The sequence below is a fragment of the Variovorax defluvii genome, assembly GCF_039541515.1.
GTDB classification, from domain to species: domain Bacteria; phylum Pseudomonadota; class Gammaproteobacteria; order Burkholderiales; family Burkholderiaceae_C; genus Variovorax; species Variovorax defluvii.
Window position 1 is genome coordinate 112767 of the sequence record NZ_BAABGJ010000015.1, and the last position, 57671, is coordinate 170437.

The window sequence follows — 57671 nt, forward strand, 5'->3', positions numbered from 1 at the left end:
ACACCTTCGCTAGTTAGAATTATTCCTCAGTCTCCTCCCCGAAATTCTGCTCGGATTGGAAAAAGCCAGCTGGGAGCTCAACACCGACGAGCGAAGCCTGCCTCTACTCGTTCCACAGCGGTCGGCCATAAAGTTGGCGGCGATTCAGATTCGTCTGACCCAATCCGCGGTGAATCAGTTTTTAAACATGAGGCAGGGACGACTGACATCGATCTAATTTCAGCTCCCGGCCGTGAATACTGGGAAAAAACTGACACGCGCACTGATCACGCCGATTCAGACTCTCCGAAAGAAATCACCCATGAATCAGTCGCCAATCTAAACCTGCCACGCACGGACATAACCATAGAACCCGTCCATGGGGATGATTCCGACACTGACAAATCCACCCATTTCGTCAAACCTCGCACGCTTGAGAAAAGCGGCAATCTTAAAGACGCCACCGTTGAATCAAATTCAAACTCCGATTCACATCCTGGTAATTACACCAATAATGAATACCTTGAAGGTAAGAAATCCTCGCCTGCGACGCAATCGTCTTCTGGCTCCGCTGCCGACAGCGGCGAAGCGATAGACAACTTAGCTACTCGGTCGAGCGCGTTGGAAAATAAAAGGAAAATTTACCAGAGCGCCGGTCGCACGGCAAGAAGGCCACAGCTCCTAAAGAAGAGCAACAATGCTTTGCCCTCGTCTGAATCTTCTTCGAGTGCAGAAGCTGACAAATCGACGCCCGCCAATACAAGAAGATTGGCAAAAGTAGTGCTACCTAAACGGGAGAAGACAGCGTCGACTAAATCGCGTCCAAAGGTGCGTTCGCCCAGAGAGGTGATCAGAGATCTTCGATTTGGCAAGCAAGCAAAGGCAGCCGGGGCGATCGAAAAGATCGAGCCTCAGACTTTCATTGAGATCAAAAAGAGCAATCTACAAGTCATTCGCGAGAACTTGCCAAAAGGCGCTGTTTTGGATGAGGAGACCGGCTATCTGAGTGGGGGAAGCCGTACCGAATCGGAATCTACAGAGTTCACCGGGCTTTTTGGTTCAAAAGTGAAGAACGTTGGGGAGTTTGCACTTAACAGCCTCGCTTATCAACTGTTGAAATCAGTTCGACCCAAGATTGCAGGCACGGACAGTGCCCCCGCCAATTGTGATATCACATCATCGGCGGCTGGGGATTTTGCGCGGCATGTCATTAAGTTTTACGATGATCAAGGAGAAATATTCAGCGCCAGAGAGTCAGGCGAAACTGAGAAGGAACGTGTGTTTCACACTACCAACGCCTTGCTTGACTTCACAGGATCAGAAAAATCAGCCTTCGTACTTTCTGCAGTCTTGACGCAGAATACGCCTACGGTTTTTCACAGATCCCTCGTCAACTCTACAGACATTGAAGTAGAAGGCTTTCGCATGGTAAGCGCCATGAATTCGAAGAGCGTTACAAAGTCTTTTACCAAGAACGACGGCACCATCGAGAAATTCAATGTCATAAAAGAAAATGATGATGGGACTTTCGAAGAGCTTAATAAAATTAGAGGCTTGGGCGCGGCAGAATTTCGTGTGTCGAAAGTGGGGCGCGATTTCGAAGTATCGATGCATTGGCCATGCTATTACGAGGCGCAAATCGGCAAAGAAGAGATCCTGCCCTTGGGGGAAAATGAAATTATTGCCATTTACACCAACGTGACGTTCATCATTGACGGGGAGAAGGCAGAAAAAGGGGTGCTGGCCTTCGAGATACCCAACGGGATCAACAGAACATATGAGGGTCGGCTCAGATTGAATTGAGCATCGATGAGTCTGCTGGGGTGAGCCAACCGTAGAATCCCCTGACCTTTCTGCATCACTCCAGCTCACCGAATGCCCTCCCTCAACTTCATCGGCGGGGAAAAAGGCGGCGTCGGCAAGTCCGTCACCGCCCGTCTCCTGGCGCAGTACTTCATCGACCGCAGCAAGCCCTTCGTGGGCTTCGACACCGACCGGTCGCACAGCTCCTTCACCCGCTTCTACGAAGGCTTCGCTTCGCCGGTGGTGGTCGACAGCTACGAGGGCCTGGACACGGTGGTCAACGGCTTCGAGACGCATCCGCAGCAAAGCGTGATCGTCGACCTGGCGGCGCAGACGCTGGCGCCGCTGGCGCGCTGGATCAAGGATTCGGAGCTCTTCGATGTCTTCGCCGGGCTCGGTGTCGCAGTCAACTTCTGGCATGTCCTGGATGACGGCAAGGACTCGACCGACCTGCTCGGCACGTTGGTCGACACCTTCGGCAACCGGCCCAATTACATCGTGGTGCAGAACTACGGCCGGGGTAACGACTTCGCCCTGCTGCTGGGCTCGCAGTCGCTGAGCAAGGCCACCGCACACGGTGCGCGCGTGATCGCCCTGCCCCGGCTGCACGATGCGAGCATGCGCAAGATCGATGCGCGCAACACCAGCTTCTGGAAGGCGGTCAACGACCGCGAGGGCCCGAATGCACTCGGACTCCTCGAGCGCCAGCGCGTCAAGAGCTGGCTGCAGACCTCTTACGCAGCCTTCGATACGCTGCCGCTCTGAGCGCGGCCGCCGCCGCTGCGTGAGAACAGCAGGCCCAGCAGGAGAAGGCCGAACACCACGAAGGCAATGAACGACCAGTTCGCAATCGACAGACCCAAAAAGGTCCAGTCGATCTGCGTGCAGTCCCCTCCTCCGCGGAAGATCATCGGCAGCGCCCGCTTCAGCGGAAAGGTCTCGATCATCCCGTAGAGATCCCGGCCGCAAGACACAACCTCCGGCGGATGCCACTGCAGCCAGCTCTGCCGCGCGGCGGTATACGCCCCGCCCACCGCCATCACCAACGCCAGCCCCGCGCCGGTGAGCTGCAAGCCCCGGCTCTTGCTCAGCGCCGCCAAGCCGGTGAACACCGCTACAAGGATCAGCGCATAGCGCTGCACGATGCACATCGGGCAAGGCTCCAGGCCCACCACGTGCTGCAGATAAAGCCCGAAGGCCAGCATGGCCACGCAAGCAGCGCAGATCAGTGCGAGCGCGCGGCGCGGCGCTCCGAAATACCAGTCGAACAAATCAATGCCCCTCTACAAAGACGCGGGCCCGGCGCGGGGTAGCAACCACTGTCTCGCCCTCGCGCAGGCCCAAGTCCCGGAACTGTTGCGCAGGAAGTTGCGCCTCGATGATGGCGCCGGAACCCGGGTTGTCTGGATTCGATTCCACCGGTTCGAGTTCCAGCCGCGCGATCGGGCCGACCACGATGGCCCGGGCCAGGGTGGCGACGATGCCGCTGGCGCCCTGCTGGTAGCGGGCCACGTCCAGGTCGTGCGGACGCACATAGGCCAGGGCCTTGCCGTCGCGCAGATCGCGGTGTTCGGGCGAATCGATGCGAAAGCCCTCCACGTGCACCTCGCCCTCGTGCGCGCGGCCATGGAACAGGTTCACGTCGCCGAGGAAGCCGTAGACGAAGGGACTGGCAGGATGGTCCCACACGTCCTGCGGCGAGCCGACCTGCTCGATGCGCCCGCCGTTCATCAGCACCACGCGGTCGGCGACTTCGAGCGCTTCCTCCTGGTCGTGCGTGACGAAGATGCTGGTGACGTGCAATTCGTCATGCAGCCGGCGCAACCAGCGCCGCAGTTCCTTGCGGACCTTGGCGTCGAGCGCGCCGAACGGTTCGTCGAGCAGCAACACCTTGGGCTCCACCGCCAACGCGCGGGCCAGCGCGATGCGCTGACGCTGTCCGCCGGAGAGCTGGGCCGGGTAACGGTCGGCCAGCCAGTCCAGCTGCACCAGCTTGAGCAGGTCGTGCACCTTGGACTTGATCTGGGCCTCGCCCGGGCGCACGCCGCGCGGCTTGACGCGCAGGCCGAAGGCGACGTTTTCGAACACCGTCATGTGGCGGAACAGTGCGTAGTGCTGAAAGACGAAGCCGACCTGGCGCTCGCGCACGTGCACGTCGGTGGTGTCCTCGCCGGCGAAAAGAATGCTGCCCGCATCGGCCGTTTCCAGGCCGGCGATGATGCGCAGCAAGGTGGTCTTGCCGCAGCCCGAGGGCCCCAGCAGCGCGACCAGTTCACCGGAATCGACGTCGAGGCTGACGTCCCGCAGCGCGTGGAAGTCGCCGAACTGCTTGCTGACGTTGCGGATTTCAATGCTCATGTCTCGTGTTCCTCAGGCCTGCGCGGCCGACAGGGGCCGCTCCGGCGGCAGTTCGGCCAGCGCCTTCATCTCACGTTCGTGACGCCATTCGATGACGGACTTGATCACCAGCGTGACCAGCGCCAGGATGGCCAGCAGCGAGGCCACCGCGAAGGCGGCCACGGACTGGTATTCGTTGTAGAGCACTTCGACGTGCAGCGGCATGGTGTTGGTCTGGCCGCGGATGTGGCCCGAGACCACCGACACGGCGCCGAACTCGCCCATGGCGCGCGCATTGCACAGGATCACGCCGTAGAGCAGGCCCCACTTGATGTTGGGCAGGGTCACGCGCCAGAAGGTTTGCCAGCCGGTCGCGCCGAGCACGATGGCAGCCTGCTCCTCCTCGGTGCCCTGGGCCTGCATCAGCGGGATGAGTTCGCGCGCGATGAAGGGGAAGGTCACGAAGATGGTGGCCAGCACGATGCCCGGCACGGCGAAGATGATCTTGATGTCGTGCGCCTGGAGCCAGGGCCCCAGCCAGCCTTGTGCGCCGAAGATCAGCACGTAGATCAGGCCTGCCACGACCGGCGAGACGGCAAATGGCAGATCGACCAAGGTGGTCAGCAACGCCTTGCCGCGGAACTCGAACTTGGCGATGGCCCAGGCGGCCGCGATACCGAAGACCAGGTTCAACGGAACCGCGATGGCGGCAGTGATCAGCGTCAGGCGGATCGCGCTCCAGGCATCGGGCTCTTTCAGCGCATCGAGGTAGGCAGTGAATCCCTTGCGCAAAGCCTCGGTCGCCACCGCGGCCAGCGGCAGCACCAGGAAGAGGAACATGAAGGCCAACGCCAGCCCGATCAGGGTAAAGCGCACCCAGGCCGATTCGGTGGTGCCGGCCTTGGCGCGGCGGATGGTGCGGGCGCTCATCAGGCGCCTCCCGCCTGGCGCCGCTGCCAGGCCTGCAGTGCATTGATGACCAGCAGCAGCGCGAAGGAGATCACCAGCATGACCAGCGCGACCGCCGTGGCACCGGCAAAGTCGTACTGCTCCAGCTTGCCGATGATGATCAGCGGCGTGATCTCCGAGATCATGGGCATGTTGCCGGCGATGAAGATCACCGAGCCGTACTCGCCGATCGCCCGCGCGAAGGCCATGGCGAAGCCGGTCAGCAAAGCCGGCGTGATGGAAGGCAGGATGACCTTGGTGAAGGTCTGCAGGCGCGTGGCACCGAGGCTGGTGGCAGCTTCCTCCAGTTCTTTCTCGGTGTCCTCGAGCACCGGCTGCACCGTGCGCACCACGAACGGCAGCCCGATGAAGATCAGCGCGATCACCACCCCGGCCGGCGTGAAGGCCAGCTTGATGCCCATGGGCTCCAGGTACTGCCCGATCCAGCCGTTGCCCGCGAGCAGCGCGGTGAGCGAGATGCCGGCGACGGCGGTGGGCAGCGCGAAGGGCAGATCGACCAGCGCATCGACGATGCGCTTGCCCGGGAACTTGTAGCGCACCAGCACCCAGGCCACCAGCAAACCGGCGAACAGGTTGACGATGGCCGCGACCAGCGAGGCGCCGAAGGTCAGGCGGTAGGAGGCCATCACGCGCGGCGCCGTCACCGCATTCCAGAACTGCTCCCAGCTCAGCGCCGATGTCTTGAAGACCAGCGCCGACAGCGGGATCAGCACGATGAGGCACAGGTAGAAAAGCGAAAAGCCGAGCGTCAGGTGGAAGCCCGGCAGCACTCGGCGCGAGACGCCCGCGCGCCCCGCATGCGAAGACGGCGCTGCCGCTGGCGGCAGCGCCGAGGACACGGCACCGCTCATCGCTTACTTTGCGCCCGGTGTATAGAGCTTGTCGAACTGGCCGCCGTCGTTGAAGTGCACCTTCTGCGCATCGCCGAGGCTGCCGAAGAGTTCCTGCACCGTGAAGAGCTGCAGGGGCTTGAAGGTCGCGGCGTGCTTCTTGAGCACCGCCTCGGAGCGCGGGCGCAGCGCATGCTTGGCGGCGATCTCCTGCGCTTCTTCGGAATAGAGGTAGTCGAGGTAGGCCTTGGCAAGCTCGCCGGTGCCCTTCTTGGCCACCGTGCGCTCGACCACCGCGACCGGATTCTCGGCCAGGATGCTGATGGAGGGATAGACGGTATCCACCTTGCCGGCGCCGAAATCGCGATCGATGGAGACGACCTCCGACTCGAAGGTGATCAGCGCGTCGCCGATGTTGCGCTGGAGGAAGGCGGTGGTGGCGTCGCGGCCGCCACGGGCCAGCACGGGGACGTTCTTGAACAGCTTGCCGACGAACTCGGCGGCCTGGGCGTCGGTGCCGCCCTTCTTCTTCACGTAGCCCCAGGCGGCGAGGTAGGCGTAGCGGCCGTTGCCGCCGGTCTTGGGGTTGACGATCACCACCTGCACGCCCGGCTTGATCAGGTCGTCCCAGTCCTTGATGCCCTTCGGGTTGCCGTTGCGGGTAAGGAACAGCATGGTCGAGGTGGTGGGCGCCGCGTTCTGCGGAAAGCGCTTTTGCCAATCCTTCGCGACGACGCCGGCATTGGCCAGGAAGTCGATGTCGGTGGTGGTGTTCATGGTCACCACGTCGGCCTCCAGCCCGTCGGCCACGGCCCGCGCCTGCGCGCTGGAGCCGGCGTGGGATTGGTCGATCTTGACGTCCTTGCCCGTGGTCTTCTTGTAGTTGGCGATGAAGGCGGCGTTGTAGTCCTTGTAGAACTCGCGCGCGACGTCGTAGGAAACATTGAGCAGGGTCTGGGCCGAGGCCGCACCGGCGGCAGCCAATGCGAGCGTGCCGAGGATCGTCTTGATGGTTCTGGAGGTCATAGGGTTGCCAAAGGTTCGAAAGGGGTACGGGCGGCCATGAGGATCGTGGGCTCGTCCGTCAGCGATCGGAGCAGCGACAGGCTCAGCGGCCAGTCGCCACGCCCCGATTCGATGTGGATGTGACCGGCATTCTGCACGCGAGAAAGCGCCGATTCTCCAAAGCATCGCTTCAAAGCCATACGAATATCTACTTGTTTGAATATGGCAAATAACGAATAAGAGGTGGGACAAGAACGCTCAGAGCGTCAACCGGAAGCCACCCGTCCCGGTGTGTTCGGCCAGGAAATCGATCAGGCGGCGGATCGCCGGCACCAGCGCCCGGCGGGACGGAAAGACGACATGGAGAATCCCCGGCGCCGGCCCCCAGCCCGGCAGGACCTCGATCAGCCGGCCTGCCGCGAGGTCCTCCTTGCACATGTAGTCGGGCAGGATGCAGGCTCCGACGCCCTCCACGACCGCCGCCTTCAGCGTCAGCAGATCGTCGGCGAGGTAGCGAGGCCTGTGATGCAGGGTGTGGCTGGCGCCATGGGGGCCCTCCAGCCGCCAGCTGACCCGCCCGTCGGCAGCCGTCTGGGCCACGGTGTCCAGGCGTCCGAGGCCCTCCACGGCGACCACCGGCCCCTGCCGCCGCAGAAGCCCGGGGCTCGCCACCAGCACGCCGCGGGCGACGGCCAGCTTCTTGGCCACCAGCGTGGTGCTGTCTTCGATCTCCGGCCGCACGCGCAGGGCCAGATCGACGCCCTCTTCGATCGGATCCACCGCCCGGTTCAGGATGCGCATCTCGACCTGCACGTCGGGATAGCGCAGCATGAACTGCGAGACCAGCACGCCGACGCCGCTCTGGGCCAGGGTGATCGGGCAGCTGATGCGCACCAGGCCGCGCGGCTCGGTCTGCACCTGGGCGATGGCCTCGGCCGCCGCCTCGGCGGCATCCCGCATGGCCAGGCTGTGCCGCAGGTACAGCTCGCCAGCCGGCGTCAGGGACAACTGTCGGGTGCTGCGCTGCAGCAGCTGCACGCCCAGGCGTGCCTCCAGCTCGGCCACCCGGCGCGACAGCCTGGATTTGGGGATGCCCAGCGCCCGCCCCGCGGCGGCAAAGCCGCCACGCTCGGCCACCTCGGCGAAAAAAACCATGTCGTTGAGGTCCTGCATGGCGTGGATTGTCCCATCAACAGGACGATCTGTCTGAGATTTGCAGACTTATCAATCATTCGCACCAAAAATAGAATTACCCCCATGCCGACCGATCCCCGCGCCGGCGCCACCATCGAAAGAGAGCGATCGATCATGAAACTGCTGCACGTCGATTCCAGTGTTCTGGGCACCCAATCCGTTTCCCGCCAACTCACGGCCGAAGTGGTGGCGGAATGGGCCCGCAGCCGCCCGGACACCAAGGTCGAGTACCTCGATCTCGCCGTGGACGCCCCGAACCACTTCAGCGCCGACGCGCTGGCCATCAAGGGCGTCGCGCAAACCCAGCCCACCGAAGCGCAGGTGCGCGAGAACGCCGTCTCGGAGCGGCTGGTGAGCCAGTTCCTGGCCGCGGACGTGATCGTCATCGGCGCCCCGCTGTACAACTTCAGCGTGCCCTCGCAGTTGAAGGCCTGGATCGACCGCCTCGCGCAGGCGGGCCGCACCTTCAAGTACACCGAGAAGGGGCCGGTCGGCCTGGCCGGCGGCAAGACGGTGATCGTGGTGTCCACGCGCGGCGGCGTCTACTCGACCACCGAAGGCGGCCAGGCTCTGGAACACCAGGAAAGCTACCTCAAGGCGGTGCTGGGCTTCTTCGGCATCAGCGATGTGCGCATCGTCCGCGCCGAGGGCGTGGCGATGGGCGAGGAGCCCCGGGCCGCTGCGCTGAGCGCCGCTCGGGCCGACATCGTGGCAAGCGTCGGCGTCACCGGCGTGGCCGCGAACCAGGAGCGGGCGGCGCTGGCCGCCTGAGGGTCGGAAGGCCGGCAGGCCAGGAAGGGGGCCAGTGCCCCTGCCCTGGCGTCAGGCGCTGTGGCGCTTGACCCAGGCGACGTAGCTGTCCACCCAGTTTTGCAGGAACTGCCTGCTGCCCTCGGCGATGTGACCTTTGTCGTCGAACAGCCCTTCCTTGTTCTGGATGAAGGCTTCGGGCTGGCCCATGGTGGGCACGTCCAGGTAGGCCAGCACGTTGCGCAGGTGCTGCTGCGCCAGCGCCGTGCCGATGGCGCCGACCGACACACCGATCACGCCCGCCGGCTTGCCGGCCCACGCGCTCTGGCCGTAGGGCCGCGAGGCGTTGTCGATCGCGTTCTTGAGCACGCCGGGCATCGAACGGTTGTATTCCGGCGTGACGAACAGCAGGCCCTGCGCCGCTGCGATCTCGGACTTCAGCCGCTTGACCGCGGGCGCCTGGTTGCCGTCCTCGTCCTGGTTGTAGAGCGGCAGGTCGTCGATGCGCAGATGCTCGAAGCTGAAATCGGAAGGCGCGAGGTGCGCGATCGCGAGCGCGAGCTTGCGGTTGAACGAGTCCTTGCGCAGGCTGCCGACGATGACGGCAATGCGGGTCTGGGCCATGCAAATCTCCTTGGATGAGGGATGGATGAAAAGGCCCGGCCGATTATGCGAAGCGGCATTGACCTTTTCCGGAAAAGTTCAATCGCTCGGTCGCCGGCGAACTCGGTCGATCAATCGCACCCGGCCTTTTGCAGCATCGCCTGGGTGATGTTGGCGCCAGCGGGCACGTCGTCGGTGATCCAGGTGTTTCCGCCGATCACCGCCCCTTTGCCTAGCGTCACGCGCCCGAGGATGGTGGCGCCGGCGTAGATCACCACGTCGTCCTCCACGACCGGATGCCGCGGCAGCCCCTTCTGAAGATTGCCCTGCGCATCGGTCGGAAAGCGCTTGGCGCCGAGCGTGACGGCCTGGTAGAGCCGCACGCGCTTGCCGATCACGGTGGTCTCGCCGATCACGACGCCGGTGCCGTGGTCGATGAAGAAGCCGGCGTCGATCCTGGCGCCCGGATGAATGTCGATGCCGGTCTGCGCATGCGCCAGTTCGGCCACGATGCGCGCCAGCAGCGGCAGGCCGTGGCCATAGAGCTGGTGCGCCAAGCGGTGATGGATCATCGCCAGGATGCCGGGGTAGCACAGCAGCACCTCGTCCACACTCCGCGCAGCCGGGTCGCCCTGGTAGGCGGCCAGCACGTCGCCATCGAGCAGTCGGCGGATGGTCGGCAGCGCCGCGGCGAAGGCACGGATGGCCTCGGCGGCTTCGGCGTCGATCTCGGCCGGGTCGCGCGGCTGGTGGCGCGCGTTGTAGCGCAGCTCCAGCCGGGCCTGCGTCAGCAGCGACTGCAGCGCCGAATCCAGCGTGTGGCCGACGTAGAAATCCTCGCTCTCCTGCCGCAGCTCCGGCGGCCCCAGGCGCATCGGGAACAAGGCACCCTTGAGCGACTCCACGATCGCGGCCAAGGCCTCGCGCGAGGGGAACTCGCGGCTGCCCGGTTCGCGCGACCGCCGCTGGGCGTCACGCCATTCCTCGCGCGCCCCCCGCAGCGCCGCGACGATCTCGCCAACTTCGAATCCGGCCATGGTTCTCTCCTTCTGGGGGCCATTGTCAGGTCAACAAGCGCCCGGCGCGGTCGGAGGGAAAAGGCCGTTCCTCAGGGTTCGGCGATCGATACCTCAGGGGGACTCGACCCATGCCGCCACGCGGAGCCGACGCAGCGCGGCTCGTATCGCGCGGACAGCGGGGGTCATGCGATTCACTTCGGCGAATAGATCTGGTCGAAGGTGCCGCCGTCCGCGAAGTGCGCCTTGTCCGCCTTCGCCCAGCCGCCGAAGGCCTGGTCGATGGTGAACAGGGTGAGCTTGGGAAACTGCTTCTCGTACTTTGCCTTGGCCTTGTCGGAGGTCGGGCGGTAGTAGTTGCGGCCGGCGATGTCCTGGCCCTCGTCGGAGTACAGGTACTTCAGGTACTCCTCGGCCACGGCGCGGGTGCCCTTCTTGTCCACCACCTTGTCGACCACGGCCACGGTCGGCTCGGCCAGGATGCTGATGGAGGGCACCACGATCTCGAACTTGTCGGGACCGAATTCCTTCAGCGCGAGGAAGGCCTCGTTCTCCCAGGCCAGCAGCACGTCGCCCACGCCGCGCTGCACGAAGGTGATGGTGGAGCCGCGCGCGCCCGTGTCGAGCACCGGAACGTTCTTGAAGACCTTGCTCACGAATTCCTTGGCCAGGGCCTCGCTGCCGTACGTGCGCTTGCCGAACTCCCAGGCCGCCAGGTAATTCCAGCGGGCGCCGCCGGAGGTCTTGGGGTTGGGGGTGATCACCTGCACGCCGGGCCTGGCCAAGTCATCCCAGTCCTTGAGATGCTTGGGATTGCCCTTCTTCACCAGGAACACGATGGTCGAGGTGTAGGGAGCCGAATTGTGTGCCAGGCGCTTCTGCCAGTCGGGCTTGACAAGGTTGCCGTGAGTGACCAGCGCATCGGTGTCGCCGGCCAGGGCCAGCGTGGCCACGTCGGCCTCGATGCCGTCGATGATCGAGCGGGCCTGCTTGCCGGAGCCGCCGTGCGATTGCTTGACGGTCACAATCTGCCCCGTCTTGCCCTTCCAGTATGCGGAGAAGGCCTTGTTGTAATCGACGTAGAGTTCGCGCGTCGGGTCATAGGACACGTTGAGCAAGGTCACGCTCTGGGCGAACGACGGCAGGGCCGTCATGGCGATACCGGCCGTAGCGGCGGCGGCCAGGGAAAGCTTGATAAAGTCGCGGCGGTAGCTCATGGTCTTGTGCGTCAATGAGGCATAACAGTGAAGCTTCGAATTCTGAATAGCGCATAAGGAAACGGGAACGACCGAGTTCTCAGTTCTAAATAGCTAAATCAACTAAGCACCCCCCCACCCTATTTCCCGCAGAGGCAAATCCAAATGGCACGCATGGTCCAGTGCATCAAGCTCGGCAAAGAGGCCGAGGGGCTCGACTTCCCTCCCTACCCTGGCGAACTCGGTAAACGCATCTGGGAAAACGTCAGCAAGGAGGCCTGGGCGGCCTGGCTCAAGCAGCAGACCATGCTGGTCAACGAGAACCGGCTGAACCTCGCCGATGCCCGCGCCCGCCAGTACCTGGCGCGCCAGATGGAAAAGCATTTTTTCGGCGAAGGCGCCGACGTCGCGCAGGGCTACGTTCCTCCGACGAACTGAGCTCCGCCCGCTCGACCCATGGCCGAGCCGGTCGACTGGCGTGCCGGCGGCGTGCCGCGCAGCGCACGCTTCGACGACATCTATCACTCCGAGAGCGGAGCCGTGGCCCAGGCCCGGCACGTCTTCCTGGCGGGTTGCGGCCTGCCCGAGGCCTGGGCCGGCCAGCCGCAATGGCGCATTCTCGAAACCGGCTTCGGGCTGGGCCTTTCCTTTCTGACAAGCTGGCAGGCCTGGCGGGCCGATCCGCAACGTCCACGGCTGCTGCACTTCGTCTCGATCGAGGCGTATCCGGTGTCGCGCGAGGACCTGCTGCGCGCCGCATCCGCAGATCCTGAACTGGCGCCCCTGGCCGCGGCGCTCGGTGCGCAGTGGTCGGGCCTGCTCCCCGGCATCCACCGCCTGGTCTTCGACGGCGGCCGGGTGCTGCTGACCCTGTGCATCGGCGACGTGCAGGCCATGCTGCGTGCCCTGCACCGCTTCGACGCGGACAGCCTGTACCTGGACGGCTTCAGTCCCGCGCGCAATCCGCAGATGTGGTCGGCCGAGACGCTCAAGTCGGTCGCGCGCTTCGCCCGGCGCGGCACGCGGCTGTCGACCTGGAGCGTGGCCCGCCCGGTGCGCGATGCACTCGCCGCCTGCGGCTTCCAGCTGCGCAAGGCGCCCGGCCTGCCGCCCAAGCGTGATTGCCTCCAGGGCCTGTTCGATCCGCCGTGGGCGCTGCGCCAGGCCCCGGCCGAGCCGGGCATGGCGTCAGGCGTCGGCCGTTGCGCCATCGTCGGCGCGGGCCTGGCCGGTGCCGCCGTCGCGGCCAGCCTGGCGCGACGCGGCTGGGACGTGTGCGTGCTGGAGGCCGGACCGCACGCCGCCGCCGGCGCCTCGGGCCTGCCGGTGGGCGTGCTCGCGCCGCACGTGTCGCCCGACGACGCCCTGCTCTCCCGCCTGACCCGTGCCTGCGGGCGGGCCACCTGGGAGCAGGCACGCGCCCTGCTCGAGGAAGGAAGCGACTGGCGTGCCTGCGGCGTGCTCGAGCGCCGCAGCGCCGGCCGCCTCCGTCTGCCGGGAGGATGGGGGCCGGAGGGGCCGAACGAATCCTGGCTTGCCTCGCCCGCCCGGTTGCGCGAGGCCGGCCTGCCGCCGGAGACCCATGCCTTCTGGCACGCGCGCGCCGGCTGGGTGCGGCCCGCGCGCCTGGTCGAGGCCTGGCTGGCGCAGCCCGGCATCCGGGTCCGCACGAACGCCCCCGTGGCGCACATCGAGGCCGCCGGCGCCGCCTGGGTGCTGCGCGATCCGGACGGCGCGGTGCTGGCCGAGGCCGACCGGGTCGTGATCGCAGCCGGCCACCGGAGCCACACGCTCGCCCCCACGGCCGCGCTGCAAGGCGTGCGTGGCCAGGTCGCCTGGGGCCGCATGGACCCGAAGATGGCGCTGCCCCGCGTTCCCCTCAACGGCGACGGCCACCTGATCGCGCATGTGCCGGATGCGGGCGGCCTGCTGTGGCTCACCGGCGCCACCTTCGATCGCGAGCGCGACGAGCCGGTCTTCCTGCCGGAGGACATCACGGCGAACCGCGAGCGGCTCGCGCGCCTGCACCCCGCAGCGGCCAAGGCACTGGACGCCCTGTTCGCCCGCGGCGAGGCGCAGGCCTGGGCCGGCGTGCGCTGCGCCTCCATCGACCGCCGCCCGCTCGTCGGACCGCGCGACCCGGAGGCACCGCTCGGCCCCTGGCTTTGCACGGCGATGGGCTCGCGCGGCCTCAGCTTCGCCGCGATGTGCGCCGAGCTGCTGGCCGCGCGCTGGCATGGCGAGCCCTGGCCCCTGTCGGGCGCGCTGGGGCGGGCGCTCGACGCGCAGCGCGTCCATCCCGCACGCACATCCCCCCTGCCCGCCGGTGCCTGAGAGGGACAATGCGCCCATCATGCCAATCCGCTACGACATCACCCACACGACGGTCTACCGCTACAAGGTGCCGGTGCGCTTCGGCCTGCACCGCGTGATGTTCAGGCCGCGCGACAGCCACGACCTGCGCGTGCTCGCGACCGACCTGCAGGTCAGCCCCGAGGCCCACGTGCGGATGATCCAGGACCCCAACTCCAATTCGATTGCGCTGGTGCAGCCGAACGGCGAAGCCACCGAGCTGCGCATCGTCTGCTCCTTCTCCATCGAGCACGTGGCCGCACCGCACGACCTGCCCACTCTCGAGCCGGCGGCCGAGTTCCTGCCTTTCGCGTACTCGGTGCAGGACCGGCTGGACCTGGAGCACTACCTTCGCCCCCACTACGACGATCCGGAAGGCACGCTGATCCGCTGGGCCCACCAGTTTCTCTACACCGACCAGCCCAACAGCACGCTGGACGTGCTCAGGCGCATGAACGCGCACATCGCCCAGAGCCTGCGCTATGTCGCCCGCCACGAGGAAGGCACACAGACCCCGCTGGAGACGCTGACGCTGGGCAGCGGGAGCTGCCGCGACTACGCGCTGCTCATGATGGAGGCGTTGCGCCGGCTCGGCGTGGCGACGCGCTTCGTCTCCGGCTACCTGTACGACGCGGCACTGGACAGGGGCGAAGCCGCGCCCGGCGAGTGCGTGGTCGGGGCCGGCAGCACGCATGCCTGGCTGCATGCCTACCTGCCCGGCGCCGGCTGGGTCGCCTTCGATCCGACCAACAACCTGGCCCTGGGCAACGGCGGGCTGATCCGCGTCGGCGTGGCGCGCGACCCGGCGCTGGCCGCGCCGATCAGCGGAAGCTGGTTCGGCGAGCGAAAAGCCTACGAAGGGCTGGAAGCGACGGTGACGGTGCGCCGCATCGCGTCCTGAACGCTCAATTCGAGGCGAGCCTAGGCAAAGAAGCGCAACAGCAGCGCATTCACTTCCACCGGGCGCTCGTACTGCACCCAATGGCCGGCGCCGTCGATCACGACGCCCTCGCGCTGCGTGCGGCCAGCGGTCAACTGGGCCACCAGCGGCCGTGCATCGGCCGTCACATCATGCTCGCCCCATAGCAGCAGCACCGGCCCGGCGTAGCTGTCGAGCGCGGCCTGCAGCCCGCCGGTCATCGAGATCTCCTTGCTGCGAAAGCGCGTGCCGTGGCAGGACAGGTCATGGATCGCAAAGGCCGGCGCATCGATGGCGGCCGGGTCGTGCAGCATCAGCGCGCGCAGGTTGTGCAGCAGCGCGCTGCGCTCTTCCAGCCGGTCTCGCGCTTCGCGCCAGTTGATCATCTGCACCGCCATGCGGCGCTTGGTGCCGTGGCCGGCGCTGCCCAGCAGTGCCAGCCGCCGTACCTGGCCGCGCCGCTGCGCGAGCTTCGAGGCGACCAGCCCGCCGAAGGAAAAGCCGGCCAGGTCGATCGGTGACTGCGCACCGACCAGACCGTCCAGCGATCCGGCGAGGGCATCGAGGGCCGGCTCCAGCGGCGACTGGCCGGCGGCGGGAGGCATCGGCTCGTCGGAATCGTGAAAACCTGGCATGTCGGGCAGCCACAGTGTGCGCGCGGCACTCAGCGCTTCGATGTTGCACAGCCAGTGCATCCAACTGCCGTGGCCGCCGTGCAGCAGCACCAACGGCGGTCGCTGCGCGCTGGCCTGGCCGAAGCGCCGCCAGCGCACGCGCCGGCCGTCGTGCACCACGTCGTGATGGGTGGAGAGCCCGTCCAGGCGCGCGATCAGCCGTTGCGCGTTCGCATCGGCCGTGGGATCGAAGAGGGAGGAAGTGTCGGGCACCGGTAAATTGTGCAGTCCATCAGGCCGCCGCATCGCCGGCGGCCGCGCCGAAGCGGTAGCTGGACACCGAGATGCCGCCCATGAAGGCGTCCTCGTGGTAGACGCGTACGCCCTGCTCCTCGTCGGCGGCGCCGACGGCGACCATGAGCGGGATCAAATGTTCCTCGCGCGGATGCGCGATGCGCGCGGCCGGTGCCTGCGACCAGGCCAGCAGGCGCTGGACACGCTGCGCCGGCGGCGCATCCACCGCGTCGCTGAGCCAGTCGTCGAAGGCCTTGGAGACCTCGCGTGCCTGCGGCCCGAACTGGCGCAGGTTGTGGTAGCTCAGGCCGCTGCCGACGATCAGCACGTTCTCCTCGCGCAGCGGCGCCAGTGCGCGGCCGAGTGCGATGTGCTCGGCCGGGTCCAGGCCCCGGCGCAGCGACAGTTGGACCGTCGGCACCTCGGCCTTCGGATACATCACGGCCATCGGCGAGAACATGCCGTGGTCGAAGCCGCGTTCGGCATCGAAGGCCGCGGGCAGGCCCGCCGCCTCGATCAGCCCTTGCACGCGTCGCGCGAGTGCAGGCGAGCCGGGTGCTTCGTAGTGGACGTGGTAGGTGTGCTCGGGAAAGCCGCCGTAGTCGTAGACCATGGGCGGCATGGGATTGCCCATCACGGTAAAGACCGGCTCTTCCCAATGTGCCGAGACCATGAGGATGGCGTCCGGCGTGCGGCCGATCTGACGCGGCATGTCGGCCAGCGCGGCGGCGAGGCCGGCGTAGGCTCCGCGCGCCTCCGTCATCCATGGCCACGGGCCGCCGCCGTGGGAGATGAAGTACGTGGGCAACGAGGATGATTTGTTCGGCGAGTTCATGAGGCGGCAGTCTAGGCACATTCGAGCGCGCCCGCCCAGACGCGTCGAGCACGCCCAAACCCTTGGCGGACATGAATCTCTGCAGCACGGCTACAGTGACGCCCTTGCCCGGAGACCTCCTCCTTGTTCAGCTTCTTCGAAAAACGACTCCACCCTTACCCCTGCGCCGAACCGACCTTGCCCCCGCAAGGCTTCTTCGCCTTTCTCTGGGCCTGTACCGACGGTCTGCGCGGCAAGATCCTCGCGATGGCGCTGCTCACCGCCGTCATGGCGGCCTTCGAGGCGCTGTTGTTCGCGATGCTCGGGCGCGTGGTCGACTGGCTCGGCCACCAGGCGCCCCAGCGGCTGTGGGAGGAGCGCGGCACCACGCTGACCTGGCTCGGCATCGCCCTGGCGGCCAGCATCGCCGTGGTCGCGCTGCAGACCATCGTCAAGCATCAGACGCTGGCGGTGAACCTGCCCATGCGCCTGCGCTGGAACTTCCACCGCCTGATGCTGGGCCAGAGCATGGCCTTTTACCAGGACGAGTTTGCCGGCCGCATCACGGCCAAGGTCATGCAGACCGCGCTGGCCGTGCGCGAAACCATCTTCGTGCTGGCCGACGTGCTGGTGGCCATGGGCGTCTACGTCGCCACCATGATCGTGCTGGCCGCGGTGCTCGACCGGCAGCTCATGCTGCCCTTCGTGGTCTGGCTGCTGCTCTACATCGGCACCCTGTTCTTCTTCGTGCCGCGGCTGGGCAAGATCGGCAAGGCGCAGGCCGATGCGCGCGCGATGATGACCGGCCGCGTCACCGACGCCTACACCAACATCGCCACTGTCAAGCTGTTCTCCCACACCCACCGCGAGGCCGGCTTCGCCCGCGCGGCCATGGAGGACTTCATGGTCACCGGCTACGGCCAGATGCGCCTGGTGAGCGCCTTCGAAATCACCAACCACACGCTGAGCATGGGCCTGACCGCCGGGATGGCGGGCATGGGACTGTGGCTCTGGTCACAGGGCGCGGTGGGCGTGGGCGCGGTTGCGGCGGCGACGGCGATGGCGCTGCGGCTGCAGGGCATGTCGCACTGGATCATGTGGGAGATGACCAGCCTGTTCGAAAACATCGGCACCGTGCAGGACGGCATGAAGACGTTGTCCCGCCCGCGCACCGTGCTCGATGCGCCCGACGCCCGCGCGCTGCAGGTGACGCGCGGCGAGGTGCGCTTCGAGCATGCGAGCTTCCGTTATGCCGACGGCGGCCGGCGCGTGATCGACGACCTCACGCTCACCGTCGCCCCCGGCGAGAAGATCGGCCTTGTGGGCCGCTCCGGTGCGGGCAAGTCCACGCTCGTCAACCTGCTGCTGCGATTTCATGACCTGGAGAGCGGCCGCATCCTGATCGACGGGCAGGACATCGCGAGGGTCACGCAGGATTCGCTGCGCGCCCACATCGGCATGGTCACGCAGGACACCTCGCTGCTGCACCGCTCGGTCGCCGACAACATCGCCTACGGCAAGCCCGATGCCGACGCGGCGCAGATCCGCGCGGCCGCCGAGCGCGCCGAGGCGCATGACTTTATCGAGTCACTCGGTGACCCGAACGGCCGCCGTGGCTACGAGGCCCACGTGGGCGAGCGCGGGGTCAAGCTCTCGGGCGGCCAGCGCCAGCGCATCGCGATCGCGCGCGTGATGCTGAAGGACGCGCCCATCCTGCTGCTGGACGAGGCGACCAGCGCGCTGGACTCCGAGGTCGAGGCGGCGATCCAGGCCAGCCTCTACCGGCTGATGGAAGGCAAGACCGTGATCGCGATCGCGCACCGGCTGTCCACCATCGCGGCAATGGACCGGCTGGTGGTGATGGACGAGGGGCGCGTGGTCGAGCAGGGGGACCACCAGACGCTGCTGGCGCGCGGGGGGCTCTATGCGCGGTTGTGGGCGCATCAGAGTGGCGGGTTTCTGGGGGAGGACGATGTCGAGGGCGACTCGCTCGCCGCGGGCACTGAGCAGCCCGTGCCCGCCATGGCGGGCACGGGAACGCTGCCGTCATAGCTCCGCGAAGCTACGCAGTCTGCACTGGCTGGGGCTTCATGGATTCGGTCAATTGCAGCATGACTTCTTCGGGATACACCTGTGCAGCTTGGCTCAGGCGATATGCGGCCATGAAGGGGCTTTCGGGGTCGAGCAGATCAAGCGACAAATCCTGCAGCAATTCACCAAACTCTCGAACCGAGGGTCGGATCTCATCTGGAAACAGCTGAACATACTGCACATCAGTGAGCAATCGGGTCACAAAAAGCAGAATATTCAGCCCGACCTCCATTTTGTCCTGCATCTCCTTGGCCGCTTTATCAAAATTTTTTCCGCTCTCCAATTGGTCAAAAAATGCATCCATGACCAAACAAACCTTTGAGACAAATCTGGACATCAGCATGGAAAAAATTTCCTGCGGCGCAATATTCTGCGGCCTGATCTTTTCCACGCCGGTCCTGCTGAAAAAATCCAACGTCACGTTGAAATAGTCAGGAAAAACCCTTGGTAGCAACGCTTGAATTTCCCCGGACAATTTCAGGGATTCGTTAATTTTATTGATTAATTCATTGCTGCGTTGAGTTTCTGGCAATTTTTCTTGAAGGCCCGACCCCATGCGCGCTTGCGCTGCATCATTAAGCCTTCGAAAAAAATGAATTTTTCTGGTCTTTTCTTTTCGTTCATCACCATCGCCCAGTTTTATGTATTTTTCGCTCTGCTTTAGATCACCTCCATCAGCAGCAATAAAATCGCGAATGGCTTTTTCCGGGGCAGGCGTAGCGGCCTCCATGGCCTGAACGTAGAGGTCCACAATGCGATCTTGGCGAATCATCAGGCGATTCACGTTTTCTGGCTTGCTTGCTGCGATGTCGGACGCCACAAGAGCAATGTTTTCGTTCATTTTTGCATTCGTTATCAGACGCTGATCAAATTTATTCACGCGATCCCTCTCGCCGCTCCTGAAATTATTCATCCGTTCCTTCAATGTGTCCGCCGCGGTGGCCACTTTCGCAGCCATCCGGTTCTTCAATGCTTTGGCCTTGTTGATGGCATTTGGACCAGCAGCTGATGGCTTCTTAGAAGCATAGAGCACACCACCAGTCCGGTTCATTTCGGCGATGCTCTGCATAATATCCAGCTCGGTCATCTGCTGCATTTGTTGCCTCGCAAGTGACGGCGCCCCCGGCAATGCATCGGTCGGCAACGGTGGCATGTCGGTCGGCGGCGGCGGGTTCTGATTTTCTGCCCCGCTCGCCGGCGCAGGATTGATGGGGAGCACCGGCGGCATATTGGCCAACGGCACGCCGCCATTGGCAGCAGCGCCAGGCACAAGTGTTGGCTGGGGCGGCGGCGGCTCGTCATCCGGTGCCGGCGGGTTCTGTTCTCCCAGCGCGGTTGCCGATACCGGATTGATGGGCAGCACTGGCGGTGGGGAGCCGGGAAGCGGCGGTAGATTGGCCAACGGCACGCCGCCATTGGCAGCAGCGCCAGGCACAAGTGTTGGCTGGGGCGGCGGCGGGTCGTCATCCGGTGCCGGCGGGTTCTGTTCTCCCAGCGCGGTCGCCGATACCGGATTGATGGGCAGCACTGGCGGTGGGGAGCCGGGAAGCGGCGGTAGATTGGCCAACGGCACGCCGCCATTAGCAGCAGCGCCAGGCACAAGTGTTGGCTGGGGCGGCGGCGGGTCGTCATTGGCCGGTGGCATTGCATCGCCTGGCGACGCCACGGTGGGGATCGACGGCTGCGCTACATAGGTGGAAGTGGCCGACGAGCCAGCCGTTTTCGCAAGCCGTCTCTCCATCTCGATCACACGTTTCGCCACGAGGTTGCCCGGCGACTTGTCGCCCATTGACATCGGTTCGGCAGGCGGGATTGGGAGGGGTCGAGGAGATTTGGCGGCTGCGCCCTTCTGAGGAACAGTGTTCGACGCCACTCCGCCACCCGCGTCCGCGCCGGTCCCCTGCGTTGCCACGCCATCCCCCGGCATGTTGATCGGCTCTGCGCCGAGAACCAATGGAACGGGCGGAGCGACAACCTTCTGCGCAGGGTTGTACGGCATCTGTCCGCCATTCGGTCCCGGAACCATCATCACCTCCGGCATCAACTCAACTGGAGGCAGCGGGATGCCGTCAGCGGCCGGGTCGATGTCCAAGCCCGGCAGGCCATCGACAAGAGGAAGCGGAATAGGAGGCGCCGGTGTCGTGGGGATCGGAGAAAGCAAAGATTTGCGCCGCTCGTCAGCAATCGCCCTGCACGTCTCCTCCGGCGACTTATGGGCAACCACGGCAAGATTCTTCAGTCTGGCAAAAGCCGAATCCGGATCGCCGATATTCGCGAGAAGCCTGATGGCCGTGCCGCACAGCAAATTCAGCTTTGCCCGATCTTCCGGATTTTCGATGGAATTGATGAATGCTTCGCTGTTCAGGACGTCCCGTGTCAATTCGAGGACAGATTCTGCCTCGGCGATTTTCTTCCGCAGTTCGTCGCTCGCCTCATTGAACGCATCGAGATTCTGCCCGTCCGCAGCCTTGAAAAATTCTTCCAGCGCGAGGCTGAAATATTGACCTGGCCAGTCGCTGATCTTGTACAAGAGATTGACGGATTGACCTGAAGAAGCTTTTTCTGATTTTGAAAAAGACCTGGCTCTCGTTCTGAATCTGCTGACCGTTGAGGGATCTTTGATCTGTTTCGCCTGCGAATTCATCGAGATGATGCGATTCCATACCTCCTTGTTGCCGGTTATCTTGAATTTTTCGTTATCGTCAAATCGATGCGGAACATGAACCGGCGACGTTTGCCGCTCACGAAGTTCCTCAAAGAAATGAGCAACTTTGCCGTCGGCCACATGGCAGTCTTTTTTCACGACCTCTCTTGCAGCCTGCCTGTCGGCTGTTTCGACGGCATCGAGCACCGTGGCCAGGTCATTTTGAATATCATCGATCTTGATGCGGCCCGTCGACTTGCTTGTCGCAAGCACCTGCATGAGGTTAGTGATGGCACTGGCCTGCTTCTCGTTTTTGATCACGCCCGCGTGCAGGGCCCCCGAAACCAACTGCTTCAGGGCGCGTCTCGCCGCCGCGTAGTGCTCATGCCTATCTCCGGCGACGGATGCCAGCGCATCCCGCATCCCATAGTTCTTACCGCTGACAAAAAGACGCAGCGGCGCCTTGTGACCCGCGATCCCATCGATTTCCGCGTCAGGATCTCCTTTCCCGGCCACAAGGTATTTCCCCTTGTTCATATCGGCCGGATCGATGGCGCACCTCAAGGCTTCTGCCAGGCTGCCGAGGCTTTGTCTGCTTTGGATCGCACCCATTTTTTTCTCCTTCAGATCCGGGTGGCCATGTGCGCCATGGTCGGCGCGGAAGCCTGAATATCGATTTCCTCGCTGGTGACAAACCCCTCCCACCACTGCGCGACATCGGCAAACTGCTGGAGGATGAGGGGAAACTCGTCGCTTTGCACGCTGTGCGGGTCCAATTCGCGCAAGAGCAGCAGATCGCCTTCATCCCCTGCCATGCCGATCCGCGCGCCACCGGTATCTCGCCAGAGCGTCGTGTAGGACAGCACAGCCTGGTACACCTCGGTGGCCCGGCGAGCCGGCGGCTTGCCGATATCGGTGCTCAGCACCAGACGGGCGGGCGCTTCCGCCCATTCGGCGAGCACGAGCACGGTAGCGCCCTGCTCGAAGGCGAGCGTCCAGGTGGAGTCATCGTCCTGGATGATGACCGTGAGGTTCTCGGTATCGGGACCGACGGCGCCTAAGCGCTGGCCGATGTACTCGGGATCGAAGTGGAAATTCAATTGCATTGACTCCGGCAGGGAGGGACATCGCATATTCCCTTGCGGGCAAATACGCGTGTCCTGAGTAACGCGCGGTCAGTCCAAGGTTCCGGGCATCCCCTGAAGGAAGGCCGGGGAGTGGACCCTTGCCCCGGGTCGCCGGGGCGTCCTACATTCCGCGGCGCCGGGCGACTACAGCCCGCCGATGCGAGACCGGCACACTGGAGGCCTGGTTACCGCAGAGGAGCTTTCACCGTGAATTCCATCATCTACATCGTCGGTCTGGTCGTGGTCGTCGTGGCCGTACTCTCGTTCTTCGGCCTGCGCTGATTCCCCACCACCCCGTCAGGATCGCGGGGCCCTCACGGGCCCCGCTTTTTCATGGAACGGCGCCGTGGAGCTGCCGGGCATAATTTCGCGCTCCCGCTGAAGGAAGCCGTTGAATCCCGGAGCGCTCCATTTGTCCATCCAAGATGCGGTGATCGCCGAGGCGATACGGCAAGTCGAGGACGCCGGCCCGCTCGAAGACGCCCAGGCGATGCGCGAAGCCATGGCGTTGCGCAACGACGGCGCCGGGCGCGTTGTGGAACGTGCCCGCGGTCTCGGGGAGCGCATCGGTTTGCAGGCGGCGTGGTGCCGCGCCCGCGCAGTTTCTCCCTGGATCCTGCTGGCCCTTGTGGCGCTTATCGTGCTGTCCGGTCTTGGCTTCGCCGGGAACGTGGCAGGCGAGCACCGCAGCATCAACGTGGTCGTCGCGCTCACGGCCCTGCTGGGGCTGCATCTGCTGACCTTGCTGCTGTGGCTGATCGGCTTGTTGCTTCCGATGCGTTCGCTGAACCTTTCACTCGGCGGGGTCTGGTTCGCCTTGACGGCGCGCGTTGCCGGCGGGCGACATGGACAGGCGGCGGTGCTGATCGACGCGGCCACCCGTCTGCTGGCGCGCGCCCGGCTGCTGCCCTGGGTGTTGGGTTTCGCCAGCCACGCGATCTGGTCGCTGTCTTTCGCGGTCGTGCTGGGGGCCCTTCTCTTCGCTCTCGCCTTCCGCAGCTACACCCTGAACTGGGAGACCACCATCCTCGACCCGGCCTTTTTCGTGCGGCTCGTCGATCTGCTCGGACGCATACCGGCCTGGCTGGGCTTTCCCGTGCCGGATGCGCAGACCGTGCTGGCGCCGGGCAACGCCGCCCCGTCCGGCCAGCGCGACTGGGCGCTGTGGCTCACCGGTTGCATCGTGGCGTATGGCTTGCTGCCCCGGCTGTTCTTCGCGCTGCTCTGCGCGCTGGTCTGGAGGTTTCGCCGCCGGGCGCTCGGCCCCGATCTTTCACAGCCCTACTACCGCCGGCTGCTGGCCCGCTTCGAGGCCCTGGCCCCTCGGCAGATCGTCGATGCCGACCCGGGCAGCCTTCGGCCTGACGTCCCTGCCCGAGTGGCCGCCGGCGAGACCCGCGACGCGATGCTGGCCATCGGCTACGAGTTGCCCGACGAGATCCCGTGGCCGCCTGCAGCGGTCGACGCTGCCGGCGCCCGGTCGCTGCGCGTCGACGGGAGCGCCGGCGCGCGCCGCGATGCGCTAGATGCGCTCGCCCGCCTTCGCCCGCAACGCCTGCTGGTGGCTTGCCATGCGAGCACCAGCCCGGATCGCGGCACCGAGCGCTTCCTGCGCGAGCTGGCGTCGCTGAGCAGCGAATGCCGTCTGTGGCTGCTCGGCGACGCATCGCAGGAAGCGCGCAACCGCTGGCGCGCCTGGCTCGCCGAGACGCGCCTGAGCCGCTTTGAAGCGTGTGACGAGGCCGCGGGCGCACTGCGCGGGTGGACATGACAGCGGCCAGCCCGATCCGCATCGCCGTCGTCGGCCACACCAATGCCGGCAAGACCTCGCTGCTGCGCACGCTGACGCGCCGCGTGGATTTCGGCGAGGTGTCGCACCGGCCCGGCACCACGCGCCATGTCGAAGCCATCGAGCTGCAGGTGGACGGCCGGGCTGCCGTGCGCTTTCTGGACACGCCCGGCCTGGAAGACGCGGTGGCGCTGCGCGAGCATATCGACGCGGCGGTCGACCCGCGCTCGGAACTCACGCCCCCGGAGCGCATCCGCCGCTTCCTCGCCGGCCCCGAGGCCCACGGCGTGTTCGAACAGGAAGCCAAGGTGCTGCGCGCCCTGCTCGAAGTCGATGCCGCCTTCCTCGTCATCGACGCCCGCGAGCCGGTGCTGCCCAAGTTCCGCGCCGAGATCGAGCTGCTCGGTGCCTGCGCTCGCCCGCTGCTGCCGGTGCTGAATTTCCTTCGCGAGGCGGGCAGCCGCGAGCCCGTCTGGAAAGAACTGCTGTCCGCCTATGGCCTGCACGTGGTGGTACGTTTCGACGCCGCCGCGCCCTTCGTGGGGGCGGAGCGCGAGCTCTATCGCGATCTCTCGACGCTGCTGCGCGAACGCCGTGCGCAACTGGACCGCATCGCCGCCTACCTCGACGAGGAATCTGCGCGCCGCCGCCAGGCCGCATGCGAGCGCGTCGCCGAACTGCTGGTCGATGCAGCGGCCACGCGGCGCACCGCGTCGGCCGTGGAATTCGAGATCGAAAGCAGCCGCGCGCGCCTGGTCGCCGCCTTGCAGAAATCCGTCTTCGACAAGGCCCAGCGCTGCGCCTCCGACCTGCTGGCGCTCTACGGCTTCCGCGAGAACGATGCCGACGAGGCGCCGCTGCCCCTGGTGGAAGGCCGCTGGGCGATGGACTTCTTTCATCCCGAAGCCTTGAAGGACGCCGGCATGCTGCTGGGCAAGGGCGTGGCGGTCGGCGCCGCCGTCGGCGTAGTGGCCGATCTTGCGCTGGCCGGGCTGTCGCTGGGGGCCGGCGCGGCGTTGGGGGGCGCCATCGGAGGCGCGCTTTCCCAGGGCTTCGGCCCGCTGGGCCGCAAGCTCGCCAACCGGCTGCGCGACCTGCGCGAGCTCACGGTCGAGGACAGCGTGCTGCTCGTCATCGCCGCCTGGCAGTTGCGCTTGCTGCGCGCGCTCGAGCTGCGCGGCCACGCCGCGGTCGAGCGCATCGCCTCGAATGCCGGCGCCGCCCCGGACCTGGAAGCGGCCCGCCGCCCTCTGTCCGGACTGGTCCGCGCCGCCCAGCCGGCGCGCAGCCATCCCGACTGGGAAAGCGGGGCCCGTGCGCGCTGGCGCGACGTGCCGCAGCGCAGTGCGCTGGTGCTGCGCGTGGCGCGGCAGGTGCCGGCCGCCCTCGAGGCCCTCCCGCCTGCGGCATGATCGGCCGCATGCAAGATTCGAGACCCCGTCCGCTCGCCATCATCAAAGCCGGCGAGACCTTCAGTACGCTGCGCGAGACGCGCGGCGATTTCGAACGCTGGGTGAGCGAAGGGCTGGGCCCGATCGGCTTGCCCATCGTGGTGCTCGACCCGCGCCGCGGCGACACCCTGCCCTCGCCGCGGCAGATTTCCGGTGCCGTCGTGACCGGCTCGCATGCGATGGTCTCGCATCGGGCGGCCTGGAGCGAGGCCACCGGCGCCTGGCTTGCGCAACTCGTCGCGCAGGGCACGCCCCTGCTGGGCATCTGCTTCGGCCATCAGCTGCTCGCGCACGCGCTCGGCGGAGAGGCCGGCGACCATCCAGGCGGCCCGGAGATCGGCACCGTCGGCGTCGACTTGACGCCCCAGGCCACGGACGATCCGCTGCTCCGGGGCCTGCCCGCGCATTTCCCGGCCCAGGTGGTGCACTGGCAGAGCGCGCTGCGGCTGCCGCCCGATGCCGTGCACCTGGCGGGCAACGACTTCGAGCCGCACCAGGCCTTCCGCGTCGGGCCGCGTGCCTGGGGCCTGCAGTTCCACCCCGAATTCGACGACACGGTGATGCGCGACTACATCGAGCGCATGGCCCCCGACCTGCGGGCCCGGGGCCTCGACCCGGCCGCTCTGCGCGGCCGCGTGGCGCCCACCGTGGCATCGGCGGGCCTGCTCAGGCGCTTCGGCCAGATCGCCGAAGACCACGAGGCCGCCGCGCTGCCGGGCTGAGGCACCCGGCGGCATCGGTCTGCGACTACACGGGCGGCGCCGCGGACGCGCTAAGGTGCATCCCTGTCCCATCCACCGAAGAATGACCATGCCCAACCCTGCCCCGGTCGCAACGCCGGCCCGCAAGCATTTCTCGATGATCCGCGGCTTCCACCTGGCGGATTTCTTCACGCTCGGGAACGCGGCCTGCGGCGTCGGTGTCGTGTTCCTCGCGATGGCTTTCATCGCCAGCCAGTCGCTCGCGCATTTCCTCTGGGCTGCGGCGCTGGCGCCGGCCGCTTTCGTGTTCGACGTGTTCGACGGCCGCATCGCGCGCTGGCGGCAGACGCAGTCGGCCCTCGGGCGTGAACTCGACTCCCTGGCCGACGTCATCTCCTTCGGCATGGCGCCCGCCGCCCTCGGCTTCGCCGCCGGCCTGAACGGCGGGTGGGACTGCGCCATCCTCGTCTACTTCGTCTGCTGCGGCGTGAGCCGGCTGGCGCGCTACAACGTCACGGCCGAAACCCTTTCCGCCGGCAGCGACAAGGTCAAGTACTTCGAAGGCACGCCGATCCCCACCAGCGTCGTGCTGGTCGCCGTGCTGGCCTGGGCCGCCTGGCAGGGCCGCATCGGCAACGCCATCTGGGGCGGCGAATGGATGGTCGGGCCCTGGGTCCTGCATCCGCTGACGCTGCTGTTCGCGCTGTCCGGCACGCTGATGATCAGCAAGACCTTGCGCATCCCGAAGCTTTGAGTCGGCCGGCGCTCGGGTACGCTCCCGGGCCATGCGATCACTGCTTCGATTGCGCCTCCTTCCGGCCCTGGCGCTGAGCCTCTGGGTCTGCGGCTGCGCGGTGCTGCCCGCGGCCGTCGAACGCCCGCCCTCCCATGCCTTGACCAGCACCGACGACACGCAGCTGGGCCGCGAGCTGGCACCCGAGCTGGCGGCCCATCCCGGCCGCTCCGGCATCCTGCCGCTGGTCGAGCCCGAGGACGCCTTTGCCGCCCGGGTGGTGTTGGCGCACGCGGCCGAGCGCAGCCTCGACCTGCAGTACTACATCTGGCGCGGCGACACCACAGGCCAGCTCCTGTTCGAAGCCGCCTGGAGCGCCGCCGAGCGCGGCGTGCGCGTGCGCATCCTGGTCGACGACAACAACACGCCCGGCCTGGACCCTGCGCTGGCGGTGCTCGACGCGCACCCGCGCATCGAGGTGCGGCTGTTCAACCCCTTCGCCAACCGCGGCTTCCGCATGGGGGACTTCGTCCTGGACTTCGGGCGCGTCAACCGCCGCATGCACAACAAGTCCTTCACCGCGGACAACCAGGTCACGATCGTCGGCGGCCGCAACGTGGGTGACGAGTACTTCGGCGCGAATGCGCTGCTGGGCTTCCAGGACCTGGACGTGGCCGCGGTCGGGCCGGTGGTGCGCGAGGTGTCGCGGGAATTCGACCTCTACTGGAACAGCGAGGCGGCCTACCCCGCCGCCGCCCTTCTGCCGCGGCCCGCGCCGGGTGCCGCGGACGCACTGCGGGCGCAATGGGCGCAGCTCAGGCAGTCGCCCGAAACACAGCGCTACCTGGACGCTGTGCGCCAGGCCCCGCTGATCCGCGAGGTGAACGAACGGCGGGTGCGCTTCGAGTGGGCCGATGCCCGTATCGTCAGCGACCAGCCTTCGAAGGTGACGGCCGCTTCCGACCGCGAGACGCGGCTCATGTTCCCACTGCTGCGCGAGGCCATGGGCGACCCGCGCCGCGAACTCGATCTCGTGTCACCTTACTTCGTGCCGGGCCTGGATGGCACGCGCGACCTGGCGGCCCTGGCCCAGCGCGGCGTGAAAGTGCGGGTGCTGACCAATTCGCTCGCCGCTACCGACGTGAGCGCGGTCCACGCCGGCTACGCCCGCTACCGAAGAGAACTGCTCCAGGCCGGCGCGGTGCTCTACGAACTCAAGCCGGGCGCTGCGCCGCCACAGCCGCCGGCCGAGGAACGACGCCGGAACCCGGGCGGCAGTTCGGCCGCGAGCCTGCATGCCAAGACCTTCGCGGTGGACCGCCAGCGCGTCTTCGTCGGCTCGCTCAACCTCGACCCCCGTTCGGTGCGGCTCAATACCGAGATGGGCGTGGTCATCGACAGCCCCGTGCTCGCGCGGCGGCTGGCCGAGGAGATCGACAAGGTGGTGCCCGAGCGGGCCTACCTGGTGCGCCTCGCACCCGGCGACGGGCGCATGGAATGGATCGAGCGCGGCGCCCGGGGCGAAGTGCGTTTCGCCACCGAGCCCGGCGCCGGAGCGCTGCGGCGCCTGTGGGTCGACTTTCTATCGCTGCTGCCGATCGAATGGCTGTTGTAGCGTTCCTGCGCGGTTTGCCATGCCTTTCTTGAGCAGGCGAGCGCTTCGACCTATGCTCGCACAAGTTGCCTGATGCACGGCGCAGGCGCCTCGGGGGTTGGAAAAGCATCAACATGAAAACATCAAAGATGCGCAGGCTCTGCCTGACTGCGGGCCTGGCTGGGCTGCTGGCCGGCCGGGCCCTGGCTTTGGCACCGGAGTCATACCCAAATCCCGGCCAGCCGCTGAAGCTCGTCGTTCCCTTCCCCGCGGGCGGCACCACCGACATTCTGGCCCGCATGATCGCGCAGAAGCTCGAGGAAGCCTGGGGGCAGCCCATACTGGTGGAGAACAAGCCCGGCGCAGGCGGCACCGTCGGCAACGCCTTCGTCGTCAAATCGCCGCCCGACGGCCATACCTTGCTGATCGGCATCTCGTCGCTGGTCCAGCAGCCTTGGCTCATGGACAAGCTTTCCTACGATCCGCTGAAGGATCTGCTGCCGGTCGCGATGATTGCGCGCAGCACGAACAGGCTGGTCGTGCCGCTGGCCTCGCCGGCCAAGGACCTGCGCCAATTCATCGCGATGGTGAAGGCCGGTCCCGACAAATACAGCTTCGGCAGCTACGGTGTCGGTACCCTCTCGCATCTTCAAGGCGCGCTCCTGAACATGCAGGCCGGCATCGACCTGGTGCACGTGCCGTTTCAGGGCGGGGGGCCCTTGGTCACCAACCTGATCGGCGGCCAGGTCGCATCCGCCTTCGTCGACATCGGCAACGCCCTGCCGCATCTGAAGTCCTTGCGCCCCCTGGCGGTGGTCGGTGCGGAGCGCGCGCCCGGCTTGCCCGAGGTTCCCACCTTTGCCGAGTCGGGCTATCACTCTCTCGATCGCTACGGCTGGTTCGGGGTCTTCCTCCCCGCCGCGACACCCGGGCCCGTCGTGCGGAAGCTGGCAGACGAGATCGACCGCATCGTGCACATGCCGGAACTCACCGCCAGGTTCGAAGGCATGGGCCTGCAGGCGGGCGTCGGCAAGCCGGAAGAGTTTCAGAACACCGTGCGTGCGGATGCGGCCCTTTATGGCCGGATCATCAGGGATGCGAACATCCGCCTGACGCCCTAGACACGCCGCGACCGAGCCCGCCCACGGCCTGCGACGGCCACGCCGTTCGATTCCGTTCATGCAGACCGCCAGCCTCACCAGAGCCAAAATCCAGGTGCCCCGTTTCCGCGGAGGGCTGATCGAACGCAGCAAGCTCGAGCAGCAGCTCGGGCAGGCCCTGGCGACCCAGCGCGTGGTCCTGCTGGTCGCACCCGCCGGCTACGGCAAGACCGCCGCGCTGTCGCGCCAGTTGCAGAAACTGCCGCAGGGCTGTGCGATCGCCTGGCTCACCGCGGACGAGGAGGACGATCTTCGACGTTTCCTCGCCCACCTGATCGAAGCACTGGAGCCGCTGGACCCCCCCTGGCGCCTGGCGCCCGAGGCCCTGTTCGAGTTGGCGGCTCAGGGGCGGCTGCGCGAGCTGGCGGCCGCGCTGGCCAGCACCCTCGATGCCACCGACGCGCCAGACGGCGGAGTGATCGTGCTGGACGACCTGCACGCCGTCGCCGACGCTCAGGTTTTCGAGTTCCTGGACCACCTGCTCGAAGGCTTGCCCCCGAACTGGACCCTCGTGATGGCCACGCGCGTGGAGCCGCTGCTGGCGCTGGGGCGCTGGCGCGCGCGCCGCGAACTGGCGGAGTTCGACGAGACGATCCTGGGCTTCTCCAGGAAGGAAGTGCAGGACCTGTGCCACCACATCGCCGGCCGCGACGATCCCGACGAGGCGCAACGCCTGTTCGACCGCACCCAGGGCTGGGCCGCCGGCCTTTGCCTGAGCCTGGAAGCATCCGAACGATCCACCGTGGGCGCGCCGAGGAGCATCTGGCAAAGCCGCCGCCACCTGTTCGAATACCTCGCCTCCGAAGTGCTCGAAGAGCTGCCGCATGAGCTGAAGGAGTTCCTGCTGCGCTGCTCCCTTCTGCCCGAACTCACGGTACCGCGCTGCCGGCAGATCAGCGGCAATGCGCGCAGCGCCGAGCTGCTCGAAGACATCGAGCGGCGCCGGCTGTTCACCTCCGTGCTCGACGGCGAGGAACTGACCTTGCGGCTGCACGACCTGTTCCGCGACTTCCTGGAGGAACGCCTGCGCCAGCTCCATCCCGAGGAGATGCCGGCGCTGCTGCGATGTGCCGCGCAGGGCGAGCCCGATTCCGTGCGCCGCACGCTCATGTACTTGCGCGCGGGCGCGTGGGACGAGGCGCAGCGCGAGTTGATCCAGGCGACCGCCGACATGCTGGTGGACGACCAGGGCGCCCAGGTCGTCCGGCTCATCGAGCATTTTCCTGCCGAGATCCGGGCGCATTCACCCGTGCTGGCCTATGTGCGAGGCTGGTGTGCCTGGCCCAACTACCAGTACGGCGCAGTGCGCTCGGCCATGGCGCATGCAGCGTCCGGCTTCGACGCCATGGGCCGGCACCATGACGCGCGGCGTGCGCGCGCGATGCAGGCATTGGCCATGTTTTTCTGCGGGCAGATCGAGGAAGCCCGGTCTCTGAGCCTGACGGTACGCGCCGGCTCCCTGGATCTCGAAACCGAGGCACTCAGCGAATTGCTGGACTTCTGGTACGAGGGCTACCACGGTCCGGCCGAGGGGCCGGGCCATCACCTGGCCAGGGTGGTCGACTTGCTGATGGAAATGGACAGTGCCGAAATGTGGTCACGCTGCATTCCCCGCGTCAACACCTTCATCAGCCGCCCCGGCGTGAGCGCACAGATCCAGCGCATGGTCCACGGCGCCAGGGCCGCGGGCGACGGGTACTGGTCCCTGCAGGCCAGCGCGAACCTCAACGAGGCCTTGCTGCTTCTCTGGCAGGGCCGGATCGCCGAACTGGAGCCGGCGCTCCAGCAGCTCGAAGCCGATACCCAGTGGCTGGGCCAGCCTGCCGGCCTGCGCATCCGGCTGCTGGCCGTGAAGGTCATGTACCAGGTCATCCGCGACAACCGGGATGGTGTTCGCGAAACGGTCGAGGCCATCGCGGCGCTTGCGCCCTCGCTCGACCGGTCCAGCCAACTTCCGCTGATCTACCTGACTGTCGCCATGATGGCGTCGGCCAACATCGGCGACTGGCGAGCCGTGCGCATGCATCTGTCCGAGTTTCTCGTCGAGGACGGCCAGGACAATCCGTACAGGCGCAATCTCCTGGATAGCCTGCGGGGCCAACTGGCATGCCATGAAGGGCGCCTGGGCGAGGCCCTCCAGACGCTTCGAGCGGTGGCCGCGAGGACCGCTGTGCTGGACGCGGTTTTCCTCGACACCACCGTCCGGACACGGCTTGCGCTCGCAGAGCTCGCCGGTGGTTCGCCGGCGGCGGCATGGCGAGCGCTGGAACCCTTGGTCGCGCGGGTGGCGGCCAGCGGGAGCATCGGCCAGGTCCTGTTCATGGGCGAGCCCGTCCTGACCCAGCTGTCGCTCGCCCCCTGGGGCGACGCCGCACCCAAGGAAGGCGTGGCGATCCTGCACCAATGGGTCGAGACGGCCAGGCAGCTCAAGACGGCATCGCTCGAGCGGCCCCCGTCCTCGGCAGCCAACGATGCGGGCCTGAGCGGCCGCGAACTGGAAGTTCTCGCCCTTCTGGCGGAAGGCCAGAGCAACAAGCTGATCGCACGCGCCCTGGACCTCAGCCCGCACACCGTCAAGCGCCACGTCGCGCGCATCCTCGACCGACTCGACCTGGACTCGCGCATGCAGGCTGCCGCCTGGTACCGCGCACGCTATGGGCTTTGAGGCCGCCGCCTCGCCCCCGTGCCCGCCGGCGCTGCGCCGCAGGAGGACCATGTCAATCTACGTTCGCCCCTGAAGCCTTCACCACCTTTGCCCATTTGACCTGTTCGCTGTCGATCAGCCTGGCGAACTCGGACGGCGTGCTCCCACTCGGAATCGCGCCCTGGACCAAGAGCTTCTCCTGGATGGCCGCGGTGCCCAGGATCCTGGCGACTGCCTGCTGGATGCTGTTCACGATCTCCGGCGGCGTCCCGGCGGGCGCCAGCAGGCCGAACCACGAACTGGCTTCGTAGCCCTTGAGCGCGGGGCCGCCGGCTTTCTCCACCGTGGGTACCTCCGGCAGCGCCGGCGAGCGCTCCGCGCTGGTCACGGCCAATGCCCTGAGCCTGCCGGCCTTGATCTGCGGCATCGACGAAGGAAGGTTGTCGAACATCACATCCGCGTTGCCGCTCACCATGTCCATCACGGCCGGCCCCGAGCCGCGGTATGGAATGTGCGTCAGGAAGCTGCCCGTCATGCTCTTGAAGAGTTCGCCCGCGAGATGGGTCGAGGTTCCGTTGCCGCCCGAGGCCATGTTGAGCTTGCCGGGGTTGGCCTTGGCATACCTGATGAAGTCCGCCACGTTGCGGATGCCGAGCGCCTGGGCCTTCCCGGCGTTCATCTCCATCACGTTGGGCACCGTGGCGACCAGCGTGATCGGTGCGAAGTCCTTGACCGGGTCGTAAGGCAGCTTCCGATAGAGCGCGCGGTTGATGCCATGCGTGCCCACGGTGCCCATCAGCAGCGTATAGCCGTCGTTGGGCGACCGGGCAACCATCTCGGTGCCGACGTTGCCGCCGGCGCCGGCGTGGTGCTCGACGACGAACGGCTGGCCGAACTCCCTGGACAGTTCCACCGCGATGATGCGTGCAAGGATGTCGGTCGTTCCGCCGGGTGGAAAGGGAACGACAAGTCGAACGGGTTTGTCCGGCCAGGCGCCGCGCGACACCACGTTGCCGGCGGCCGCCAGCAAGGTACCGCCGACAGCCACGGCGATCGCCCTGCGACGGGAGGCAAGAAACAAAATGCCCACGCCGGTTCCTCCTGCTTTTGCGGTGTCGAGTTTTACAGAGGGGTCATCGCCCCCGCCGCAGGGAGTAACCCGAATGCACGGCTGCACCAGCCTCTCCTGCCCGGCGCAGTCGCTGGCGATTCGGGCACGCAACCACCCCTTGCCTGGCTATAGTCCCATATGGAGTTCGTCAGCCTCGCCAGAGCGAAGATCCAGGTGCCCCGCTTCCGAAGGGGCCTGGTCGAACGCAGCGAGCTCGAGCAGCAGCTCGGCCACGCGCTGACGAACCGGCGCCTGGTCCTGCTCGTGGCGCCCGCCGGCTACGGCAAGACGGCCGCGCTGTCGCGCCAGCTCCTGCGGCTTCCTCCAGGCTGCGCCTTCGCCTGGCTCACGGCGGACGAAGAGGACGATCTCCAGCGGTTCCTCGCCCACCTCGTCGAAGCGCTGGAACCGATGGATCCGCCCTGGCGTCTGGCGCCCGAAGCCCTGTTCGACCTGCTCACCCAGGGGCGCCTGCGCGAAGCGGCCTTCGCGCTCGCCAGTACGCTGGAAGCCACCGACACGCCGGACCGCGGTTTGATCGTGCTGGATGACCTGCATGCCGTCGCAGACGCCCACGTCTTCGAGTTCCTGGACCACCTGCTGAACGGCCTGCCTCAGAACTGGACGCTCGCCATTTCGACGAGGGTGGAGCCGCCGTTGGCGCTGTGGCGCTGGCGCGCACGGCGCGAAGTGGCCGAGTTCGACGAGACCATCCTGCGCTTTTCCATGACGGAGGTGCAGGCTCTGTTACGCGGCGCCACCGGGCAGCATGACCCTGAACAGGCGGCGCAGCTGCTCGACCGGACCCAGGGCTGGGCTGCCGGCCTTTGCCTGAGCCTCGATGCCTCCAAGGGCGCGGCCGCACCGCGGGTCCACAAGGCGAGCTTGCACAACCGCCGCCACCTGTTCGAATACCTTGCGAACGAAGTTTTCCAAGACCTGCCGGACGAACTGCAGGAGTTTCTTCTTCGCTGCGCCCTGCTGCCCGAACTCACGGTATCGCGCTGCCGGCAGATCAGCGGCAATCCGCGCGCGACCGAACTGCTGGAGGACCTGGAGCGGCGCCGGCTGTTCACCTCGGTGCTGGACAGCGAGGAGCTGACCTTGCGGCTGCACGACCTGTTCCGTGACTTCCTGGAGGAGCGGCTGCGGCAGCTTCATCCCGCGGACGTGCCGGCGCTGCTGCGCTGTGCCGCCCAGGGCGAGACCGATCCGGTGCGGCGCACGGCCATGTACCTGCGCGCGGGTGCCTGGGACGAGGCGCAGCAGGGACTGATCGAGGCGACGCCCGCCATGCTGACGGACGACAAGGGCGCCCAGATCATGCGGCTCGTCGAGCAGTTTCCAGTTGACATTCAGGCCCAGTCACCTGTCCTGGCCTACGTCCGGGGCTGGTGCGCCTGGCCGGACTACCAGTACGGCGCAGTCCGTTCGGCCATGGCGCACGCGGCGATCGGCTTCGACGCCCGGGAGCGCCCCGCCGACGCCCAGCGCGCCCGCGCGATGCAGGCCCTGGCCACGCTCTTCTGCGGCGAGATGGAGGAGGCCCGGCGCCAGAGCCAGGTGGTGCGCTCCGGCGCGATGGACCTCGAAACCGAGGCGCTCAGCGAACTGCTCGACTTCTGGTACGAGACCCGGCACGGTCCGTCAGGCGGGCCCGGCGAGCACCTTGCCAGGATGGTCGACCTGCTCGCGCGGGCGGGAAGTGCGGAACTGTGGCTTCGCTGCATGCCCCGCATCAACATGGTCATCAGCCGCCCCGGCGTGAGCACGCAGATCCAGCGCCTCGTGTACGGCGCCAGGGCGGCTGCGGGCGAGGGACATTGGTCGCTGCAGGCGAGCGCGAACCTCATGGAAGCCTGGCTGTTTCTCTGGCAAGGCAGGCTCGCCGAACTGCGGGTGGCGTTGCAGAACATCGAAGAAGATTCCCAGTGGCTGGGCCAGCCTGCGGGTCTGCGCATTCGCCTGCTGACACTGAAGATCTACTACCAGGTGATCTGCGACGACAAGGATGCGGTGCGCACGACCCGCGACGCCATCGCCGCGCATGCGGCCTTGCTCGACCGCGGCAGCGAACTCGCCCTGATCTTTCTCGGGACCATCGTGAAGACCTCGGCAGCCATCGGCGACTGGCCGACTGTGCGCATGCACGTGCCCGCACTCGACCACCGGGTGGGGCATGACAACCCCGGCATGCAGATGGTCCTTCGCTGTTTCAAGGCGCAGTTGGCGTTGCACGACGGACGCATCGGCGAGGCCCTCACGGCGCTGCGCGAGCTGGCGACAAGCTCGGCCTCGGTCGACACCAACAGCCTCGATGCCACGGTCCGGACACATCTGGCGCTGGCCGAGCTGGCCGATGGCTCGCCGAGCGCTGCCTGGCAAGCGCTGGTGCCCTTGATCGAGCGGGTGCGGGCCAGCGGCAACGTGGGCCAGGTCCTGGTCATGGGTCTGCAGACCCTGACCGAGCTGTCGCTCGCCCCTTGGGGCCAGGCCGCGCCCAGCGAAGGGCTGGCCGTCCTGCGCCGATGGGTGGAGACCGCGCGTAGCTTCAGGGCCGCCGTGCAGGTCATGCCGCGCGATGAAGCCGCCGACGACGCCGGCCTGAGCCATCGGGAGCTCGAAGTCCTTGCCTTGCTGGCCGGTGGCCAGAGCAACAAAGTCATCGCACGCGCCCTGGACCTCAGCCCGCACACGGTCAAGCGCCACGTCGCGCGCATCCTCGACCGGCTCGGTGTGGACTCGCGCATGCAGGCGGCCGCCTGGTACCGCGCACGCCACGGGGGTTGAAAACCTGAGGCCGCCGCCTCGAACAACCCGGCTCGCCGGCGGCGGCCGGCGCTTCCGGAAACCCTGGGCGCCAGCTCGCAAACCTTGGTGTACATGGATATAGTCCCCTTCGTATCGATTCCGCCCGCCTCGCTGGAGCCAAGAGCCGTCCGCACGCACCATGCCATTCCTGCGCAGCGCCAAGATCCGGATGCCGCGCTTCCGCAGCGGTCTGATCGCGCGCACCGCGCTGGAAGAGCAGTTCGGCGAAGCGCTGGCGAGCGCGCGGCTGGTCCTGCTCGTGGCGCCGGCAGGCTACGGCAAGACGGCGGCGCTGTCGCGCCAGCTCGAGCGCTTGCCCGCAGGCCGTGCGGTCGCCTGGCTCACCGCCGACGAGGAAGACGATCTCCAGCGATTCCTCTCCTACCTGATCGAAGCACTGGAACCCCTGGACCCCCCGTGGCGCCTGGCACCCGAGGCCTTTCAGGAGCTGGCGGGCCAGGGCCGGGTGCGGGAGGCAGCGGCCGCCGTGGTCGTCACCCTCGAAGCCACCGCCGCGTCGGAGGGTGTGATCGTGCTGGACGACATGCACGCCATCGCCGACGCCCGCGTCTTCGAGTTCCTGGACCACGTGCTCGAGCGCTTGCCGCAGAACTGGACGCTGGTCATGGCCACACGTGTCGAGCCGCCGCTGGCGCTGGGGCGCTGGCGTGCACGCCGCGAACTGGCGGAATTCGACGAGACAGCCCTGGCCTTTTCCAGGCACGAAGTGCAGGATCTCTGGCGCCATGCGATCGGCCAGGACGACCCTGACCAGGCTCAGCGCCTGTTCGAGCGAACCCAGGGCTGGGCGGCCGGACTTTGCCTGAGCCTCGAAGCGTCGCGTCGATCGGCCGCCCAGGTGCCGACGGGCGTCTTGCACGACCGCCGCCATCTGTTCGACTACCTGGCCACCGAGGTCCTGGGCGACCTGCCGGCCGAGCTGCAGGTCTTTCTGATGCGTTGCTCACTGCTTTCCGAACTCACGGCGGCACGCTGCGCACAGATCAGCGGCAACCCGCGCGCGGCGGAACTGCTGGAGGACATCGAGCGTCGCCGGCTCTTCACCTCCGTCCTGGACAGCGACGACCTGACGCTGCGTCTGCACGATCTCTTCCGCGACTTCCTGGAAGAGCGCCTGCGCCGTCTTTGTCCCGACGAAGTGCCGGCGCTGCTGCGCCTGGCCGCGCAGGGCGAGGCCGACCCTTGGCGCCGCACGCTCCTGTACCTGCGTGCAGGCGCATGGGACGAAGCACAGCAGAACCTGGCCTCGGCGACGCCGGACATGCTCGGCCTGGACAACGGCGCCCAGGTGATGCGCCTGATCGAGCAGTTCCCTGCAGCGATCCAGGCCAACTCCCCCTTCCTGGCCTACGCCCGCGGCCTGTGTGGCTGGCCGAATTACGCGTATGGCGCGGTGCGGTCGGACATGGCACAGGCCGTGGCGGGCTTCGATGCCGCCGGGCGGCCCGACGACGCCCGGCGTGCAAGAGCGATGCAGGCCTTGGCCACGCTCTTCTGCGGACAGATGGAGGAGGCCTTTCGGTTGAGCCAGGCTGTCCGCACCGGACCCCTGGACCAGGAGACGGAGACGCTCGGCGAGCTGTTCGACTTCTGGTACACAGGCCACCATGGCCCCGAGGAGGGACCCGCCCGCCATCTGGCAAGGATGGTCGACCTGCTGCAGGGAGCGAGCGCCGAACTGTGGTCTCGCTGCATACCCCGCCTGGGCATCCTGATCAGCCGTCCGGGCATGACCGTCCAGATCCGGCGCTTCCTTGAAGGCGCCAGGACCGCCGCAGGCGCTGCGAACTGGTACTTGCAGGCCAATGCCAACCTGATGGAAGGCTGGCTGCTTCTCTGGCAGGGCAGGATCACGGAGCTGACGGCGGCGCTCCAGAGGATCGAAGAAGATGCCGATTGGCTGGGCCAGTCCCACGCCTTGTCCATCAGGCTGCTGGCGCTGAAGGTCATGTACCAGGTGACCTGCGACGACACGCAAGCCGTGCGCGCCACACACGACGCGATCGTGGCGCACACCTCCTCGATGAAGCAGTCCGGCTATGTTCCGCTGGCATTTCTGGTCATGCTGGTCATGGCCTGTTGCGCCATCGAAGATTGGCAGGCCGTGCGCATGCACCTCCCCGCGCTTCGCGTCGAGGAAGCCCTTGGAAATCCGAGCCTGCAGATGCCCATACGGACCATCCACGCGCAGCTCGCATTGCATGAAGGGCGCATCGACGAGGCCCTTGCGACGCTGCGTGAGCTGGTCGAGACATCGGCCCTGGTCGACTCGACTTACCTCGACGCCACCGTGCGGACACGGCTTGCGCTCGCCGAGCTCGCCCGTGGCTCACCCGAAGCAGCCTGGCAGGCGCTGTCGCCCTTGGTCGAACGGGTTCGGGCCAGTGGCAATGTGGGCCAGGTCCTCGGCACGGGCGTGCAAAGCCTGACCGAACTGTCGCTCGCCTCCTGGCGCGGTGCGGCGCCCGAAGAAGGACGGGCAGCCTTGCGGCAATGGGTGGAGATCGCGCGGCGAATCAAGGCAGGTGTGCGGGAGGCCCCGCCGCACGCGGCGGCCGTCCAGGATGCCGGCCTCAGTGCACGAGAACTCGAAGTTCTCGCGCTCGTGGCCAAGAGCAAGAGCAACAAGCTGATCGCCCGAACCCTGGATCTCAGCCCGCACACCGTCAAGCGCCACGTCGCACGCATCCTCGAGCGGCTCGACCTGGCCTCGCGCATGCAGGCTGCCGCCTGGTACCGCGCGCGCTTCGGCGATTGAAGCGCAGCACCGAGAGCGCCATGCATTCCGTCAGCCTTGCCAGAGCCAAGATCCAGGCGCCCCGCTTTCGCGCGGGACTGATCGAACGCGGCGAGCTCGAGCAGCAACTCGGGCAGGCGCTGGCGACCCGGCGCGTGGTCCTGCTCGTGGCACCCGCCGGTTACGGCAAGACGGCCGCGCTGTCACGCCAGCTTCAGCAGCTGCCTCCAGGCCGCGCCATCGCCTGGCTCACGGCGGACGAGGCGGACGATCTTCAACGCTTTCTCTCCCACCTCATCGAGGCGCTGGAGCCGCTGGATCCGCCCTGGCGCCTGGCGCCCGAAGCCGTGTTCGAGCTGGCAACCCACCGCCGGCTGCGCGAGGCGGCGTCCGCGCTGGCCGGCACGCTCGAAGCCACCGACGCGCCAGACGGCGGCTTGATCGTGCTGGACGACCTGCACGCCGTCGCGGACGGCCAGGTCTTCGACTTCCTGAACCACCTGCTCGAAGATCTGCCCGCGAACTGGACGGTGGTGATGGCCGCGCGCGTGGAGCCGCCGCTGACCCTGGGGCGCTGGCGTGCGCGCCGCGAGATGGCCGAGTTCGACGAGACGATCCTGGGCTTCTCCAGAAAGGAAGTGCAGGCGCTGTGCCGCCACGTCACCGGCGAAGACGATCCCGATCAGGCCCAGCGCCTGCTCGACCGCACCCAGGGCTGGGCCGCCGGCCTCTGCCTGAGCCTGGAGGCGCCGGAACGATCGGCCGTGACCGCGCCGAAAAGCATCTGGCAAAGCCGCCGCCACCTGTTCGACTACCTGGCCACCGAGGTCCTCGAGCATCTGCCGCAGGAGTTGCAGGCGTTCCTCCTGCGCTGTTCTTTGCTGCCCGAACTCACGGTGCAGCGCTGCCAGGAGGTCAGCGGCGATCCGCGCGCGGCCGAATGGCTCGAGGACATCGAGCGCCGCCGGCTGTTCACCTCCGTGCTCGACAGCGAGGAGCTGACGCTGCGGCTGCACGACCTGTTCCGCGACTTCCTGGAGGAGCGGCTGCGCCAGCTTCATCCCGAGGAGATGCCGGCGCTGCTGAGATTGGCAGCCCGAGGCGAGACCGATATGGTGCGCCGCACGCTGATGTACTTGCGCGCAGGCGCCTGGGACGAAGCGCAGCAGAGCGTGGCCGATGCGACGCCGGGCATGCTGGCCCTGGACGAGGGTGCCCAGTTGATCCGCATCATCGAGCAGTTTCCGGCCGCCATCCAGGAGGGCTCCCCGTTCCTCGCTTATGCCCGTGGCCTGTGTGCCTGGCCGCATTACCGGTATGGTGCCGTGCGCACGGCGATGACTGAATCCGCGAAGGGCTTCGACGCCATGGGACGGCACCACGACGCCCAGCGTGCACGGGCGATGCAGGCGCTGGCCATGTTCTTCTCCGGCGATGTGGACAATGCCCGGCGCCTGAGCCAGGCGGTTCGCGCCCAGGCCATGGACCTGGAGACCGAGACTCTGAGCGAGTTGCTCGATTTCTGGTACGAGGGGCATCACGGCCCGATCGATGGCCCCGGCCTGCATCTTGCCCGGATGGTCGACCTCCTTCTGCAGGGGGGCAGCGCCGAGTTGTGGTCACGCTGCATGCCCCGCGTCAACGCTTTTCTGGGACGTCCGGGAGTGGTGGCCCAGATTCGGCGCCTGCTCCCTCACGCCAGGACAGCGGCAGGCGACGGCCACTGGTCCCTGCAGACCCATGCCAACCTCATGGAAGCCTGGCTGCTGCTGTGGCAGGGCAGCATCCCCGAGGTAGGGGCCGCGTTTCAAAGACTCGAAGAAGACTCCCGCTGGCAAGGCCAGTCCACCGGCTCGCGCCTCCGGCTGCTGACGCTGAAGTCCTACTGGCAGCTGTTGTGCGACGACAGGGAGGGCGTGCGCGCGACATGCAAGGCCATCGCGGCGCAGGCCGAATTGCTGGGCCGGGTCAGCGATCTGTCCATTGCATCTCTTGGCATCGTCGCAAGGACCTCGGTGGTCATCGAAGATTGGTCCACCGTGCACCTGCATCTGCCGGTGCTTCAAGCCGAGTTCGGCCATCAGTATCCCTACATGCAGTCGCTCGTCCGCAGCGTCGAGGCGTCCCTGGCCCTGCACGCCGGACGCGTCGACGAGGCCCTGCAGATACTCCGCGAACTGGCGACGCGATCCGCCCAGATCGACATGATGTTCCTCGACACCTTTGTCCGGACCCGATGGGCGCTGGCCGAGCTCGCCGCTGGTTCAGCGGCAAACGCCTGGCATGCGCTGCAGCCCCTGATCGAGCGCGTCTCGGCCAGCGGCGGCATTGGCCAGATCCTGGGCGCGGGGGTGCCGTGCCTGACCGAACTGTCGCTCGCGCCCTGGGGCGATGCCGCGCCCGTGGAAGGCCTCGCCCTTCTGCGCCGCTGGGCGGAACGCGCACGACAGTTCAAGGTCGACGCACTCGTGGAACCACGTGCCCTGGCCGCCAACGACGCCGGCCTCAGCGATCGGGAGCTCGAAGTCCTCGCCCTGCTGGCCGACGGCCAGAGCAACAAGCTGATCGCGCGCGCCCTGGACCTGAGCCCGCACACCGTCAAACGGCACGTCGCACGCATCCTCGACCGGCTCGACCTGGCCTCGCGCATGCAGGCTGCCGATTGGTACCGAAAGCGTTTCGGCGTTTGACACTGCCGAATCGTTCGGACGCACCATGCAATCCGTCGGCCTCGCCAGAGCCAAGGTTCGAGCACCACGCTTCCGCAGCGGCCTGATCGGGCGCAGCGAACTTGAAAACCAGCTCGGCGAGGCCTTGACCGATCACCGCCTGGCGCTGCTCGTGGCACCGGCGGGCTACGGCAAGACGGCCGCCCTGTCGCTGCAGCTCGAACGTCTGCCTGCCGGCTGCGCCGTGGCATGGGTCACGGCCGACGAGGAAGACGACCTCCAGCGATTCCTCTTCTACCTGATCGAAGCACTGGAACCCCTGGACCCCCCATGGCGCCTGGCACCCGAGGCCTTTCAGGAGCTGGCGGGCCAGGGCCGGGTCCGGGAGGCAGCGACCGCCCTGGTCGTCACCCTCGAAGCCACCGCTGCGTCGAAGGGTTTGATCGTGCTGGACGACCTGCACGCCATCGTGGACGCCCGCGTCTTCGAGTTCCTGGACCTCGTTTTGGAGCGCTTGCCGCAGAACTGGACACTGGTGATTGCCACACGCGTGGAGCCGCCGCTGGCGCTGGGGCGCTGGCGTGCACGCCGGGAAATCGCCGAATTCGACGAGACGGCCCTGGCCTTTTCCAGGAGTGAAGTGCAGAAACTATGGCGCCATGCGATCGGCCAGGACGACCCTGACCAGGCTCAGCGCCTGTTCGAGCGAACCCAGGGCTGGGCAGCCGGACTCTGCCTGAGCCTCGAAGCGTCGCGTCGATCGACCGCCCAGGTGCCGACGAGCGTCTGGCACAACCGCCGCCATCTGTTCGACTACCTGGCCACCGAAGTCCTCGAAGACCTGCCGGCCGAGCTGCAGGTCTTTCTGATGCGTTGCTCACTGCTTTTCGAACTCACGGCGGCACGCTGCGCACAGATCAGCGGCAACCCGCGCGCGGCGGAACTGCTGGAGGACATCGAGCGCCGCCGGCTCTTCACCTCCGTCCTGGACAGCGACGACCTGACGCTGCGTCTGCACGATCTCTTCCGCGACTTCCTGGAAGAGCGCCTGCGTCGTCTTTGTCCCGCCGAAGTGCCGGCGCTGCTGCGCCTGGCCGCGCAGGGCGAGGCCGACCCTTGGCGCCGCACGCTCCTGTACCTGCGTGCAGGCGCATGGGACGAGGCACAGCAGAACCTTGTCTCGGTGACGCCGGAGGCGCTCGGCCTGGACAACGGCGCCCAGGTGATCCGCCTGATCGAGCAGTTCCCCGCCGCGATCCAGGCCGACTCCCCCTTCCTGGCCTATGTCCGCGGCCTGTGCGCCTGGCCGGACTATCACTACGGCGCGGTGCGTTCGGCCATGACACAGGCTGCGGCGGGCTTCAATGCCGTCGGGCGCCACGCCGACGCTCAGCGCGCCAGGGCGATGCAGGCACTGGCGATGTTCTTCTGCGGGCAGATGGATGAAGCCCATCGCCTGAGCCGGGCTGTACGCGCCGAGCCGATGGAGCGCGAGACGGAGACGCTCACCGAACTGCTCGACTTCTGGTACACGGCCCACCACGGCCCTGCGGACGGCCCGGCCCGCCATCTGGCCAGGATGGTCGACCTGCTGCTGCAGGAGCCCAGCGCCGAACTGTGGTCTCGCTGCATACCCCGCCTCGGCATCTTCATCAGCCGCCCCGGCATGAGCGTCCAGATCCAACGCCTTCTTCAAGGTGCGCGGGTTGCCGCAGGCGACGGGCATGGGTCCTTGCAGGCCAACGTCAACCTGATGGAAGGCTGGCTGCTTCTCTGGCAGGGCCGGTTCACGGAGCTGGCGGCGGCGCTCCAGAGGATCGAAGAAGATTCCCATTGGCTGGGCCAGCCTCCCGCCTTGCGCATCAGGCTGCTGACGCTGAAAGTGATGTACCAGGTGAGCTGCGACGAGACGGATGCCGTGCGTGCCACACGCGACGCCATCGTTGCGCAGGGATGGTCGATGAAGCAATCCGGCTACCTTCCTCTGGCGTTTCTGGCCGTGCTCGTGATGGCCTCGGCCGCGATCGGAGACTGGCAGGCGGTGCGCAAGCACCTGCCTTCGCTGCGCGTCGAGGAAGGCCGAGAGAATCCGAGCATGCAGATGCTCATCCGTACCATCCACGCGCAGCTCGCATTGCAGGAAGGGCGAATGGACGAAGCCCTTGCAACACTTCGCGAGTTGGTGCAGAGATCGGCCCAGCTCGACACGACTTACCTGGACGCCACGGTGCGGACACGCCTTGCGCTCGCCGAGCTCGCCGTCGGTTCACCAGGGGCCGCCTGGCAAGCGCTGGAGCCCTTGATCAAACGGGTGGGCGCCAGCGGCAACGTCGGCCAGGTCCTGGGCACGGGTGTGCAAGGCCTGACCGAGCTGTCGCGTGCTTCTTGGCGCGGTGCGGCGTCCGAAGAAGGGCTGGCGACCTTGCAGCAATGGATCGACATCGCGCGGCGGGTCAAGGCGGGTGCGCACGAGGCCGCACCGCGCGCGTCGGCAGCCCGCGACGCCGGCCTGAGTGCACGGGAACTCGAAGTTCTCGCGCTCGTGGCCGACAGCCAGAGCAACAAGCTGATCGCCCGGGCCTTGGACCTCAGTCCCCACACCGTCAAGCGCCACGTGGCGCGCGTCCTCGACCGGCTCGACCTGGCCTCGCGCATGCAGGCTGCGGCCTGGTACCGCGAGCGCTTCGGCGGTTGAAACGACTTCGTCGCGATGCCATGCATCCCGTCAGCCTCGCCAGCTTCGCCAGAGCCAAGATCCAGACGCCGCGCTTTCGCAGCAGCCTGATCGAGCGTAGCGAACTCGAGCAGCAGCTCGGCAGTGCCCTGGCCGATCACCGCCTGGTGCTGCTCGTGGCACCGGCGGGCTACGGCAAGACGGCCGCTCTGTCGCGGCAGTTGGAACGTCTGCCTGCGGGTTACGACGTGGCCTGGGTCACGGCCGACGAGGAGGACGATCTCCCGCGCCTGCTCTCGCACCTCATCGAAGCGCTGGAACCGCTCGACCCGCCCTGGCGGCTGGCGCGCGAGGCTTTTCTCGAACAGGTCGCGCAAGGCCGGCTGCGCGAAATGGCCATGACCCTGGCCGGCACCCTCGAAGCCACCGGCGTGACCCGCGGCCTGATCGTGCTGGACGACCTGCATGCCGTCGCGGACGTGCGGGTCTTCGAATTCCTCGACCATGTGCTCGAAGGCCTCCCGCAGAACTGGACGCTGGTGATCGCCGCGCGCGTGGAACCGCCGTTGGCGCTTTGGCGCTGGCGCGCAAGGCGCGAGATCGCCGAGTTCGACGAAGCCGCCCTTGGCTTTTCCAGGACGGAAGTGCAGGACCTCTGGCGCCTGGCGACGGGACGGGATGATCCCGAGCAAGCCTTGCGCCTGCTCGACCGCACCCAGGGCTGGCCTGCCGGCCTGTGCCTGAGCCTCCAATCGTTCAAGGCCTCGGCGGCCCCCCTGGTGCTCAAGGGCACCTGGCACAACCGCCGTCACCTGTTCGACTACCTCGCCACCGAAGTTTTCGAAGACCTGCCGGACGAGTTGCAGGACTTTCTGCTGCACTGCGCCCTGCTTCCCGAACTCACGGCGCCGCGCTGCGAGCGCGTCAGCGGCAACCCGCGCGCAGCCGAACTGCTCGAGGAGATCGAACGCCGGCGGCTGTTCGTCACCGTGCTCGACTCCGACACGCTGACCCTGCGCCTGCACGAACTCTTTCGCGACTTCCTGGAGGAGCGCCTGCGCCGGCTCCATCCGCAGAAGATGCCCACGCTGCTGCGCCAGGCCGCCCGCGATGAGGCCGACCCGATTCGCCAGACGCTCCTGCTCCTGCGCGTCGGCGCATGGGAAGAAGCGCAGCAGTGCCTGGCCGAGGCGGCGCCGGCGCTGCTGGACCTGGACGAAGAATCCCAGGTGATCCGCCTGATCGAGCAATTTCCCGCCGACATCCGGGCCGTCTCGCCCTTCCTGGCCTATGCCCGTGGTCTGTGCGCCTGGCCGCACTACCAGTACGGCACCGCGAGATCGGCCATGGCGCAGGCCGCTGCAGGCTTCGACGCAGCCGGCCGGCAGGACGAGGCGCAGCGCGCCCGCGCGATGCAGGCGCTGGGCATGTTCTTCTGCGGACAAATGGTCGAATCCCTTCGCCTGAGCCAGGAGGTTCGCGCCCGGCCCATGGATCTCGAAACCGAGGCGCTCAGCGAACTGCTCGACTTCTGGTACGAAGGCCATCACGGCCCGGTGGACGGCCCCGGCGAGCACCTGGGCAAGCTGGTCGATCTGCTGACGCGCAGGGGAAGCGCCGAACTGTGGCTGCGTTGCATTCCCCGCGTCTACATGTTCATCAGCCGCCCCGGCGTGAGCCCGCAGCTCCAGCGCCTGGTCGACCGCGCCAGGACAGCCGCCGGCGACGGCCACTGGTCCCTGCAGGCCACGGTGAACGTGATGGAAGGCTGGCTGCTGCTCTGGCGATGCAGGCTCCAGGAGCTGAAGGCCACGTTCCAGAAGATCGAGGAAGACGCCCGCTGGCTGGGCCAGCCCGAGGCGCTGCGCACCCAACTGCTGGGACTGAAGGTCAACTACCAGGTGGCCTGCGACGACAGGGACGCCGCGTGCGCGACCGGCGATCTCATCGCTGCGCAGGCGGCCCTGCTGGATCAGGCCGGCGACCAGCCGTTGACATTTCTTTCCATCGTCGTGAGGGCCTCCGCGGCCATCGGCGACTGGGCGGCCGTGCGCATGCGCCTGCCTTCGCTCGATTTCAAGGCACGCGAGAACCCCCGCCTGCGGATGTTCATCCGCACCCTTCACGCGCAGTTGGCGTTGCGCGAAGGGCGCCTCGACGAGGCGCTGGCCGAACTTCGCGATCTCGCGCAGACATCCGCCCTGCTCGATTCGAACTGCCTGGACGCCACGGTACGGACGCGGCTGGCGCTGGCCGAACTGGCTGGCGGCTCACCGGCCGCCGCCTGGCGCGCACTGGCCCCCTTGATCGAGCGGGTACAGGCCAGCGGCGACGTCGGCCAGGTTCTGATCACGGGCGTGCAGAGCCTGAGCGAGCTGTCGCTGGCCGCCTGGGGCCATGCCGCGCCGGGCGAAGGCCTGGACGTGCTGCGCCGATGGGTGGAGACCGCGCGCAGCTTCAAGACCGCCGTGCAGTCGCTCCCGCGCGCTGCCGAAGCCCATCACGAGGGCCTGAGCGAACGGGAGCTCGAGGTGCTGGCCCTGTTGGCCCAGGGCCTGAGCAACAAGCTGATCGCGCGCGCCCTGGACCTGAGCCCGCACACCGTCAAGCGGCACGTGGCACGCATCCTCGACCGGCTCGACCTGGATTCGCGCATGCAGGCGGCCGCCTGGTACCACGCACGCGTCGGCAGCTGAAGCCGGGGCGCCCGCCGTCGTTGCGTGGCCGCTCACCGCAGGTCTATATTGCACAGTCCATGCACTCCGCCAGCGTCGTCCAGGCCAAGATCCAGGCGCCTCTCTTCCGAGGCGGCCTGATCGAGCGCAGTGAACTCGAGCAGCGACTCGGCGATGCACTTCTCACACGGCGCCTGGTCCTGCTCGTCGCACCGGCGGGTTACGGCAAGACGGCCGCGCTGTCTCGCCAGTTGCAGCGCCTGCCCGAAGGCTGCGCGGTCGCATGGGTCACCGCGGACGGGGACGACGATCTCCCGCGGCTTCTGTCCCATTTGATCGAAGCGCTGGAACCGCTCGATCCGCCCTGGCGCCTGGCGCCGGAGGCCTTCCTCGAACTGGTGGCGCAGAACCGCGTGCGCGAGGCGGCATCGGCCTTGCTCGGCGCGCTGGAGGCCACGGACACGCCGGCCGGCGGCGTCATCGTGCTGGACGATCTGCATGCGGTGGGCGATGCCCGCGCCTTCGAATTCCTGGGCCACCTTCTGGAAGGCCTGCCGCAGCACTGGACACTGGCCATCGCGACACGGGTCGAGCCGCCCCTGACCTTGAGCCGTTGGCGCTCGCGCCGCGAACTGGCGGAATTCGACGAAACGGCCCTGAGCTTCTCCAGCACGGAGGTGCAAAGCCTCTGGCGCCACGTCAACGGCAGCGACGAACCCGAGGCCGCGGGCCGGCTGCACGAGCGCACGCGGGGCTGGGCCGCCGGCCTGTGCCTGAGTATCGAAACGTCCCGCAAGGCCGGCTCCCCTGCCCCGGCCAGCACCTGGCAGAACCGGCGCCGCCTGTTCGAATACCTCGCGAAGGAAGTCTTCGAAGATCTGCCGCCCGAGCTGCGTACCTTCCTTCTTCGATGCTCCCTGCTGTCCGAGCTGACGGCCAGGCGCTGCGCGCAAGTCAGCGGCAACCCGCGTGCGGCCGATCTGCTCGACGAGATCGAGCGGCGCAGGCTGTTCGTCTCCGTGCTCGACGGCGAGCAGCTGACGCTGCGCATGCACGACCTGTTCCGCGACTTCCTGGAGGAGCGCCTGCGCCGCGAACATCCAACGGAACTGCCGGAACTGCTGCGCCGCGCGGCGCAGGGGGAGGACCCGGTGCGGCGCACGCTCATGTACCTGGGCGCGGGCGCCTGGGACGAAGCGCAGCAGAGCCTGGCCGACGCGGCGCCCGACATGCTCGCCTCCGATGAAGGCGCGCAGCTGGCGCGCATCATCGAGCAATTTCCCGAGGACATCCGGAAGCAATCGCCCCTGCTCGCCTACGCCCGCGGCCTGCGTGTCTGGCGACAGGACCAATATGCGACGGTACGCGCGGAGATGGAACACGCCGCGGCGGCGTTCGAGGCGCTGGGACGGCAGAAGGACGCACAGCGCGCGCGGGCCATGCAGGCGCTGGCCATGGTCTTCTGCGGCGACCCGGAGGGCGCCAGGAATCTGGCGCTGTCCCTGCGTGACCGGCCCCTGGACCTGGAGACGGAAACCATCGTCCAACTGGTCGACTACTGGCACGAAGCCTACCGTCCCTCCGACGGCGCCGGCCGCCGGCTTGCCAAGCTGGTGGACCTGCTGGCGGAGGGCGCCAGCGCAGAGCTGTGGTCGCGTTGCATGACCAACGTGGGCCTGCTGTTCACGCGCGCGGGGGTGAACGCCCAGGTCGAGCGCATGATCCGTGGCGCACGAACGGTCGCGGACGAGGGACACGCGTCGCTGCAGGCCATGGCGAATCTCACCGAATCCTGGATGTTCCTGTGGCAGGGCCGGCTCGCCGAGCTGGAGTCGGCCCTCCAGCGCACCGAAGAAGATCTGCGCTGGCTGGGCGAGCCGGCGAGCCTGCAGGCCCGGCTGATCAGCGTGAGGCTGACGTACCAGGTGATGCTCGATGACAAGGAAGGCGTCCGGGCCAGCCATTGGGCGCTGTCGGCGCAGGTGGCCCGGCTGGACCGTTCGAGCGAACTGCCGGCGGTGATGCTGGGGTTCTCGCTGCGCGCGCTCGTGGCCGTGGGGGATTGGCAGACCGTCCAGGCCCAGTTGCCCCTGCTCGAGAGCGCGGATCAAGGAAGCGCGCACATCGTGCCGGTGGTGTTGCGCGCGATCCAGGCCCAGCTGGCTCTGCACGAAGGAGACCTGGCGCGCGCCCTGGCGATGCTGCGCGAACTGGCCGAAAGCCCGGCGATCGCGGGCATGGCCGTGGTCACCGGCATGGTCCGATCGCGCCTGGCGCTCGCGGAGCTGGCCGCTGGTTCACCGGCGGCAGCGTGGCGGGCGCTGGAACCCTTGATCGAGCAGACGGCGTCCAGCGGCAACGTCGGACAGCTCCTGGCGACCGGTGTGCAGGCGCTGAGCGCCCTGGCCCACGCCCCGTGGGGATCGGCCGCCTCCGAGACCGGGCTCGCCAGGCTTCGCGAATGGGTCGGCGTCGCACGGCAGTTCAAGGAAAAAAGCGGCCAATCGCCCGTGCGCGTGCCGGCCGACAAGGACGCGGGCCTGAGCGCCCGCGAACTCGAAGTCCTTGCGCTGCTGGCCGGCGGCCAGAGCAACAAGCTGATCGCACGCGCGCTGGACCTGAGTCCGCACACCGTCAAGCGGCATGTCGCACGCATCCTCGACCGGCTCGAACTGGCGTCGCGGATGCAGGCGGCCGCCTGGTATCGTGCACGCTTCGGCGGCTGAGGCGCCGGCCAATCCACGGCGATATTGCCGTTTCGCGATGCAAACCATCAGCCTTGCCAGAGCCAAGATCCAGGCACCCCGTTTTCGCAAGGGATTGATCGAGCGCACCGAACTCGGTCAGCGCCTGGGCGAAGCGCTGGCGAGCCAGCGTCTGGTGCTGCTGGTGGCGCCGGCGGGCTACGGAAAGACGGCCACGCTGTCAGGCCAGCTGCAGCAGTTGCCTCCCGGCTGCGCCGTCGCATGGCTCACCGCGGACGAAGAGGACGATCTCCAGCGCTTTCTCACCCATCTGATCGAGGCGCTGGAGCCCCTGGACCCGCCCTGGCGCCTGGCCCCCGAGGCGCTGTTGGAGCTCCTGGCCCAGGGCCTGCTGCGGGAGGCGGCTTCCGCGCTGCTCAACACGCTCGAAGCCACCGACACGCGCAGCGGCGTGATCGTGCTGGATGACCTGCATGCCGTGGCCGACGCCCGCGTGTTCGAGTTCCTGGACCACCTGCTGGAAGGCCTGCCGCAGAACTGGACGCTCGTCATCGCGACCCGGCTGGAGCCGCCTTTGGCGCTTTGGCGGTGGCGCGCACGGCGCGAAGTCGCCGAGTTCGACGAGACGGCGCTGCGCTTCTCCAGGTCGGAGGTGCAGGATCTGTTGCGCCATGCCACCGGCCAGGACGACACCGAACAGGCCACGCGCCTGCTCGACCGGACGCAGGGCTGGGCGGCCGGGCTTTGCCTCAGCCTCGAAGCGTCGAAGGGTTCGGCCGAAGCACAAGTGCCCAAGGGCATCTGGCACAGCCGGCGCCACCTTTTCGACTACCTGGCCAGCGAGGTCTTCGAAGAGCTGCCGGACGAACTGCAGGACTTTCTCCTTCGCTGCTCCCTGCTGCCCGAGCTCAGCGTGTCGCGCTGCCTGCAGATCAGCGGCAATCCGCGCGCGGCCGAGCTTCTGGAGGACGTGGAACGCCGGCGGCTGTTCGTCTCCGTGCTCGACGGCGAGGAACTGACCTTGCGCCTGCACGACCTTTTCCGCGATTTCCTGGAGGAGCGCCTGCGCCGGCTCCATCCGCAAGAGGTGCCGGCGCTGTTGCGCCTGGCGGCCCGGGGCGCGGCAGACCCCGTGCGCCGCACGGTCATGTACTTGCGCGCGGGTGCCTGGGACGAGGCGCAGGAGGGGCTGATCGAGGCCACCGCCGACCTGCTGACGGACAGCAAAGGCAGCCAGATCATCCGGCTGATCGAACAGTTTCCCGCCGACGTCCAGGCGCGATCACCCGTGCTGGCGTACATCCGTGGCTGGTGTGCCTGGTCGGACTACCGGTACGGGTCGGTGCGTTCGGCCATGGCGCAGGCCGTCACCGGCTTCGACGGCCTGGGTCGCCACGAGGACGCCCAACGCGCCAGAGCGATGCAGGCACTGGCCGCGATCTTCTGCGGCGAGATGGAGGAAGCCCGAAGCCTGGGCCAGGTGGTTCGCTCGCAACCGATGGACCTCGAGACCGAGACGCTCGCCGAGCTCCTCGACTTCTGGTACGAGGCTTACAGCGGACCGGTCGAGGGCCCCGGCCGGCGCCTGGCCCAGGTGGTCAAGCTGCTGATGCGAGGCGGCAGTGCCGAACTGTGGTTCCGCTGCATGACGCGCATCAACCTGATGATCAGCCGCCCCGGCGTGAGCGCGGAGATCCAGCGCCTGGTCCAGGGCGCCAGGGCCGCCACCGGCGAGGGGCACTGGTCGCTGCAAGCCAGCGCGAGTCTGGTGGAAGCCTGGCTGCTGCTTTGGCAAGGCAGGTTCCCCGAGCTGGAGCTGGCGCTGCGGCGGATCGAAGAGGACTCCCAATGGCTGGGCCAGCCCGCGGGCTTGCGCATCCGGCTGCTCACCTTGAAGGTCATGGTCCAGGTGATCTGCGACGACAGGAATGCCGTGCGCGAGAGCTGCGACGCCATCGCCGCGCAGGCGGCCTTGCTGGACCGTTCCAGCGATATGCCGCTGACCTTCCTGGCCGTCGTCGTGAGGTCCTCCGCCGCCATCGAGGACTGGCCCGTCGTGCGCGCGCACCTGCCCGCGCTGCACCTCGAGAGCGGCCAGGAGAATCCCGGCATGCGGGTGTTCATCCGCAACGTCAAGGCGCAGTTGGCCTTTCATGACGGACGCACCGGCGAGGCCCTGGCAATGTTCCGAGAGCTGGCAGCAAGCTCGACCGAGCTCGACACCAACACCCTCGATGCCACGGTGCGAACACGGCTGGCGCTGGCCGAACTCGCCGCCGGCTCACCCGCGGCCGCCTGGCAAGCGCTGGCGCCGTTGATCGAGCGTGTCGCGGCCAGTGGCAATGTGGGCCAGATCCTGGGCGCGGGCGCGCCTGTGCTGAATGCGCTGCTGGTCGCCTCCTGGGGCACTGCCGCGCCCAGGGAAGGACTGGCCAGCTTGCGCCGCTGGCTCGAGATCGCCAGGCAGTTCAAGGCCGGCGCGCAGGCCGCGCCGCACGCAGCCGCGGCCCACGACGCCGGGCTCAGCGCCCGGGAGCTCGAGGTCCTCGCGCTGCTGGCCGACGGGCAGAGCAACAAGCTGATCGCGCGCGGCCTGGACCTGAGCCCGCACACCGTCAAGCGCCACGTCGCGCGTATCCTCGAGCGGCTCGACCTGTCTTCGCGCATGCAGGCGGCCGCCTGGTACCACGCCCGCTTCGGCGGCTGAGCCTGCCGGTGGCCGGCCGGGCGCGCAAGACATGTCCGTCAACCCCCAGCAAGAAGGCGGCCTGTTCCGACCGCCGATGAGAAAGAACGCGATGAACGAAGGTCTTGCCCAACTGATCCGCCTGGCCGCTGCCGAGCCCTTGGCTCCGGACTGCGACCATTTCTACTTCCTTCGCCACGGGCAGACCGAAGGCAACGCGAAGCGCATCTTCCAGTCCGTCGACACGCCCCTGAGCGCCATCGGCCTCGCGCAGGCCACGCGGGCCGCCGAGCGCCTGGCCGGGGAAGCGATCCGCAGCGTGGTCTGCAGCGACGCGCGACGCGCCTTCCAGACCGCCCACGCGGTGGCCACCGGATTGCGTCTCGAACCGATGCCCTTCGAAGGCCTGCGCGAGCGCCACTTCGGCGCGCTGATCGGCACCTCCTCCGCCAATCTGGACTGGGCCTGCGAGCCGGAGGGCGGGGAAACACTGCCGCAGTTCGTTGCACGCAAGCGGATGGCGCTGGCCGCGGCGCTGGCGCATCCCGCGCCGGTGCTGATCGTGGCGCACGGCGGTTCGCTGCACGTCCTGGCGGCCGCACTCGGCGTGCCCGCGGACCCGGACGTGCTGGGCAACGCCCAACCCTTGCGTTTCGAGCGAAGCGGTCCTACATGGGCGGCGAGGCCTCTCCTGCAACATTCGGGTGACGCTGCGGCCCTGGCCTGAGCGGCTCCCCCCATCGATCGTTCCAGCATGGACTTCAAGGACTACTACCAGGCGCTCGGCGTCGAGCGCACCGCTTCGGAAGAGGACATCCGGAAGGCCTACCGCAAGCTGGCGCGCAAGTACCACCCGGACGTCAGCAAGGAGCCCGACGCCGACCAGCGCATGCGCGAGATCAACGAGGCCAACGACGTGCTGCGCGACAAGGAAAAGCGCGCCGCCTACGACGCGCTGGCCGCGCAGGTCGCTCAGGGCCGCCACGCCGGCGGCCGGCCGGGCGAGGGCTTCCATCCGCCGCCGGGCTGGGACGAAGGCTTCGAGTTCCACCGCGGACCAGGCCAGGGCCCGGCCGACCATGCCGACTTCAGCGAGTTCTTCTCCTCGCTCTTCGGCGCGGCCGAGCGGCGCGGCGCCCAGCGCCGCCAGTACCGCGCACGCGGCGAGGACCACCACGCCGCCATCGAGATCGCCCTGGAAGACGCGATCCGCGGCGGCGAGCGGGAGATCACGCTGCGCTCACAGGTCCTCGACGATGCGGGCCCGCCCCGGTGGGAGACCCGCACCCTGAGCGTGAAGATCCCGCCCGGCGTGCATCCGGGCCAGTACATCCGCCTGGCCGGCCAGGGCATGCCCGGCCACGGCGGCGAGCCGGCGGGTGACCTGTACCTGGAGGTACGGATCGCACCCCACCGCCTCTACCGCATCGAGAACCGCGACCTCTACATGACCCTGCCCGTGACACCGAGCGAGGCGGCGCTGGGCGCGCAGGTCCAGGTGCCGACGCCCGGTGGTGGCGTGGTCGAAGTCAAGGTGCCGCCGAACGCGCGCAACGGACTGAAGCTGCGGCTCAAGGAGCGCGGGCTGGCGGGCCACCCGCCGGGCGACCTGTACCTGCTGCTGGAGATCGCCCTGCCCCCGGCCGACACCGCCGCTGCCCGCAAGGCCTACGAGCAACTGGCGCAGGCCGCCCCCTTCGACCCGCGCCGCCATCTGGGAGTGTGACGACATGGCCAACCCTTCGATTGCCAGTACCGCGCTCGGCAGCAGCCACCCGCTGCGCGCGCACGAGCTGGCGCATGCCTGCGGGGCCGAGCTCGGCTGGGTGATTCAGTTGGTCGAGGTCGGCATCATCCAGGTCCGCGGGCCGGCGGAAGGGCCGGACGACTGGTGCTTCCACAGCGCCGACCTGCAGTGTGCGCTCGATGCGCGTCGGCTCGAGCGCGACTTCGGGGTCGAGCTGGACGCCGCGGCGTTGATCATCGACCTGGAGCACGAAGTGCGCAGGCTCAAGGCCCTGCTCGCCGCCCGGGGCCTGGCATGACGGACCGCTGATATGCCCTTGGTGTGTGACCAATGCGGGACGGAGAACCGCGAGAGCGCCAAATTCTGCAAGGGCTGCGCGGCCATGCTCCCGACTTTCGTCGCGACCGGCCCCTCCGCGCTCCAAGGCATGAAGACGCTACGCCGCGCGCCCGCGCCGGCCGCGTCCGGCGCCCTGTCTGCCAGCGCGGGGCCGCCGCCCGGCCAGTTGCCGATCGAGACCCGGGCCTTCTGGGTGCGCTTCGCGGTGCTGTCGGTGGTGGTGACCACCGCTTTCGTGGGCTGGTACGCCTACGTCACGCGCAAGGTGCCGGCGGGTCCCGCCAGCGCGCCCCCGCCCGCGCTGGCGAGGGCGGCTCCCGCGGCACCGGTCGTCCCGGCGAAGCCCCCGCAGGCGCCCGTGGACGACCCCAAGCTCGGCGGGCTCGCGCCGGTGCGGGCCGCCGAGGCACTGGACCCGGCCGAGCGCATCGTGCTCCCCGGCCCGGTGCAGCCTTCGGAGCCTGCGCAGGCCGTTCACGTGCCGCGCAACGAGCCTTACGTCCAGCGCGTGGAGCCGCCGCCGAAGAAGGTCGCCGCCGTGCGCCCGGCCAGCCCGGGCCCTGACACCCGCCACGGCGCCCTGGACCCGCGCCCCGGCTGTGCCCACCTGCACTTCATCGCCGCATCGCGTTGCGAGGCCAATCAGTGCGCCAAGCCGCAGTACTACCGTCATCCGCATTGCGCCGTGGTGCGCGAGCAGACGCGACGCGACGTGGCGAGGCGCGATCCGCTTCAGCTGGGCTTCTAGCTTCCCTGCGCGGGCTGCCGCAGCGGGCGCGACAGGCAGCCCAGGCTTTCGTCGGCGCGCGCAGCCACCCTGGCGCCGAAGAGCGCGTCGATGGCCAAGCGGGCGTCGGCCCGCAGCGCGTCGACGGCCCCGGCATCGCCGGACAGATGCCGCATCAGGTACTGCTGGAACAGGCCGTCGATCACGCCGTAGAGCACCGAGGGCGGCACGGCCAGCGGCACTCCGGCCAGCTCCGAGAAGCGGGTCATGATGCGCATGACCATCCTCTCCAGGCTCTGGTCGATGTCCCGGACGTCGGCGCGGAAGGCGTCTTCGAAGAGGGCTTGCGCCCGCAGGTCGTACCACAGCCGATGCATGTGGGCCTCGCTCTGCAGGGTGTCGCCCAGCGCCCGCAGGAAGCCTTCCATCATCTCTTCGTAGCTTGCCGCGTCGGCCGTGACGCGGTCGTAGCGGGTGACACAGCGCGCCTTGTACTGGCGCACGCTGCAGACGATCAGGTCGACCTTGTCGCTGAAGTAGTAGTGCAGCACGCCATGGGAGAACTCAGAGTTCTGCGCGATCTCGCGCAGGCTGGTGCGCGCATAGCCCAGGGCGGCCAGCGTCTGGAGCGCGGCCTCGCCGAGCTCGGCGCGACGCTCCGCAAACTTGTCGACGCGCGCGCGAGATTCGCGGTCTGCCTGCTTTTCCTGGGATGAGGCCATGGCTGAGAAGACTTCGTGACACTTGTCCAGACCTTGAAAAGGATAGCACGCGTCACTGCGCGAGGACGCCGGCCGACCGTGCCGCAGGTCGTGCCGCCGCAATGCATTGCTCGATGGATTCAGGTGGCCTGCCCGAACTCCAGGCAGCACCCTGCACGTGGCCTGGAAGGCACCCGCCGGTTCAGGCGGCCTTTTGCACCAGCTTGATCACGCTGGAGAAATCCAGCGCGCCGTGGCCGGCCAGGCTGTGCGCCGCGTAGAGATTGCGCGCCAGCCCGCCCAGCGGGGTCGCGGCGCGCACCGCGGCTGCATTCTCCTGCGCCAGGCCCAGGTCCTTAAGCATCAGGTCGGTGCCGAAGCCGCCGGCATAGCCTTTGGAGGCCGGCGCGTTCTCCATCACGCCCGGCAGCGGGTTGTACTTTTCCAGCGCCCAGTTGCCGCCCGAGCTGCGGCGCATGATCTCGGAGAGCACCTTCGGGTCCAGCCCGTTGGCCACGCCCAGCGCGATCGCCTCCGAGGTGCCGATCATCAGGATGCCCAGCAGCATGTTGTTGCAGATCTTGGCGGTCTGCCCTGCCCCGGCATCGCCGGCATGGAAGATGTTGGCGCCCATCTTCTCCAGCACCGGACGCGCCCGCTCCAGGTCCGCCGGCGCGCCGCCCACCATGAAGGTCAGCGTGCCGGCGATCGCACCGCCGGTGCCGCCGGAGACCGGCGCATCGATCACCGCCACGCCGCGCTTCGCACCGGCCTGCGCGAGCTTGCGGGAAGTGGCCGCGGCGATGGTGCTGCTGTCGATCACCAGCGTGCCGGGCTCGATGCGCTCCAGCAGGCCGGGCTCGCCCTCGCTTCCGAAGTAGAGCGACTCCACGTGCTGGCTGGCGGGCAGCATGCTGATGACCACTTCGGCGCCGGCCACCGCATCGGCGGCCGATGCGGCAATGGTCACGCCTTCGGCCGCCAGCTTCTTGCAGGTTTCGGCCGAGAGGTCGAAGGCGCTGAGCGCGTGGCCGGCCTTGCGAAGGTTCAGCGCCATCGGGCCGCCCATGTTGCCCAGGCCGATGAATGCGATCTTCATGTGTGTCTCCGTTCGTTGGGTGCGTGTCGTTTCGCGGGTTTCGTGGATGCGTTCAGACCAGGCGTGCGAGCTCGGTGGGCATCTCGCCTCGCGGGCGCAGATGGTCTTCGACGAAGGCCGGCGTGATCTCTTCCAGCGTGGCGGGATGCCACCGGGGATTGCGGTCCTTCTCGATCAGCAGTGCGCGGATGCCCTCGGCGAAATCCTTGTGGGCGCAGCAGCCGAGCGATGCCCAGTACTCCAGTCGGAACACCTGCGCCAGCGACATGTGCTTGACGCGCTGCCACAGCGCGAAGGACAGGGCTGCGGAGCTGGGGGCACCCTTCGTGAAGGTCTGGGCGGCGTTTTGCAGCCAGGGAT

General features: G+C 67.5%; 42 protein-coding genes (2 of these 42 cut by a window edge). 25 read left to right on the forward strand and 17 right to left on the reverse strand.

Annotation, left to right across the window (positions count from 1 at the left end; genetic code table 11):
- Nucleotides 1-1782 carry the 3' portion of a hypothetical protein gene (locus tag ABEA07_RS09550; protein WP_345537446.1) on the forward strand. Its footprint begins 99 nt before the window's first position, so 1782 of the gene's 1881 nt are visible here — the last part of the coding sequence; the start codon falls outside the window, past its left edge; it ends in the stop codon at nt 1780-1782.
- A gap of 72 nt (nt 1783-1854) precedes the next feature.
- Nucleotides 1855-2547: a P-loop NTPase family protein gene (locus ABEA07_RS09555; RefSeq protein ID WP_345537447.1), complete on the forward strand. Its 693-nt coding sequence runs from the start codon at nt 1855-1857 to the stop codon at nt 2545-2547.
- Here ABEA07_RS09555 and ABEA07_RS09560 read toward each other — a convergent pair.
- The 6 genes from ABEA07_RS09560 to ABEA07_RS09590 all read right to left on the reverse strand — a co-directional run bounded on the left by ABEA07_RS09560 (nt 2517) and on the right by ABEA07_RS09590 (nt 8096).
- Complete coding sequence (locus ABEA07_RS09560; protein WP_345537449.1) at nt 2517-3053, reverse strand: disulfide bond formation protein B; 537 nt, start codon at nt 3051-3053, stop codon at nt 2517-2519. The genes ABEA07_RS09555 and ABEA07_RS09560 overlap by 31 nt on opposite strands.
- Nucleotide 3054: 1 nt before the next feature.
- Nucleotides 3055-4140, reverse strand: a complete 1086-nt coding sequence (locus ABEA07_RS09565) for a sulfate/molybdate ABC transporter ATP-binding protein (protein ID WP_345537450.1) — start codon at nt 4138-4140, stop codon at nt 3055-3057.
- A gap of 12 nt (nt 4141-4152) precedes the next feature.
- Nucleotides 4153-5049: a sulfate ABC transporter permease subunit CysW gene (gene cysW, locus ABEA07_RS09570; protein WP_345537451.1), complete on the reverse strand. Its 897-nt coding sequence runs from the start codon at nt 5047-5049 to the stop codon at nt 4153-4155.
- On the reverse strand, nt 5049-5939 hold the full coding sequence (cysT, locus tag ABEA07_RS09575; RefSeq protein WP_345537452.1) for a sulfate ABC transporter permease subunit CysT: 891 nt from the start codon (nt 5937-5939) through the stop codon (nt 5049-5051). The genes cysW and cysT overlap by 1 nt, the downstream gene beginning before the upstream one ends.
- A 3-nt stretch (nt 5940-5942) precedes the next feature.
- Nucleotides 5943-6944 carry a sulfate ABC transporter substrate-binding protein gene (locus ABEA07_RS09580; RefSeq protein WP_345537453.1) on the reverse strand — a complete coding sequence of 334 codons (1002 nt, stop codon included), beginning with the start codon at nt 6942-6944 and terminating at the stop codon, nt 5943-5945.
- Between the two features lie 237 nt (nt 6945-7181).
- Nucleotides 7182-8096, reverse strand: a complete 915-nt coding sequence (locus tag ABEA07_RS09590; RefSeq protein ID WP_345537455.1) for a LysR family transcriptional regulator — start codon at nt 8094-8096, stop codon at nt 7182-7184.
- A 135-nt stretch (nt 8097-8231) separates the two neighbouring features.
- Between ABEA07_RS09590 and ABEA07_RS09595 the strand changes: the two genes are divergently transcribed.
- Nucleotides 8232-8888 (forward strand): FMN-dependent NADH-azoreductase, encoded by a 657-nt coding sequence (locus tag ABEA07_RS09595; protein ID WP_345537555.1) that lies wholly within the window; start codon nt 8232-8234, stop codon nt 8886-8888.
- A 51-nt stretch (nt 8889-8939) separates the two neighbouring features.
- Here ABEA07_RS09595 and ABEA07_RS09600 read toward each other — a convergent pair whose 3' ends face one another.
- The 3 genes from ABEA07_RS09600 to ABEA07_RS09610 all read right to left on the reverse strand — a co-directional run bounded on the left by ABEA07_RS09600 (nt 8940) and on the right by ABEA07_RS09610 (nt 11703).
- Nucleotides 8940-9491 carry an NADPH-dependent FMN reductase gene (locus tag ABEA07_RS09600; RefSeq protein ID WP_345537457.1) on the reverse strand — a complete coding sequence of 184 codons (552 nt, stop codon included), beginning with the start codon at nt 9489-9491 and terminating at the stop codon, nt 8940-8942.
- A gap of 110 nt (nt 9492-9601) precedes the next feature.
- Nucleotides 9602-10507: a serine O-acetyltransferase EpsC gene (epsC, locus tag ABEA07_RS09605; RefSeq protein WP_345537458.1), complete on the reverse strand. Its 906-nt coding sequence runs from the start codon at nt 10505-10507 to the stop codon at nt 9602-9604.
- Nucleotides 10508-10680: 173 nt separating this feature from the next.
- The gene (locus ABEA07_RS09610) at nt 10681-11703 is read right to left on the reverse strand and encodes a sulfate ABC transporter substrate-binding protein (RefSeq protein ID WP_345537459.1); all 1023 of its coding nucleotides are present in this window, start codon (nt 11701-11703) and stop codon (nt 10681-10683) included.
- Nucleotides 11704-11847: 144 nt separating this feature from the next.
- Here ABEA07_RS09610 and ABEA07_RS09615 point away from each other — a divergent pair, with 144 nt between their 5' ends.
- Genes ABEA07_RS09615 through ABEA07_RS09625 form a run of 3 tightly spaced genes read left to right on the forward strand, consistent with a single transcriptional unit; the run spans nt 11848 to nt 14935 of the window.
- Nucleotides 11848-12120 (forward strand): oxidative damage protection protein, encoded by a 273-nt coding sequence (locus ABEA07_RS09615; protein ID WP_345537460.1) that lies wholly within the window; start codon nt 11848-11850, stop codon nt 12118-12120.
- 18 nt (nt 12121-12138) lie between these two features.
- Entirely contained in the window at nt 12139-14016 is a 1878-nt protein-coding gene (gene mnmC / locus ABEA07_RS09620) for a bifunctional tRNA (5-methylaminomethyl-2-thiouridine)(34)-methyltransferase MnmC2/FAD-dependent 5-carboxymethylaminomethyl-2-thiouridine(34) oxidoreductase MnmC1 (protein WP_345537461.1), read from the forward strand.
- Nucleotides 14017-14035: 19 nt separating this feature from the next.
- A complete protein-coding gene (locus ABEA07_RS09625; protein ID WP_345537462.1) occupies nt 14036-14935 on the forward strand; it encodes a transglutaminase family protein in 900 nt (299 codons plus the stop codon).
- A gap of 20 nt (nt 14936-14955) precedes the next feature.
- Here ABEA07_RS09625 and ABEA07_RS09630 read toward each other — a convergent pair whose 3' ends face one another.
- Together ABEA07_RS09630 and ABEA07_RS09635 are read right to left on the reverse strand one after the other, a co-directional pair.
- Entirely contained in the window at nt 14956-15840 is an 885-nt protein-coding gene (locus ABEA07_RS09630; RefSeq protein WP_345537463.1) for an alpha/beta fold hydrolase, read from the reverse strand.
- 19 nt (nt 15841-15859) lie between these two features.
- Nucleotides 15860-16696 carry a DODA-type extradiol aromatic ring-opening family dioxygenase gene (locus ABEA07_RS09635; protein ID WP_345537464.1) on the reverse strand — a complete coding sequence of 279 codons (837 nt, stop codon included), beginning with the start codon at nt 16694-16696 and terminating at the stop codon, nt 15860-15862.
- A gap of 123 nt (nt 16697-16819) precedes the next feature.
- Here ABEA07_RS09635 and ABEA07_RS09640 point away from each other — a divergent pair, with 123 nt between their 5' ends.
- Entirely contained in the window at nt 16820-18727 is a 1908-nt protein-coding gene (locus ABEA07_RS09640; protein ID WP_345537465.1) for an ABC transporter ATP-binding protein, read from the forward strand.
- A 10-nt stretch (nt 18728-18737) separates the two neighbouring features.
- Here the strand turns inward: ABEA07_RS09640 and ABEA07_RS09645 are convergent, their stop codons facing one another.
- Entirely contained in the window at nt 18738-22022 is a 3285-nt protein-coding gene (locus tag ABEA07_RS09645) for a hypothetical protein (RefSeq protein WP_345537466.1), read from the reverse strand.
- 11 nt (nt 22023-22033) lie between these two features.
- A complete protein-coding gene (locus ABEA07_RS09650) occupies nt 22034-22516 on the reverse strand; it encodes a type III secretion system chaperone (protein WP_345537467.1) in 483 nt (160 codons plus the stop codon).
- A 451-nt stretch (nt 22517-22967) separates the two neighbouring features.
- Between ABEA07_RS09650 and ABEA07_RS09655 the strand changes: the two genes are divergently transcribed.
- The 7 genes from ABEA07_RS09655 (at nt 22968) to ABEA07_RS09685 (ending at nt 32630) form a co-directional block, all read left to right on the forward strand.
- A complete protein-coding gene (locus tag ABEA07_RS09655) occupies nt 22968-24308 on the forward strand; it encodes a DUF2868 domain-containing protein (RefSeq protein WP_345537468.1) in 1341 nt (446 codons plus the stop codon).
- Complete coding sequence (locus tag ABEA07_RS09660; protein WP_345537469.1) at nt 24305-25738, forward strand: GTPase/DUF3482 domain-containing protein; 1434 nt, start codon at nt 24305-24307, stop codon at nt 25736-25738. Before ABEA07_RS09655 ends, ABEA07_RS09660 begins: the two co-directional genes overlap by 4 nt.
- Before the next feature lie 8 nt (nt 25739-25746).
- On the forward strand, nt 25747-26499 hold the full coding sequence (locus ABEA07_RS09665; RefSeq protein ID WP_345537470.1) for a glutamine amidotransferase: 753 nt from the start codon (nt 25747-25749) through the stop codon (nt 26497-26499).
- A gap of 88 nt (nt 26500-26587) precedes the next feature.
- Nucleotides 26588-27232, forward strand: coding sequence for a CDP-alcohol phosphatidyltransferase family protein (locus ABEA07_RS09670; protein ID WP_345537471.1), 645 nt, complete (start codon nt 26588-26590; stop codon nt 27230-27232).
- A gap of 31 nt (nt 27233-27263) precedes the next feature.
- Nucleotides 27264-28826 carry a phospholipase D family protein gene (locus ABEA07_RS09675; protein ID WP_345537473.1) on the forward strand — a complete coding sequence of 521 codons (1563 nt, stop codon included), beginning with the start codon at nt 27264-27266 and terminating at the stop codon, nt 28824-28826.
- Between the two features lie 113 nt (nt 28827-28939).
- The gene (locus tag ABEA07_RS09680) at nt 28940-29926 is read left to right on the forward strand and encodes a Bug family tripartite tricarboxylate transporter substrate binding protein (protein ID WP_345537475.1); all 987 of its coding nucleotides are present in this window, start codon (nt 28940-28942) and stop codon (nt 29924-29926) included.
- 58 nt (nt 29927-29984) lie between these two features.
- Complete coding sequence (locus ABEA07_RS09685) at nt 29985-32630, forward strand: helix-turn-helix transcriptional regulator (RefSeq protein ID WP_345537477.1); 2646 nt, start codon at nt 29985-29987, stop codon at nt 32628-32630.
- Nucleotides 32631-32682: 52 nt separating this feature from the next.
- Here the strand turns inward: ABEA07_RS09685 and ABEA07_RS09690 are convergent, their stop codons facing one another.
- Entirely contained in the window at nt 32683-33693 is a 1011-nt protein-coding gene (locus ABEA07_RS09690; RefSeq protein WP_425584112.1) for a Bug family tripartite tricarboxylate transporter substrate binding protein, read from the reverse strand.
- A gap of 201 nt (nt 33694-33894) precedes the next feature.
- Between ABEA07_RS09690 and ABEA07_RS09695 the strand changes: the two genes are divergently transcribed.
- The 11 genes from ABEA07_RS09695 (at nt 33895) to ABEA07_RS09745 (ending at nt 55532) form a co-directional block, all read left to right on the forward strand.
- Nucleotides 33895-36510, forward strand: coding sequence for a winged helix-turn-helix domain-containing protein (locus ABEA07_RS09695; RefSeq protein ID WP_345537478.1), 2616 nt, complete (start codon nt 33895-33897; stop codon nt 36508-36510).
- Between the two features lie 160 nt (nt 36511-36670).
- A complete protein-coding gene (locus ABEA07_RS09700; RefSeq protein WP_345537479.1) occupies nt 36671-39310 on the forward strand; it encodes a winged helix-turn-helix domain-containing protein in 2640 nt (879 codons plus the stop codon).
- A 20-nt stretch (nt 39311-39330) separates the two neighbouring features.
- Nucleotides 39331-41979, forward strand: a complete 2649-nt coding sequence (locus ABEA07_RS09705; protein ID WP_345537480.1) for a winged helix-turn-helix domain-containing protein — start codon at nt 39331-39333, stop codon at nt 41977-41979.
- Between the two features lie 25 nt (nt 41980-42004).
- Nucleotides 42005-44653 (forward strand): winged helix-turn-helix domain-containing protein, encoded by a 2649-nt coding sequence (locus ABEA07_RS09710; protein ID WP_345537481.1) that lies wholly within the window; start codon nt 42005-42007, stop codon nt 44651-44653.
- Nucleotides 44654-44673: 20 nt separating this feature from the next.
- Nucleotides 44674-47328 (forward strand): helix-turn-helix transcriptional regulator, encoded by a 2655-nt coding sequence (locus tag ABEA07_RS09715; protein ID WP_345537482.1) that lies wholly within the window; start codon nt 44674-44676, stop codon nt 47326-47328.
- A 59-nt stretch (nt 47329-47387) separates the two neighbouring features.
- Nucleotides 47388-50033, forward strand: a complete 2646-nt coding sequence (locus ABEA07_RS09720) for a helix-turn-helix transcriptional regulator (RefSeq protein ID WP_345537483.1) — start codon at nt 47388-47390, stop codon at nt 50031-50033.
- 37 nt (nt 50034-50070) lie between these two features.
- Entirely contained in the window at nt 50071-52719 is a 2649-nt protein-coding gene (locus ABEA07_RS09725; RefSeq protein WP_345537484.1) for a helix-turn-helix transcriptional regulator, read from the forward strand.
- 91 nt (nt 52720-52810) lie between these two features.
- Nucleotides 52811-53425, forward strand: a complete 615-nt coding sequence (locus tag ABEA07_RS09730; protein WP_345537485.1) for a histidine phosphatase family protein — start codon at nt 52811-52813, stop codon at nt 53423-53425.
- A 27-nt stretch (nt 53426-53452) separates the two neighbouring features.
- The gene (locus ABEA07_RS09735) at nt 53453-54424 is read left to right on the forward strand and encodes a DnaJ C-terminal domain-containing protein (protein ID WP_345537487.1); all 972 of its coding nucleotides are present in this window, start codon (nt 53453-53455) and stop codon (nt 54422-54424) included.
- A gap of 4 nt (nt 54425-54428) precedes the next feature.
- Nucleotides 54429-54743, forward strand: coding sequence for a chaperone modulator CbpM (locus tag ABEA07_RS09740; RefSeq protein ID WP_345537488.1), 315 nt, complete (start codon nt 54429-54431; stop codon nt 54741-54743).
- Nucleotides 54744-54872: 129 nt separating this feature from the next.
- Complete coding sequence (locus ABEA07_RS09745; RefSeq protein WP_345537489.1) at nt 54873-55532, forward strand: hypothetical protein; 660 nt, start codon at nt 54873-54875, stop codon at nt 55530-55532.
- Here the strand turns inward: ABEA07_RS09745 and ABEA07_RS09750 are convergent.
- The 3 genes from ABEA07_RS09750 to ABEA07_RS09760 form a co-directional block, all read right to left on the reverse strand.
- Nucleotides 55529-56233, reverse strand: coding sequence for a TetR/AcrR family transcriptional regulator (locus tag ABEA07_RS09750; RefSeq protein ID WP_345537491.1), 705 nt, complete (start codon nt 56231-56233; stop codon nt 55529-55531). The two genes, ABEA07_RS09745 and ABEA07_RS09750, sit on opposite strands and share 4 nt — an antisense overlap.
- A 181-nt stretch (nt 56234-56414) precedes the next feature.
- Complete coding sequence (mmsB, locus tag ABEA07_RS09755) at nt 56415-57311, reverse strand: 3-hydroxyisobutyrate dehydrogenase (RefSeq protein WP_345537492.1); 897 nt, start codon at nt 57309-57311, stop codon at nt 56415-56417.
- Nucleotides 57312-57363: 52 nt separating this feature from the next.
- On the reverse strand, nt 57364-57671 hold the end of the coding sequence (locus ABEA07_RS09760; protein WP_345537493.1) for an enoyl-CoA hydratase/isomerase family protein. It continues 808 nt past the right edge of the window; only the last 308 of its 1116 coding nucleotides appear in the window; its start codon lies off the right edge, out of view; it ends in the stop codon at nt 57364-57366.

Bases quoted from the DNA above. Each gene is read 5' to 3' on its own strand.
- mmsB (WP_345537492.1), bottom strand. From the start codon at position 57,311: ATGAAGATCGCATTCATCGGCCTGGGCAACATGGGCGGCCCGATGGCG.
- ABEA07_RS09700 (WP_345537479.1), top strand. From the start codon at position 36,671: ATGCCATTCCTGCGCAGCGCCAAGATCCGGATGCCGCGCTTCCGCAGC.
- ABEA07_RS09675 (WP_345537473.1), top strand. From the start codon at position 27,264: ATGCGATCACTGCTTCGATTGCGCCTCCTTCCGGCCCTGGCGCTGAGC.
- ABEA07_RS09680 (WP_345537475.1), top strand. From the start codon at position 28,940: ATGAAAACATCAAAGATGCGCAGGCTCTGCCTGACTGCGGGCCTGGCT.
- ABEA07_RS09615 (WP_345537460.1), top strand. From the start codon at position 11,848: ATGGCACGCATGGTCCAGTGCATCAAGCTCGGCAAAGAGGCCGAGGGG.
- ABEA07_RS09565 (WP_345537450.1), bottom strand. From the start codon at position 4,140: ATGAGCATTGAAATCCGCAACGTCAGCAAGCAGTTCGGCGACTTCCAC.
- ABEA07_RS09670 (WP_345537471.1), top strand. From the start codon at position 26,588: ATGCCCAACCCTGCCCCGGTCGCAACGCCGGCCCGCAAGCATTTCTCG.
- ABEA07_RS09660 (WP_345537469.1), top strand. From the start codon at position 24,305: ATGACAGCGGCCAGCCCGATCCGCATCGCCGTCGTCGGCCACACCAAT.
- ABEA07_RS09750 (WP_345537491.1), bottom strand. From the start codon at position 56,233: ATGGCCTCATCCCAGGAAAAGCAGGCAGACCGCGAATCTCGCGCGCGC.
- ABEA07_RS09595 (WP_345537555.1), top strand. From the start codon at position 8,232: ATGAAACTGCTGCACGTCGATTCCAGTGTTCTGGGCACCCAATCCGTT.
- ABEA07_RS09610 (WP_345537459.1), bottom strand. From the start codon at position 11,703: ATGAGCTACCGCCGCGACTTTATCAAGCTTTCCCTGGCCGCCGCCGCT.
- ABEA07_RS09720 (WP_345537483.1), top strand. From the start codon at position 47,388: ATGCACTCCGCCAGCGTCGTCCAGGCCAAGATCCAGGCGCCTCTCTTC.
- epsC (WP_345537458.1), bottom strand. From the start codon at position 10,507: ATGGCCGGATTCGAAGTTGGCGAGATCGTCGCGGCGCTGCGGGGGGCG.
- ABEA07_RS09715 (WP_345537482.1), top strand. From the start codon at position 44,674: ATGCATCCCGTCAGCCTCGCCAGCTTCGCCAGAGCCAAGATCCAGACG.
- ABEA07_RS09725 (WP_345537484.1), top strand. From the start codon at position 50,071: ATGCAAACCATCAGCCTTGCCAGAGCCAAGATCCAGGCACCCCGTTTT.
- ABEA07_RS09745 (WP_345537489.1), top strand. From the start codon at position 54,873: ATGAAGACGCTACGCCGCGCGCCCGCGCCGGCCGCGTCCGGCGCCCTG.
- ABEA07_RS09635 (WP_345537464.1), bottom strand. From the start codon at position 16,696: ATGAACTCGCCGAACAAATCATCCTCGTTGCCCACGTACTTCATCTCC.
- ABEA07_RS09665 (WP_345537470.1), top strand. From the start codon at position 25,747: ATGCAAGATTCGAGACCCCGTCCGCTCGCCATCATCAAAGCCGGCGAG.
- ABEA07_RS09650 (WP_345537467.1), bottom strand. From the start codon at position 22,516: ATGCAATTGAATTTCCACTTCGATCCCGAGTACATCGGCCAGCGCTTA.
- ABEA07_RS09710 (WP_345537481.1), top strand. From the start codon at position 42,005: ATGCAATCCGTCGGCCTCGCCAGAGCCAAGGTTCGAGCACCACGCTTC.
- ABEA07_RS09580 (WP_345537453.1), bottom strand. From the start codon at position 6,944: ATGACCTCCAGAACCATCAAGACGATCCTCGGCACGCTCGCATTGGCT.
- ABEA07_RS09735 (WP_345537487.1), top strand. From the start codon at position 53,453: ATGGACTTCAAGGACTACTACCAGGCGCTCGGCGTCGAGCGCACCGCT.
- ABEA07_RS09705 (WP_345537480.1), top strand. From the start codon at position 39,331: ATGCATTCCGTCAGCCTTGCCAGAGCCAAGATCCAGGCGCCCCGCTTT.
- ABEA07_RS09555 (WP_345537447.1), top strand. From the start codon at position 1,855: ATGCCCTCCCTCAACTTCATCGGCGGGGAAAAAGGCGGCGTCGGCAAG.
- mnmC (WP_345537461.1), top strand. From the start codon at position 12,139: ATGGCCGAGCCGGTCGACTGGCGTGCCGGCGGCGTGCCGCGCAGCGCA.
- ABEA07_RS09590 (WP_345537455.1), bottom strand. From the start codon at position 8,096: ATGCAGGACCTCAACGACATGGTTTTTTTCGCCGAGGTGGCCGAGCGT.
- ABEA07_RS09625 (WP_345537462.1), top strand. From the start codon at position 14,036: ATGCCAATCCGCTACGACATCACCCACACGACGGTCTACCGCTACAAG.
- ABEA07_RS09645 (WP_345537466.1), bottom strand. From the start codon at position 22,022: ATGGGTGCGATCCAAAGCAGACAAAGCCTCGGCAGCCTGGCAGAAGCC.
- ABEA07_RS09740 (WP_345537488.1), top strand. From the start codon at position 54,429: ATGGCCAACCCTTCGATTGCCAGTACCGCGCTCGGCAGCAGCCACCCG.
- ABEA07_RS09685 (WP_345537477.1), top strand. From the start codon at position 29,985: ATGCAGACCGCCAGCCTCACCAGAGCCAAAATCCAGGTGCCCCGTTTC.
- ABEA07_RS09600 (WP_345537457.1), bottom strand. From the start codon at position 9,491: ATGGCCCAGACCCGCATTGCCGTCATCGTCGGCAGCCTGCGCAAGGAC.
- ABEA07_RS09730 (WP_345537485.1), top strand. From the start codon at position 52,811: ATGAACGAAGGTCTTGCCCAACTGATCCGCCTGGCCGCTGCCGAGCCC.
- cysT (WP_345537452.1), bottom strand. From the start codon at position 5,939: ATGAGCGGTGCCGTGTCCTCGGCGCTGCCGCCAGCGGCAGCGCCGTCT.
- cysW (WP_345537451.1), bottom strand. From the start codon at position 5,049: ATGAGCGCCCGCACCATCCGCCGCGCCAAGGCCGGCACCACCGAATCG.